This is a genomic window from Microbulbifer maximicatervae (SeqCode), from assembly GCF_052468155.1.
This window is the reverse complement of record NZ_CP174335.1, coordinates 4099019-4156689: the sequence shown is the minus strand read 5'-3', so window position 1 is coordinate 4156689 and position 57671 is coordinate 4099019. Positions and strand designations below refer to the sequence as shown.

39 protein-coding genes and 4 pseudogenes (2 of these 43 running past the window's edge) are annotated in these 57671 nt (G+C 44.9%); 31 read left to right on the top strand and 12 right to left on the bottom strand.

Annotated elements, in window-relative coordinates; all coding sequences use genetic code 11:
- The 4 genes from ACJJIY_RS17655 to ACJJIY_RS17640 all read left to right on the top strand — a co-directional run.
- Nucleotides 1-931, top strand: the 3' portion of a protein-coding gene (locus ACJJIY_RS17655; protein ID WP_444897015.1) for an FG-GAP repeat protein. 845 nt of this gene lie to the left of the window's left edge; only the last 931 of its 1776 coding nucleotides appear in the window; its start codon lies off the left edge, out of view; its stop codon occupies nt 929-931.
- 1134 nt (nt 932-2065) lie between these two features.
- On the top strand, nt 2066-2296 hold the full coding sequence (locus tag ACJJIY_RS17650) for a hypothetical protein (RefSeq protein WP_444897016.1): 231 nt from the start codon (nt 2066-2068) through the stop codon (nt 2294-2296).
- Between the two features lie 750 nt (nt 2297-3046).
- The gene (locus tag ACJJIY_RS17645; RefSeq protein ID WP_445358508.1) at nt 3047-4933 is read left to right on the top strand and encodes a VCBS domain-containing protein; all 1887 of its coding nucleotides are present in this window, start codon (nt 3047-3049) and stop codon (nt 4931-4933) included.
- A gap of 32 nt (nt 4934-4965) precedes the next feature.
- A complete protein-coding gene (locus tag ACJJIY_RS17640) occupies nt 4966-5247 on the top strand; it encodes a hypothetical protein (RefSeq protein WP_444897018.1) in 282 nt (93 codons plus the stop codon).
- Nucleotides 5248-6554: 1307 nt separating this feature from the next.
- Here ACJJIY_RS17640 and ACJJIY_RS17635 read toward each other — a convergent pair.
- On the bottom strand, nt 6555-10016 hold the full coding sequence (locus ACJJIY_RS17635; protein ID WP_444897019.1) for a hypothetical protein: 3462 nt from the start codon (nt 10014-10016) through the stop codon (nt 6555-6557).
- A gap of 1527 nt (nt 10017-11543) precedes the next feature.
- On the opposite strand from ACJJIY_RS17635, the gene ACJJIY_RS17630 reads away from it, so the two are divergent.
- Nucleotides 11544-11747, top strand: coding sequence for a transposase (locus tag ACJJIY_RS17630; RefSeq protein WP_444897020.1), 204 nt, complete (start codon nt 11544-11546; stop codon nt 11745-11747).
- 325 nt (nt 11748-12072) lie between these two features.
- On the opposite strand, the pseudogene ACJJIY_RS17625 reads toward ACJJIY_RS17630, so the two are convergent.
- Both ACJJIY_RS17625 and ACJJIY_RS17620 read right to left on the bottom strand, forming a co-directional pair.
- Nucleotides 12073-12277: pseudogene (locus ACJJIY_RS17625) on the bottom strand (integrase core domain-containing protein); the annotation flags it as partial.
- Between the two features lie 267 nt (nt 12278-12544).
- Nucleotides 12545-12673 (bottom strand): annotated as a pseudogene (locus ACJJIY_RS17620) (IS481 family transposase); the annotation flags it as partial.
- A gap of 1375 nt (nt 12674-14048) precedes the next feature.
- Here ACJJIY_RS17620 and ACJJIY_RS17615 point away from each other — a divergent pair.
- Nucleotides 14049-15362, top strand: coding sequence for an alpha/beta fold hydrolase (locus ACJJIY_RS17615; protein WP_444897021.1), 1314 nt, complete (start codon nt 14049-14051; stop codon nt 15360-15362).
- A 127-nt stretch (nt 15363-15489) separates the two neighbouring features.
- Here the strand turns inward: ACJJIY_RS17615 and ACJJIY_RS17610 are convergent, their stop codons facing one another.
- Nucleotides 15490-15864 (bottom strand): OTU domain-containing protein, encoded by a 375-nt coding sequence (locus ACJJIY_RS17610; RefSeq protein WP_445358507.1) that lies wholly within the window; start codon nt 15862-15864, stop codon nt 15490-15492.
- Nucleotides 15865-16308: 444 nt separating this feature from the next.
- Nucleotides 16309-16557 (bottom strand): hypothetical protein, encoded by a 249-nt coding sequence (locus ACJJIY_RS17605; protein ID WP_444897023.1) that lies wholly within the window; start codon nt 16555-16557, stop codon nt 16309-16311.
- A 2152-nt stretch (nt 16558-18709) separates the two neighbouring features.
- Between ACJJIY_RS17605 and ACJJIY_RS17600 the strand changes: the two genes are divergently transcribed.
- The 7 genes and pseudogenes from ACJJIY_RS17600 to tnpA all read left to right on the top strand — a co-directional run bounded on the left by ACJJIY_RS17600 (nt 18710) and on the right by tnpA (nt 23919).
- On the top strand, nt 18710-19555 hold the full coding sequence (locus tag ACJJIY_RS17600) for a hypothetical protein (RefSeq protein ID WP_444897024.1): 846 nt from the start codon (nt 18710-18712) through the stop codon (nt 19553-19555).
- 55 nt (nt 19556-19610) lie between these two features.
- Entirely contained in the window at nt 19611-20513 is a 903-nt protein-coding gene (locus tag ACJJIY_RS17595) for a helix-turn-helix transcriptional regulator (RefSeq protein WP_444897025.1), read from the top strand.
- Nucleotides 20514-20814: 301 nt separating this feature from the next.
- Nucleotides 20815-21276: a hypothetical protein gene (locus tag ACJJIY_RS17590; RefSeq protein ID WP_445358506.1), complete on the top strand. Its 462-nt coding sequence runs from the start codon at nt 20815-20817 to the stop codon at nt 21274-21276.
- Nucleotides 21277-21552: 276 nt separating this feature from the next.
- Nucleotides 21553-21897 (top strand): hypothetical protein, encoded by a 345-nt coding sequence (locus tag ACJJIY_RS17585; RefSeq protein WP_444897026.1) that lies wholly within the window; start codon nt 21553-21555, stop codon nt 21895-21897.
- 32 nt (nt 21898-21929) lie between these two features.
- Nucleotides 21930-22124, top strand: coding sequence for an EscU/YscU/HrcU family type III secretion system export apparatus switch protein (locus tag ACJJIY_RS17580; RefSeq protein WP_445358505.1), 195 nt, complete (start codon nt 21930-21932; stop codon nt 22122-22124).
- Between the two features lie 31 nt (nt 22125-22155).
- Entirely contained in the window at nt 22156-22623 is a 468-nt protein-coding gene (locus ACJJIY_RS17575) for a type III secretion system chaperone (protein WP_444897028.1), read from the top strand.
- Nucleotides 22624-23484: 861 nt separating this feature from the next.
- Nucleotides 23485-23919 (top strand): annotated as a pseudogene (gene tnpA / locus ACJJIY_RS17570) (IS200/IS605 family transposase).
- A gap of 214 nt (nt 23920-24133) precedes the next feature.
- Here tnpA and ACJJIY_RS17565 read toward each other — a convergent pair.
- Both ACJJIY_RS17565 and ACJJIY_RS17560 read right to left on the bottom strand, forming a co-directional pair.
- Nucleotides 24134-26143 (bottom strand): FG-GAP repeat protein, encoded by a 2010-nt coding sequence (locus tag ACJJIY_RS17565; RefSeq protein WP_445358504.1) that lies wholly within the window; start codon nt 26141-26143, stop codon nt 24134-24136.
- A gap of 1181 nt (nt 26144-27324) precedes the next feature.
- Entirely contained in the window at nt 27325-28341 is a 1017-nt protein-coding gene (locus ACJJIY_RS17560) for an IS630 family transposase (RefSeq protein WP_444897030.1), read from the bottom strand.
- A gap of 309 nt (nt 28342-28650) precedes the next feature.
- Between ACJJIY_RS17560 and msrA the strand changes: the two genes are divergently transcribed.
- From msrA to ACJJIY_RS17545, 3 genes are all read left to right on the top strand, one after another.
- Nucleotides 28651-29190: a peptide-methionine (S)-S-oxide reductase MsrA gene (gene msrA, locus ACJJIY_RS17555; protein ID WP_444897031.1), complete on the top strand. Its 540-nt coding sequence runs from the start codon at nt 28651-28653 to the stop codon at nt 29188-29190.
- Nucleotides 29191-29567: 377 nt separating this feature from the next.
- Nucleotides 29568-30185 (top strand): YopT-type cysteine protease domain-containing protein, encoded by a 618-nt coding sequence (locus ACJJIY_RS17550; protein WP_445358503.1) that lies wholly within the window; start codon nt 29568-29570, stop codon nt 30183-30185.
- 808 nt (nt 30186-30993) lie between these two features.
- Complete coding sequence (locus tag ACJJIY_RS17545; protein WP_444897033.1) at nt 30994-31713, top strand: YopT-type cysteine protease domain-containing protein; 720 nt, start codon at nt 30994-30996, stop codon at nt 31711-31713.
- 321 nt (nt 31714-32034) lie between these two features.
- Here ACJJIY_RS17545 and ACJJIY_RS17540 read toward each other — a convergent pair whose 3' ends face one another.
- The 3 genes from ACJJIY_RS17540 to ACJJIY_RS17530 are packed head-to-tail and all read right to left on the bottom strand — an operon-like array spanning nt 32035 to nt 35255.
- Nucleotides 32035-32865 (bottom strand): sulfurtransferase, encoded by an 831-nt coding sequence (locus ACJJIY_RS17540; RefSeq protein WP_444897034.1) that lies wholly within the window; start codon nt 32863-32865, stop codon nt 32035-32037.
- Nucleotides 32866-32924: 59 nt separating this feature from the next.
- Nucleotides 32925-34577: an alpha/beta fold hydrolase gene (locus tag ACJJIY_RS17535; protein WP_445358502.1), complete on the bottom strand. Its 1653-nt coding sequence runs from the start codon at nt 34575-34577 to the stop codon at nt 32925-32927.
- A gap of 60 nt (nt 34578-34637) precedes the next feature.
- Complete coding sequence (locus ACJJIY_RS17530; RefSeq protein ID WP_413662328.1) at nt 34638-35255, bottom strand: trimeric intracellular cation channel family protein; 618 nt, start codon at nt 35253-35255, stop codon at nt 34638-34640.
- A 287-nt stretch (nt 35256-35542) separates the two neighbouring features.
- On the opposite strand from ACJJIY_RS17530, the gene ACJJIY_RS17525 reads away from it, so the two are divergent.
- On the top strand, nt 35543-36370 hold the full coding sequence (locus tag ACJJIY_RS17525) for an EamA family transporter (protein WP_445358501.1): 828 nt from the start codon (nt 35543-35545) through the stop codon (nt 36368-36370).
- 411 nt (nt 36371-36781) lie between these two features.
- On the opposite strand, the gene ACJJIY_RS17520 is transcribed toward ACJJIY_RS17525, so the two are convergent.
- Entirely contained in the window at nt 36782-37966 is a 1185-nt protein-coding gene (locus ACJJIY_RS17520; protein WP_282932536.1) for an acyl-CoA dehydrogenase, read from the bottom strand.
- A gap of 320 nt (nt 37967-38286) precedes the next feature.
- Between ACJJIY_RS17520 and ACJJIY_RS17515 the strand changes: the two genes are divergently transcribed.
- The 4 genes from ACJJIY_RS17515 to ACJJIY_RS17500 all read left to right on the top strand — a co-directional run bounded on the left by ACJJIY_RS17515 (nt 38287) and on the right by ACJJIY_RS17500 (nt 48080).
- The gene (locus ACJJIY_RS17515) at nt 38287-39723 is read left to right on the top strand and encodes an efflux transporter outer membrane subunit (RefSeq protein ID WP_444928070.1); all 1437 of its coding nucleotides are present in this window, start codon (nt 38287-38289) and stop codon (nt 39721-39723) included.
- The gene (locus ACJJIY_RS17510) at nt 39723-40961 is read left to right on the top strand and encodes an efflux RND transporter periplasmic adaptor subunit (RefSeq protein ID WP_445358500.1); all 1239 of its coding nucleotides are present in this window, start codon (nt 39723-39725) and stop codon (nt 40959-40961) included. Before ACJJIY_RS17515 ends, ACJJIY_RS17510 begins: the two co-directional genes overlap by 1 nt.
- The gene (locus ACJJIY_RS17505) at nt 40954-44112 is read left to right on the top strand and encodes an efflux RND transporter permease subunit (protein WP_445358499.1); all 3159 of its coding nucleotides are present in this window, start codon (nt 40954-40956) and stop codon (nt 44110-44112) included. The genes ACJJIY_RS17510 and ACJJIY_RS17505 overlap by 8 nt, the downstream gene beginning before the upstream one ends.
- Before the next feature lie 416 nt (nt 44113-44528).
- Nucleotides 44529-48080: an amino acid adenylation domain-containing protein gene (locus ACJJIY_RS17500; protein ID WP_445358498.1), complete on the top strand. Its 3552-nt coding sequence runs from the start codon at nt 44529-44531 to the stop codon at nt 48078-48080.
- Between the two features lie 105 nt (nt 48081-48185).
- Here ACJJIY_RS17500 and ACJJIY_RS17495 read toward each other — a convergent pair whose 3' ends face one another.
- On the bottom strand, nt 48186-49421 hold the full coding sequence (locus ACJJIY_RS17495) for an MFS transporter (protein WP_445358497.1): 1236 nt from the start codon (nt 49419-49421) through the stop codon (nt 48186-48188).
- 1021 nt (nt 49422-50442) lie between these two features.
- On the opposite strand from ACJJIY_RS17495, the gene ACJJIY_RS17490 reads away from it, so the two are divergent.
- From ACJJIY_RS17490 to ACJJIY_RS17445, 10 genes and pseudogenes are all read left to right on the top strand, one after another.
- Nucleotides 50443-50637, top strand: coding sequence for a hypothetical protein (locus tag ACJJIY_RS17490; RefSeq protein WP_445358496.1), 195 nt, complete (start codon nt 50443-50445; stop codon nt 50635-50637).
- Nucleotides 50638-50649: 12 nt separating this feature from the next.
- Nucleotides 50650-51021, top strand: coding sequence for a hypothetical protein (locus ACJJIY_RS17485; protein ID WP_444939361.1), 372 nt, complete (start codon nt 50650-50652; stop codon nt 51019-51021).
- Nucleotides 51022-51191: 170 nt separating this feature from the next.
- Complete coding sequence (locus ACJJIY_RS17480) at nt 51192-51818, top strand: hypothetical protein (protein WP_445358495.1); 627 nt, start codon at nt 51192-51194, stop codon at nt 51816-51818.
- 1636 nt (nt 51819-53454) lie between these two features.
- Nucleotides 53455-53892 carry an SUKH-3 domain-containing protein gene (locus ACJJIY_RS17475; protein WP_445358494.1) on the top strand — a complete coding sequence of 146 codons (438 nt, stop codon included), beginning with the start codon at nt 53455-53457 and terminating at the stop codon, nt 53890-53892.
- Nucleotides 53893-53997: 105 nt separating this feature from the next.
- Nucleotides 53998-54387: a DUF6678 family protein gene (locus ACJJIY_RS17470; RefSeq protein ID WP_444897047.1), complete on the top strand. Its 390-nt coding sequence runs from the start codon at nt 53998-54000 to the stop codon at nt 54385-54387.
- Nucleotides 54388-54516: 129 nt separating this feature from the next.
- The gene (locus ACJJIY_RS17465) at nt 54517-54951 is read left to right on the top strand and encodes a hypothetical protein (protein ID WP_413662917.1); all 435 of its coding nucleotides are present in this window, start codon (nt 54517-54519) and stop codon (nt 54949-54951) included.
- Between the two features lie 82 nt (nt 54952-55033).
- Nucleotides 55034-55381, top strand: coding sequence for a hypothetical protein (locus ACJJIY_RS17460; RefSeq protein ID WP_445358493.1), 348 nt, complete (start codon nt 55034-55036; stop codon nt 55379-55381).
- 88 nt (nt 55382-55469) lie between these two features.
- Nucleotides 55470-55832: a hypothetical protein gene (locus ACJJIY_RS17455; RefSeq protein WP_444897049.1), complete on the top strand. Its 363-nt coding sequence runs from the start codon at nt 55470-55472 to the stop codon at nt 55830-55832.
- Nucleotides 55833-56125: 293 nt separating this feature from the next.
- A complete protein-coding gene (locus ACJJIY_RS17450) occupies nt 56126-56680 on the top strand; it encodes a hypothetical protein (protein ID WP_444897050.1) in 555 nt (184 codons plus the stop codon).
- A 155-nt stretch (nt 56681-56835) separates the two neighbouring features.
- Nucleotides 56836-57671: pseudogene (locus tag ACJJIY_RS17445) on the top strand (transposase) (it continues 681 nt past the right edge of the window).

The window sequence follows — 57671 nt, the reverse complement described above, 5'->3', positions numbered from 1 at the left end:
CTCTATCAGTCTCAGTGCCGATGGCCAAACTCTGGCTGTTGGTGCTGTTTCTGAGAGCAGCAGCGCCCAAGGTATCAATGGCGATCAACATAACAATGATGCCCCAATTGCTGGGGCAGCTTACGTATTTGTACGAGAGGCCAATATCTGGCAGCAGCAAGCCTATCTTAAGGGCAGCAATACTGAAGAGCGTGATGAATTCGGGAGCTCTATCAGCCTCAGTGCCGATGGCCAAACCCTGGCTGTTGGTGCTGTTTCTGAGAACAGCAGCGCCCAGGGTATCAATGGCGATCAACACAACAATGATGCCCCATTTGCTGGGGCAGCTTACGTATTTGTACGAGAGGCCAATATCTGGCAGCAGCAAGCCTATATCAAGGGCAGCAATACTGAACAGGATGACTTTTTCGGAATGGCTATCAGCCTCAGTGCCGATGGCCAAACTCTGGCTGTCGGTGCTGATCTTGAGGACAGCAGCGCCCAAGGTATCAATGGTAATCAACACAGCAATGATGCTATAAGCTCTGGCGCAGCTTACGTGTTTGTTCGAGAGGCCAATATCTGGCAGCAGCAAGCCTATCTCAAGGGCAGCAATACTGAACAGGGTGATCATTTCGGGTTCCCTATCAGTCTCAGTGCCGATGGCCAAACTCTGGCTGTTGGCGCTATTTTTGAGGGCAGCAGTGCCCAAGGTATCAATGGTGATCAACACAATAATGGTGCTATAAGCTCTGGTGCAGCTTACATGTTTGCACGGCAGGCCAATACCTGGCAGCAGCAGGCTTATCTCAAGAGTAGCAATACTGAGCAGGGTGACTCTTTCGGAACGACTATCAGCCTCAGTGGCGATGGGCAAACGCTGGCTGTTAGCGCATATGAATACCCAGTAGACCCGGATGGATCCTCAGCGATAGAGATCTATACTTACTAATTATTTTTGCTCGCGACTCTAATACCCCCTCACATTAAAGCGGGGGGGGATTAGCATGCGACAGACAGTTGTATGATTATTAACAGGTTACTGGTATTCTTAATACTTACAGTTTTCAGAAAGGTATAGGAGCAATCCCATATGCACATCCCCTCCGCCGTGCTGTTTATACTCGAGGGTACCTCTAAAAAATCACATCCTCATTTTTTCGCTCAACAGCCGCGTCGCTGAAGTGGTGGACTGGCCTTGAGTCTGCCTTCGCTAGCTCCCCTTTAATATTTCTATAAAGAGTTCTCGCCAGGCGTTCACCCGATACGCTGAAATGCCAACCAAAATCCGGGCCTATCGCATTTGGACTCTACAACCTATGAAAATGCCCGAAAGCATAAAGTCATTATGGTATCCGGGGTTAGTGGGTCACTTCATAAGCTACATTTAAAAGCCAAGAGACTCCAGCACTATACCCCCGCAATCCATTCTGGTGTTGACTCTAGTAATCACAAAGAGGAACCTGCCGTATCAAGCATACCCAGTACGCCACAGGATCCCGCCCTAAGTTTTGAAACCATTAAACTGTTTTGCTTTAATTAAATTGATACCTGCAATGACACAAATTGTTGGTTTCGGATAATAAGAGTAATTGGTAAGAGTGGGCTCAGTTGGTAGAGCCGGAATCTCTCTCAATCAAGTGAAAGAAAATGATGAGCTGCTACCAACGGAGCGAGATCGAACGATGCCAGATTTACAGTTTTAGAACATCCATGCATTCTTAGAAAACAATAGCAAAACCGTTAGAGAGGTATCTCGCAATGATCGACTAAAAGCTGCAGTGTAATACTTAGGATATCGCCCGGGACAAGAACATAAGCTTGCAGCGCTAAGACGCTAGCAAGTGTATAAAGCACAGAGGGTGACTGATGGCATGTGGAAACAAATAGAGGCCCTAACTCAGACCACAGCAAGTCGTAAGCTATATGAAGAGGTGTACGGGGTTGTCGTTACACGGTGAGATGATCTACCAACAAATTTATTTAGATCGGAAAATTATGAAGCTAATACAAGCACCTTAGGATTGCATCAAAGTCCCATGGCAAGTGCTACGATAGGTGTGATCGACGCGGTTAATTACTGACTATGCCTGAACGCAAGACACTATTTACTGTTATTGTTACATTGATATGTAAACAATCAGACTTGCTGGCTGAAGCAGCGATTAGTCGCAAGGTAAGTTTCGAAGATAAAATCAAAACGATTACCTTTGATAGTAGTCTCGAATTCGCTGAACAAGAAACAATTGTAGATTGCTTAGAAGTAGATATTTTACTTTGTTCACCCATATTTATCTTGGTAGAGAAGAATCAGTGAGAATACAAACGGCTTGGAGCGAAAATATTTCCCAAAGGATGCCGGTTTTAATAAGGTGATGGCCGAGCAGGATCAATTTGTAATGGATCTTTTGAACAGTAGATCAGGAGCGAGTAAAAGAGGATGGCCGTCAAATGAATTATTTGCCAGGCCACATGGTGATCCACTTGTGGAATAAAGAATCGTAGTTATTCCTTGGAATAAAAATTAATCATCGTGTAAAGATTTTTCCATATTGTCTAGATGGTGGTTATGTAAATAAAAATGTGGAAAAGTAGACCAATGTAAATAAGCTGGAGTATTCCCTGGTTAAATAACATGAGTCGATAAACTTATTGTGTGGCGGTTGTGGAATATATAATCGAATAAGTTCGAATATATGAGGAGGTGTTGGATTCCGGCGAGGGTGTCGATAACTGAATAAAGTTCACAAAAGTAAGAAAAAATACCAAATACCCGTTAATAAAGACCAATTCCTAAAATTATCAGACCAAAAAATAATGAAAATAATGGGTTATGTAAAATAATGACGCCTTCACCATTTGACATCAGGTATAAGCATTTAATCAATATACGTCGAATGAGTGGTTGTATACGCAATATAAGGGTTGTATATAGATGGTTAATTGTTCTATCTGAAGTTTTTATTTCTATGACACCCGCAGTGTTTACTTACTGATAGGTTTATGTTTATAGAAAATAATGTAGGACAAAGCCAAACAATCCTAGAGATAGTACTTTGGAGAATATGTGAAAAATATACGAGAGATTGCCGTTAGCATTTTGTTGTCTGTTCTTATAGCCTCATGTGGAGGTGGTGGGGGAAGCTCAGGCCAAGCTACCGATGAAAGTTCTGCTGGAAGTGGCAATAGCGCAGGAGGTGGCAATAACTCAGGAGGTGGCAATAACTCAGGAAGTGGCAATAACTCAGGAGGTGGCAATAACTCAGGAGCTGGTAGTAACTCTGGAGGCGGAGGTTCGTATCAAATAACAGGTGGAACCGGTAGAATTTCAGAAAATATCGAAGAGAAAATATCTGGAAAGCTCATCAGTGATACAAATAGCGGCCTTCAATTCGCTCAAGGCAGTTTTCAGGGAGCATATGGGGAGATTGAAGTAAGTATAGATGGGAGTTGGGTGTATGTACTTGATGAGGCTCTATCAGATCCAATTAAGGGAGAGGAAGTTGTCAGAGATAATTTTGTTATAGGTATTGACTCAAGTAGTGAAACAACACCTATTACGATTACTATTGTAGGTTTTGATGATCCATACGAATTTAACGTAGAGTCTCCAATTGGTACATTAGTCGTTGGCGATACAGAGTACTTATCTGGAACAGTAACTATTACTGATGTCGACGGAAATGCCCCAACATTTACTGAAGATACCATTGATGGTGAATATGGTGAATTTAGTGTAGATAAGAATGGTGACTGGGAGTACCGCCTTAATGATGGAGTTGAAAATATTGCCTCAGGAGAGTCAGCTACTGAAACGATAAGTCTGTCATTAAGCGATAATACTTCTCAGGTAGTATTGCTTTCTATTAATACGATAAAGGTAAAGGAAAGTAGTATTGTATTTGTTTACATGGAGTTCGATGGCAATTCATCCTTAGATAGTCTCGGTATATCTGATTTGGCTAATAGTGTTTTTAATAACCCAACTTCAATGAATAGAGTGTATTATTATAACTCTTTAGGTCAGCATAATTTTGTACGGCATCGTGTTAATGATAGCTCTCTAGATAATTATTGCTATGGAACCTCTGGCCAGGAAAACTCATCAATTGATTGTGTAATCTACAATGTGCCCGATGAAATAAATGGCGACATGCTCAGCTACCAGGAGTTACTCGATAGACAACACCTTGGTGGTCGATATACAGATAAAGGTATGACCTTTCGAGATGAAGCTGACGAATGGGCCAGAGAAAATTTATTAGATGAAAATAATGAACCTCTGGATTTAACAAAATGGGACCATCGAGTATATCTTTATCCGATATCTATATTTGGTGCGGCTGGAGTGGCCGCAACTTGGGGGAACTGGTCGTTTGTAGGGTTAGAGGGCGGGCCAGTTGCAGCCTTAGCCACTATTAAGCATGAGGTGGGTCATAACTTTGGACTAGGCCATGCAAATTTTGATGAGAATAACGATGGAAATCTTGAAAGTTATTATGGGGGAAGAGGAATAATGGGCTTAGGGTGGTCTAACCTATTTGGGAGTGGCCAGCGTGAATTTTTAGGGTGGTATGAGCAATTCCCTGAGTATACAAAGGTAGTCACACCATATCTGGGTGGATTACAAGAAATAGAAATTCAGTCAATTTATCTTGGTCCCGGAGAGCTTTCAAAAAATCTTCCTCAGCAAGTAAAAATAGGAGGTGAAGGTCATAGTCATGGAAAAGAATATTATTATGTTAACTATCATGCTTCCCACCCCATAATGAATCCCTACCAAATTGAGGATGAGTTATATATCAGCTATGCTGATGGTGGGGCATATAATGATGTGGCGATTGTAAAGGTCGGTGAGTCTTTCACAGACTCCAGGAATGGCCTGTCTATTAAATTTGAATCGGTGGACGCTATGAGAAAGTTTGCAAAATTTACTGTAAAATATAGTAATTAATTTTTAAATACAGATCTTTTTTGGTGTAAATTATGTTTAGAATACTACTGATGGCGATTTCAATTTTTTTGTCGGTGAGTGTCACGGCTGAAGATTTTATAGTCGGAAAGCTAGAGGAAGTCACTGTAGAAGATAAAAGCTTTAGTAAGGTTGAGCATCTTTTTTTGATTAAAGATGAGGTTTCTGGAAACTATTTTTTCTTAGATAAGAAGAAAATAAAAGGCCTTAGTGTGAAGCACGGAGATCGTATAAGTATTGATGCTGAATATGAGGGTTCTCAGATTGTTGAGGTTAGACATATTAGTTTGCTATGAAGTATATCATTAGGTACGAAATGTATATAAAGTAGAGATTGATGATTAGATTTAATCAATCATGCTAATATATTGCTGGAAGTCGGTAAGCTGCTTTCTACGCTCGATTATAAGTCGGTATAAGATCGGCTTCCAGTTTTGGATAAAATTATCGACTTTTCGATATATTCCCTGCATTGAAGGTTCATTAGGTGGTTGAAATTTATGTGTTTTTAGTTTATCCGATCATGCTGTTGTGGCGCTTTAGTATATTCGTTGTATAAGTTAATTTATGAATCCCGTACGGATTTCCAAACAGAATATAAAAGTTTGGCTAGTGTACTGCTCTTGGACTTGCTAGTCTGTGGGTAATTGCTGCCTCAATTCTCAGCAGAGAGTGGCTTATTCCCGGAGCTATTTTTTAGACCAGCGGCAACCGCCTCGAAGTCTGTCGATGAATCCTACCCCAGTTTATACTTGATGCGAATCAACGTGATGTAAGATATTCTCCTGCAGTCGCTACGGAAAATACCTTCAACTCGATGAATACTACACGAACAACCAGAATTTAACATCCACTGTTCCTCTGAGATATAAGATCAGAGGGACCCTCTGGCCTTCCATATTGACGCTTAGTGCTTTTTGGGGCAGCGTGAAGCGCAATTTCTTTGAGATGGATAACTGCGGACTTCCAATCCAGAGGATGTGTGTGCCGACCTATCTCGACTTCATAAGCAGCTTAGTACCCTATAGCGCAAAATCTGCAGAAATATAGATCCACAGTTTCCTCATGGGTATTGACGATATTGCGGGTGCATACTGAGCCAAAATCCGGTTATCGATCTGTGTTAGATGGGTTGGCCCTGTATTAACAAGTTGACTTTTAAATTATCCGGTTTGACAGTAGAGACCACTTATTTCAACTCTACTATGTTGCCCTTTAAGGTGAGTGGAGTTATTACCGCTGTGGTTGTTGTCAAAACCTCGAACAGAGGGGGGGGGGGGGGGCGCTCAGCCAAAACCGCCTATTATGTTGATAGGCATCTGGGTGAGTCAACTAAGGGTGTTTTCAGTCATTATTTTACTCATGAGACACTTAGGTGTTGAGTGTTGGAAAGCAATTAGTTACACAGTTAAAAATAAATCAATAGTATCACCATAGTGCTGGCTGGTTGTATCACTAGCCCCTGCCTCAAGAGAACTGTTGCTAGTTACTATATCGGGAATTCAAATTCGTCAGATCAGTTTGCTGCTAGCACCTTTTTAAGATGCGCTTATGAAACCTCTTGTTAACGAACTCATAAGCGCTTAATGAGGTATAAGAATATTTAATCAGTTACCCGTTCAAAAAGCCATTTAGTGCTTGTTGAAGCATTTGATAGATTCCCAGCAGCTGACATATATTTGTTGTTCATATAGACAGACTTAATAGTATTTGCTCCCCCGCTAAGTGACTCGAGCCTAAAGTGTTGAGAATAATTTGATTCAAGCTCTTGGTCATTGTTGGGAATAGCCCTAGTAAAAAATTTCTCCGTTAATGAGTTAGGTTGAGTAAGGATTGTATTCTGACTAGCAGAAATTATTCGAAACTCGAGTGGGTTGACGGCATCGAGTATCCATATTTGTGAAAGATCATCATCATTGCGCGGCGATATATCGACAATATCATTGTCTCCTGATCTCTTGTCTAAATAATTTCCCGTTTCAACATTTTTAATTCGATACCTGTAACCATTGGTTAACCCGCTAGTGTAGGGCTGGGCAAAAACAATTTCAGACATTTGAACCCGATAAAAAGATGCACTTTTTGCGGTGGCACGTACTGCTTCAGCAGTTAAGTGGTACGGCAGTCCTCTCGTAGTTGTTGGGGTAGATGACGTTCTACGTTCGATGCCACTCCAGCTATCACTATTACCACAGATTGAACTATAATGACTTCCAGTGGATGTGAGAGGTCCCTTTTTTGATAGGTCTACCTTGTGCCTTCCCACGCAAAGTTTATTTACTTGACCATTATCAACATCAAGGCCAAAATTGGTGAAAGCATATGCTTTAGTGTTGTCACCATCTACAAAATTAAAATCATAAAAATGCATATTGCCATTACCGCTATACTTATCACATGATTCAACAGTTGAGTTGAAAATAAAGAATGGCTCTTGTGGTTTATATGTAGGTAGGATTTCTCGTGAAAATATACCTATTTTGAGGTTGGCATCCGTACCAGGAGCTCTAATTACTGATTTGGCCTTCATTCCCACAATGATGGAGTTTGAGGGAATCGCACAATCTACATCACCTGAAAAAGAAGGGGTTTGACCGCGTGGCATTAGTAATCGGTTTCGAATTGGCATTTTGTTCAAGTTGAAAAGAACTTGCTCTTCTGACAGATAAGTTTTATCGAATTTATCTATTGAGTCGAAACACTGGGTTATTGTATTCAGGTTATTATCACATACGGATGAAAGATAAAATGCATCATTATTGATGCCGTCTACTTTTTCTCGCAAGGTGTCAATATCTGATATTAATCCCATTCTTATATAGTAATCTTTATCGGTACTGCTAATCTCTTCCTCATAGTATTTAAGGTGCTGACTAAGGCTAATTGCATAGTTTTCTGCAAAAGTGATTCTTCTTTGTGTTTCTTTGCTATATTTTACAGCCGTGGGGCTAACCGGTGTTTCTGAGATGTTCCCTAAAGTATTTTCTACTTTCAGGGTTAAGTTACCTAGATCGGAAATATTATTTACAGACTTGAAGTAGTTATTACTTCGTTCTCCGGATTCTAGTTTGGGTTTTAATGGGTTACATTGATTGCCATCGCATATCTCGACACTCTTTATTCCCAAATGATCATTAATGACTGCGTGCACTTCTATATTATTAGTAATTCCATTGTCACCATATAGCTGGAAAATATCATAGTTTTTCACTATTGGATACAGTGGGATTTGTTGAGTAATGGTTACAGTTGTTTTGGGTGGCAATCGTATATCCCAAAAATTAGAGCTGTTATTTTTTGAGGTTAGTTGCTCTACAAAATTTGGGTCATTAATTACGTTAAAATTGCTATCTGTAAATGTGAACTCAAAACTGGATGCGCGATCATTGTCGCCGCCAATAATAAAATCACCTTCTGAAGTACGATAACATAAGGCTGCATCTGTATAGCCACTGTTCTTGCAGTCTAGCTGGGTATAGGCTATATCAAATGCTTCCTTAATGGTTACCGACATGTCTGGTAATAAACTACCTTCATCATAGGCATGAACCCAGATATTGTGATTGAAGTCACTACCGTTCGCAGACACGCCTTTTACACTTATACGTGCGAGATCAGAATTGAATGAGTTAATAAGGGCTGACCAGTCCGCATTGTTATTGAGTTGACCTGTAGCATTGTTGAAGAGAGTCACTTTTGCACTTGCAATATTTGTGGCTAATCCAACTGCACCACCATTCGCTAAGTAATCTGTTTCCTCCACACTTAAGCATGATCCTTCTTCACTCCTTCCAAGTACAACTAGTCTCTCACTCTGACCAGCAGCTAGTGAGAACCCATTGCCTTCATAGTCAACGGTTCCCCATAATTGATCGCCAAAATATATATCCCAGAATGGAAATATTTGAGAGGCCGCGTCTGACCCAGTATTTGTTACCTTTAAAGTCAGTGCCATTGAGGAAAAGCAGCTATTTGAAACTTCAGTAGAAGTTTCACTGCTTAAAGACTCAAATGTGCTTGAGCCCGTCTCTATTGCCTCACTAGAGGACCATCCGGTGCTTTGACCGTAACCCCCACCGGTATTTACTCCGATGCTTAGGCCATCGGTACCAGCATTGCCTTCAAAGTTTAATGTAACAAACCATAGTTTTTCTTTGGTTTGACTATTTTCCTTTGTCTGATACTCACCGATTTCCTCGCCGACTTCGGTGCCGTTAGATTCACCAATTGTAGTCATATCATAAAGGGTTATGCCCTCGAGTGTTGTTACAAGTTGTGGCATTGCTCCAATTAGTGGGTGTGATGCTCCATGGACCGGTTGGGAGGCTCCAAAAATACCAATTGCCTCTTCTCGGTCACTATAAGGGTCAAAATCTGTGCTGTATCTAAAAGGGTCTGTAAAGAAGATTTCTCTAGCGGGGCCAAAAGAATCACTATTGATCATGATTGCCGCCATTACGGATGCGATGGTTCCATCTTCGCGGGGAGACCCGGTAATTACCTGATGTGTTTCCGGGTTGGCAACACCAAGTCCATCTAATTTACTGATAACATGGGAGCGGATAATATCGTACATCCCATCAACGATGAGAACTCTGAAGTCTTGCTCGCCTCCTGTATCGAGATTTGATAATTGTTGTGTAGTGACCTTTCCAGCAGCTTCGAGTGCTTTAATTGCCCACCTTGTAGTTCGAATAGTTATGCCGTTTAAAATGACATTATGTGAGGAGTTATCTCTCATATCTAGCCATATATCTGACGGAACAGCTCTTTGTGCCCCTCTCAATAAGTTTCCATCATTATAATACCCGTAGACTTCAGTGAAATCTGTAATTTGGTCTTCGTCGCTATCGATAGATGGGTTAACTAGAAAATGATCCCGGTTAATTGTGCGACCAGTATCGGCCTCAATAAAATCTCTAAATTCATAAAATTCATCTGGATCAAGAATGCCATCTTGATCAGAATCGGAATTATTGGGGTTTAACCCTATTAGTTGTTCAACATGATCTTCGAGCCCATCTCCATCGGAATCCTTCGCGAAACTTTGAGTGCTTAGTGTCATTATAATGCAGCTTAAATAAGCTAGCGATTGAGGTATTTTTTTCAAAATTAAGTAATCTTTTGGTAACATAATCATTAATTTTAATACAGTTGCTTAGAGGAATTTTGAATCTATTGGCCAGTATCAGTGTTATCTCATATGGTTGTCCCTCCTTGACTAATTTAAATATATTAAACATGTCCACCCCCTTCCTTTCCTTGCTCTGAAAGTCCCCGTGTGGGGGATGAAAATCAGTAATTATTGTAATTATGTTTTATTTTAGGTGTTGTTTCTTATTGGTGTTTTAACTATATATTTTTGGGTTTCTGGTTCTATCAATATTGGTCTTTTTTTTTGGGATGTAATCGATTGTATTTGTTTAATGGGGGGGCGAAGGTGGTCTTTTATAAAGCAAGTTGTTATTTCTTTGGGTGCTTTATGTGTGGCGGTAGTGTTTGCTTAATATTCAAAGTTTCATGGGGTCGTATTGTCTTCGGTCTGTGACTGGTAATACTTTCGTATTTACCAAAGAGATATGGATATGCTTTCTACTTTAGAAAAAGAATAAAGGCATAGGTAGAGTGTTGGGGTGAATAATAATGATCAGATCATTAGTATAAGTTCATCAACTTTGTCTGTGTGAGTTCGGACGATGGATGAAATGTTGCCCCCCCCTAACCTTTTTTGTGAATATAGTGCTTCTAGGGGTCTTAATTTTATTTTTAATTTTCTTTGTGGTTATCATTTATGTCTGCATTTTTCATGAATGGATAGGTCACTTCCCTTTGGGGGTATGCATGTACCAATTACCATTCTTTCTCTCTATTTCTGACTTTTGGATCACAGAGATCGGTATTTATTTCTCTGCATGAATAAGGGCTTTCTGGTTCGAAAACTCACATCTTTAATCCAAAATAATTCCTTCCAAGTTTTTCTGAAAAATATTTTAGTTGTTATCTAGTGTGCAGGCTGTTTATACTGTGTCTTTCCTAGTAGCCAGGCGTTGTGTGTTCTTCGGTCTCAATAGATCGTCCACAGATGTAAATTACTTGAGGATATTCGACCCCTGTAGTTATTCTTCAAAACACTCCCATCAGTGCCCATCTTCTAGTCGGGAGAGGTGCTGACTCTACCAACTGAACCCTACTTTCCCAGCCACACTTATTATCTAAAATCAAGGATCATTAATATCTAAGGATTAAATGATGTGCATTGCAACTATTTTCGGATAATATGTTAATTTTACTTTCCATCTCTAGGCGAGATATCCCCATTGTGCCGGTGGGAATGCTCACAGTTGCTGTAAGCCATTAGGTTCTGATTTTAATTTTATAAATGTATAACCTGGAGAAGGAATCCATTCAAATCCCAGGCTCAGAAACAGTCCTTCCATTGGTACACTTTATTCGTTGCTTCCATATTTTTTAAATGCTTTTAATCAATCGGACTTTTTAACTAATAGCTAGTAGGTCAAGTTCAGCGGCGCTCGATATAAGACTTACCCAGGTTAAGTAGACACCCTGTATAGTTAGGTTTCGGCCTTGTATCATGGGAAACAAAAGAACTCAGGCGTATACAGAGGAATTCCGAATCGAGGCAGTAAAAAGGGCGGAAAAGCCTGGAGTGACAACGGCTTCTGTGGCACGCGAGCTGGGTGTCAGTGCACAGCAGATCTATAGCTGGCGCGGTCAATTTAATCGTCTCTCAGATAAGCAGCTTAATAGATTAAATGGTATCGACTACTCCAAGTAGGAAAGTGCAGTAGTCCGCAGGCTCACGAAGGAATTGCAGGAGGCGCGTAAGGGGGGCGAGCGTCTAAAAAGGCAGCTGCGTACTTTGCGAACCACTAAGAGTAAAGTACGCACTGATACAGGAGCATGTAGGGCTATTCTCGATTAACTTGATGTGTCGGTGTTTAAGGTTCTCAAGATTGGACTATTATTGGTGGCTTGGGAGACTGGTATCTTCTAGCGCTATTAGAAAGTTGCGGGTAGCTAAAAGGGTCCGAGTGATCCTACCCTTCAACTATAGTAGCTCAGGTTTGATCTGACAGTTACCGGTTTTTCAGGAGGTGCTATTTACCCTGATGGGTTCTCCAATTATTGTAATATGTGAGCCTTCGTCCAGATCCTTTTGTAACTCTTCTATTGATCCATAGATCTTGCGGCGTATGAAGGTTGGTAGAACGCTTGTAAAATGGTTTTATGGAAGCGTTCACAGATCCCATTTATTTGTGGATGCCTGGCTTTTGTCTTAGTGTGTTCTATTTCGTTCACACTTAGAGAGCCTCTGAATAACTCCGTGATACCCCTGGCATGCGGAGCGGTTCACAATCAAGGCGCGGCTTCGCAGGAATGTCTAGACCTTTCAAGAAGTCGCAACGCGGAGTGTGAATCGCTCTGCAAGCCCCGAAGGGCGGGTCTTGAAGGCCGCATCTGCTGCGTTGCAGCTTTTGCAAAGGGCTACGGCCATTCGCGGCAAGCTGCGCCTAACATCTGCAGCTTTCAAAACCCGCAGAGGCATTACGGAGTTATTCAGAGGCTCCTTAGATATAACTGATAATCGTGCTGTTCCAATTTGCCACAATACTCGGTACCACGATCAGTTAGGATGCGCAGCACTGGAAGATCATGTATGGCATAAAACGGTAGTATAAAGTCATTCTGGAGGTCCGCCGCGCCGAGATATCAGTCATTATCTAATGACTTACTATAACTGGGAGCGCCCCCACCAACGCAATGATGGGGGCACGACTGCAAAAGCGGAAGAAAAACTTAACTTATTTTCCGGAAACAGTTGGTCGCTACAGTCGTACTCTAGCTCCATAGGTTCTTTTCAATGATTGGCCTGGGCACGAGTGCCAAGGTAGATAGTGCCATATATAGATGTTGGGTGCTGAAGATACATAGAGAGGTTGTTGACCGACTGGTCACATTTGGAGTTGGCTTGGTAGGGCATAGATAGTTTTAGGTTAGCCTTTGGGCCACTTTTCTGGGAGGGGACAGGTGATGCAAGTGCCTCTCAGAGTGGGTGCAGCCTGAGGAGAGCTTTCTAAAAATATTAGGTTTTTTGGAGGCCTTGTTGCGGATTATGAATTGATCATAGGATGCCGTAGGGCCAGCGTAATAACACTTGCAATGACTAAAAAGCTATTTCCTTTAAAGCTTAGCCTATCACCGGTATTCTTTGAGGTCCGACGGGAAGTCTAGGCGTATCCAGAGCCCCCTGATTAATGTTTCTTTGTATCTAACAACAATCAAGTAAGTGATGCCAAAAAAGTAATACTCTGAGAACTTTTCTTTGAGACATCATCGATCATGTCTGATACGCGGAGTAGTAAGAGGGAGATAAAAATCAAGATATTCGACTTTCTATAATACTTTAAGCCTAATAATGCACGAAAAATAGACAATGTATAGTTTCTTCCTTTTTAACGTGACTTTAGTACCACCTATTACTAGCATACGATGACTGCTCTTGGTCAGGCAGGAGCATCCGAGCTCCTCAAGTTCGTGGTACAAAATATTTATATCAGGCTAATAGGAAAGCCACTAACTAGATATTTTCATAGGTATTATGGGTAGTCAGCTACTCGAGTAGAACCAATGGGTCAAAAAATTACTTTGGATTAAATATGTCTTTTTGATGGCTGCTACGATTGTATAGACGCTTCTTAAGGGCTAAGGCTAGATGTGGCGAGTTGCGCTTTACACTTCAGCCCAAAGATGATCTGGGGTAATTTGGGACTCCTTAGGACTTTGTACAAGAATTGGTAAATAGGTTGTTGTGAATATATCAATTCAAATGTTTGGCGAGTTGGCTGTCTACCATGATGGTTCAGCGATAAGTTTACCTCGCTCCAAAAAAACCCGAGCAATCCTCGCGTTCTTGTTATTGGCTTCAAGGCCGCACCGTCGTGATCGTTTGTGTGAGCTCTTCTGGGATCTGCCAGATGATCCTAGGGCATCGCTAAGGTGGTCTCTTAGTAAGATCAGGCCTATTGTGAATGACCCGCACAATGCGCGCTTAAATGCAGATCGAGAAAGGGTTCGCATGGATACGGAAGATATTCATATTGATGTGAGGGAGCTAGCTTCAAAGCTTAAAGCTCCTGAGTTATCTTACAGTGAGCTTCTGTCAATTCATGATGAGCTAAAGGAGACTTTCCTAGACGGTATAGATTTGCCTGATCAGGAGCTTTTTCAGCAGTGGTTAGTAGCAGAGAGGGAGGAGGTGGGACGCTTGCGAGGGCAAACCTTATCGCGCTTGTCATCCCATAAAAACAGCCCGCCTCCAGAGCAATTAAAGTGGGCGCGCGATTGGGAAACGCTAGAGCCATTTAATCCTAACGCAGCAACTCAATTACTAAACAAGCTAGAAATGTTAGGGCGTATTGAGGAGGCTGATAGTATTCGCCCAAAACTTTTAGAAAGATTTAAAAGGGCTGGCATATCATGGACACCAAAGAATAACTTTGCGATAACTTATGAAAAAGGATTTAAGAAGCAGTCATTAGAACGTACATTAATTAAGAGCCAGAAAATTAAATTTTGTAAAGCATCAGATGGTGCTCGAATTGCCTACGCATCTATCGGTAGGGGAACTCCAATCATAAAAGCTGCGAACTGGTTAAGCCACTTAGAGTATGATTGGGAATCCCCAATTTGGAGCCCTTTGTTCCAAGCTTTATCCGCTGAACACCAGTTTATACGCTATGATGAGCGTGGAAATGGTCTATCCGATTGGAATGTGGATACCATTTCATTTGAATCATTTGTAACTGATTTAGAGACGGTTGTGGAAGCAAGTGGTGTTGATAAGTTCGCCTTACTCGGGATTTCTCAAGGGGCAGCTGTTTCTATTGAATATGCAGTACGCTATCCGGAGCGCGTTAATAAGCTGATTCTTTTTGGAGGGTATGCAGCAGGTTGGCGGACTGGGGCAACTGATAAGATCATTAAAGAGCGTGAAGCTATAATAACGCTTACAGAGTCAGGTTGGGGGCAAGACAACCCTGCATACAGGCACATCTTTTCGTCCACCTTTATGCCTAGCGCGAAAGCTGATGAGTTAGATTGGTTCGACGAGTTTCAGCGACTTACAACATCAGCGAATAATGCAGCCCGATTTCTTTCAGTTTTTGGTAGTATAGATGTTCGCGATAAACTTAAAATGGTTACTGTACCGACACTGGTTATCCACTCGCTGGGTGATCAAAGAATACCAATACAGCAAGGGATTGATATTGCAGCAAGCATCCCAAATTGCAAGTTCGTGGGTTTGAATAGCGATGGCCACCTTTTGCTTGGGCGTGAACCGGCTTCTAAGGTTTTTGTAAATGCAGTGAAAGAATTCATCTCTACTTAGCTCAAAGGAGGCGCAGATTTGTAAATCTCAATGCATGAGAAAGTTTCATTTCGAGTATAAGGTTGACGGATCAAAGAGGGAGGCAAGCCTTCCTGGACAGATTGGAAACACAACGCAGCAATGCAGACTAAATAATTTCATTAATGACAAAACCTTGAGCTAATGAGTGGTTAGGATTATCTGCTACCCAGCCACCAAGTTTCTGTCGAAGAGATGCATAATTAATCTGAAGGTTATTTAAATATTTAGCTGTTGCTGCAAATAAGCAATTTCCATCTTCTGGGGCATTAGTTGATTCTAGCTGCTTTGCTTTTTCTAACTCAATCAAATCTGATGGATTCTTGACTGCATTGTTAATTAGTTGATAGTGATTATTGTCTAGGAATAAATTTACTGCAGACGAACTAGAAAACTCTTCACCTATCGCCAAGACCTGGTTGTAGCCAGGAGAAATTATATTGATAGGCCTTATTATACATTGAGACAAAAGAGATGGGTGCATATCTGAAAGCTTGGTGTTCCAAGCTCCGCGCTTCTTAATATCATTTACACACTTATGTAAAGCTGATTTTTTTGTATCGGAGAGGGTGGCTTTTCGATCGATGCAGAAGATGTTATTTCTGAGGGGGTTTCCATATGCTGACCACTATATACTCCACTGGTATCAGCAAAAACTATAATATACGATTTAAAAGTATATCTACGAAGTCTCTCAAAGCTTGATGCAGTGTTAGGTTCTAGTGTGCACTGTAGAGATTTCTTGGATGGTTTACTTGTATGGAAAATCTTAGGTGGACTAAAGTTAAAGGGCAGCATAATTTATCCTGTTCATAATTATTAGATTCTTTAAGGGTGGTATAAAATTAATCAGTTCAGCGATTTTTGGGTAATCAAAAGTAGTAAATCTATATACGGTTGAATAAATTGACCGTTGTGCTAATTACCCTTATGATTTGCTATGCAAAATATCATTTTCAACATTCTCTACAATTTTTACAACTTCAGTGAGTTTTTCTGCAATATTTAAAGTGCTGGCCGCTCCTGTTATTGTACTTAGTTGTTGTAAAAAACGAATTAGTGCTCGTTTAGAAGTACTTGCATCAATAGACGCGTCGCCCCCAGTAATAAAATTGGGGGAGGAAAGAGGTAAGCGATTAAAGTTTATATCTATCAATCTTTGCATATCTTTACGCACATGGCAGAACTCCCCCTGATACTGGTCGACAGCAATGTCAGCTGAGTACTTAGAATCTATTTTACCTGTGCTAATTATCTGGTTTACATGAGTTATTTTAGACATAAAGTAGTAATTTCAAACCTTAACTATAAGACCTGCAAGACCTGCTAAGCTAATCCTATGAAGATCTCGGGTATTTTACAAATTAAAAAACAATATACGGCCCTCTATATCCATACAAAAGGTATATATAGGTGGAACCTAGTTATCATAGAGTGAAAATCCTATAAGTCATTTACTTGAGTTATGGTAACTAAATGCAGATTTTCCTGCTTTAGAATTCTTCGACGAAATTATTAGTTCTGGTCATTTTTAGTACCTCTGGTTACAGTAGATGCCAATTTCAAGCTTGTAAAAAATATATCGATTAAATAAAAAATATTCTAGCGTTGATTAACCAATATTCCGCAAAATATTTTACGGCAACTTTCGTGGGAGGCTTCCGCCATCAAGAATTAGGTGCCTCTGAACAACTTCACGATACCTCTGGATGCAGAGCGGTTCACAATCAAGGCGCGGCTTCGCAGGAATCGCTAGATCTTTCAATAAGTCGCAGCGCGGAGTGTGAATCGCTACGCAAGCCCCGAAGGGCAGGTCTTAAAGGCCACAGCTGTACAGCCATTCACGGCGATCTACGCTTAACCCTGCAATATTCAAGGCCTGCAGAGACATTGCGGAGTTGTTCAGAGACTCTCGAAGAGACTTCTGATTAAGGAGGTCTTATTATCGGACCAGCCTGGGCTGGATAAAAATTGGGCTTCTCACGAAGATAGCTTTAACTTTTGCACAAATCTCCCAAGTTTTTGTCTGAATTCCTCTGTGTACGGATTTCAGGCGCAATATCCCAAGGCAGCAAGATATTTTCTCCCTATCCATAAAATCGTAAAGCCTACCTGTAATTACAGGTGTCAAGTATTTTTCACCAACCCGCGTTATCGAGCATTATTGTAGCCAAGCTGACACTTGATATAGCGGAAGGGGTGACCCTAACCTGCATCTCTTTCTTTTCCACTTTACGAAGTGACATTTGACCTGGAAGGGATTTAGCTTGTTCGGTCTAAACGCTATGTACCAGCCCACCATTGTCTCTTTCAGCTATTCCCGCTTTACCATACCGATGTATCCAGAATCACCTTAGGTGATGCAAATCCAAAGAGCTGGCAGCTGATGTGGTATCCATAAGGAGATACTGATGATAGAGAGTGACAGTTTTAAATACAAACCATAAAGAAATCCGCAGATTAAGGAAGCTAAGATTATCTTTGTAGAACCTGCCAAATGGAAACACATGAACAGTATTGATGCCACGCTGAGTAAGTAGAGTATAAATCAGTCGCATCATCAAGACTGATAACTTGGCGGGGAGGCGGGGCAATCAAGGAGTGATAAAAATTTTCAGCTATCGGCCGTATAGCAGACAGAAGCTCGTAAAGAGCTGACCCCAATTGTTGATCACCGATAGCGTGTGGATGTTTGTGAGGTCGATGACTGAGTCGGGGCTGAAAACGGAAATGGAAGGGCACAGAACAATCAACTGATAGATCAAACGATACTTCAAACGCTAGATCAAATGGATACAGGGTTTAATAGGATTAAGTTGAATGAGGCTTAAATAGGTCAGCATAAATAACTTTGAGAGATGTCCAGCGAAGAACAATAAACTGGAAAGTCTCGCTTCAAAAAAATGTACTACTTCAGCATGAGTTAAATCAAATTTAGAGCGATAGATGTGAAGCAGAATGAACTTTAAGCCTTGCAGGACACTTAATACGCGAAGTCAGACACACATATTAGTGGAGTGATTGAGGGGGCTAAGCTAGATGAAGCACTGTGCCACGAAACAGGGAAAAAAGTCTAAAATCAAAAAAAAAAACAGGAAAATCTAAAGCGTGAATTCTGATACTACGTAACATGGCTACTAAATATTGTACTGAAACAAGAATTTTCCCCGGGGCATTTAGCAAAGCCGAAAATTCTTACTGGGTCACTCGATAACATATAGATTTCGCACAAGATGTATACAAAACTGGTGTAGGCTCAAAGGAGACAGTATGACCGGAATCAATTGGGGGCGAGCCTAAGGGTTATTAGTATGGCCTCCCAGAATAGTATGAAAGCGACCAAAAGTGAAGAAACTAACCTATCTGATAGTGGTGGGGATGTTTGGCTTTTTGGAGCATCGAAATTTCGCTATGACAGTGATGGGAATGTACGTGAAGCAACAGAAGGTGAGATTCTAGGTCAAACTCGAAGTTCGCCTACAGCTATGATTGCTGTGCTATCAGAAGGGTCCAAGTTACTTCTGTTTGATGCGAATGGTGCATTCGAACAAGATATGGATGCAATTGCGAAGCTCTATACTCAGGATGATCAAGCACCCGAGCAAATAAGTGAGGAGGTTCGTGCGGCAAGAGTAGCTTTGCGAAATAAGATGAGGGCGGATATCAACGCGGATGTATTTTCGGTCTATGATGCAGGTAAATATTATCATAATGAAATTGAGGTTGCACCAGAGAAAATTGTTTCTGAGATGAATGGGCTACTTGTTGAGCATTTAGTGGATAAACAAAAAGCTTTTACAGATTTAAAAAGCAGGATAAATGCAGTAGATGGTTGGCTTCAAGAGCAGCTTTCACTAAAAGGCGAAATTGAAATGGTCGTAATGTATGACCTACATGAAAGACTCTATTTTGAGCAGAGGAAAGTGAATACTCTGGACCCTGCTTACAATCCCATGCCCTGGAAAAAATCATACAAAAATAACGCAAGTATTGCTGATTGGAGAGGTGTAGGGGACTACCAAACCCCGCTAAGTAAATTTTCCTCAGAAACTTTTCCTAATAATGCGCAGATAAACTTAGTCGATAACCTAAATAGTGCATTTCAATCTATGATTGATGATCTACACTCTCATAATAGTACAACAATTAAGGCACTATCAAAGTCTATTGTATAGATATTGAGTTTGAGCGGTATATTTAAAGAAATAATTTTAGTGAGTTGTTGAAAGTATGAATATTGCCTTGAGTAAAGGGCAGGTATGCTGTTCAGAACGGGAAATAACTATTGAAAGTCACCATAGTGGTGATTTAATAGAATTGATTACTATTTCAATTCCTCAAGGAAAATCTGCTGCCTTCATATTTGCACCGGTTATTAATTTAGTCTTGATGGTAGCCGGTTCTGCAAGTATTACATATAACCAGTCCAAATTTGAGTTATCAGTTGGGCAGGTTTGGCTTGTTGGTTCTGATACAGACTTTAATTTGAGTAATAAAAGTGAGTCCCAGGATATTGTAGCTATTTGCGTTCGTATTCGTGAAGCAATGTTAGCCAGGTTCTATGACAGGTATGACAATGCGCTTATTCTCAAGAAACAGGCTGCTAAAATGGTGGAGTCCTCATTACCGAAGTATGCTTCCCCAATCATCTTTCCAAGCTGTGAGCTAACGAGAATAACTTTGGACTCCTTTAGGCTGCTAGGCCGATTAGACAATGATGGGTTAAATGCTCTTAAGCTGGAAGAATTGCTTCTCTTGAAACTAAATAGTGAACATGGGGAAATTCTTGCTGACGAACTGCTAAATAGGGTTAATCCTACACATGAAAAATTTAGAAGATTCATGGAATCTAACACTACGAAGAACTGGTCTGTGGCTACATATGCGAAGCAAATAGGCATGAGCTTGACATCTTTTAAAAAAATGTTTGGACAAGTTTATAAAGAAAATTCACCAAAAGCCTGGATTAACGAAAAGCGGCTCCGACACGCAGATATCCAAATTCGTACTACCAATAGAAGACTGGTGGATATTGCCCTAGAGAGCGGTTTTTCTAGTCAGTCGTACTTTACCCAGCTGTATAAGTCAAAATATGGAATATCTCCATCTGAGGCTCGACAAAAATGTACCTGAGATATTTTTTATCATGTCTATTTGGTTCTATAATAATAGGTAGTGCTGTACAAAAGACAAGTGATGCAGAGATAATTTCGACACTAAGTATTGGAGTGCAAGTTGAAAGCGTAATATCAAGTAAAGCGTCAGATGTTTTGTTTTAAAAATATAATTGCTTAGAAGGATTTCCCCCTTTTTCAATTGACAAACTATCAGCTAGAGATCTTCAAAGAAAGCTAGCGTTAGGTAATTATGATGTTGTCATTAGTCAATGGATTATCTCAGATCAGGGGGGTGTGCAACAAGTTGGGAAAGAAGGTTGATTGGTGAGGCATCTATTAATTGCTTTACTCTCAAGGAAAGGTATAACCTAGCAAATATTTCTGACAGGGATATTTTTTCGAAAATAAAAACTATAAGCCATGTTGCTGATGACTCGTCCTTGAGAGTTGATCCAAGTTTGATAAATTTACATCCAAATGCTTTTGCTTTTGCTTTTGCATTTGTTGACTGTAAATCTATAAGTAAGTGTATAGACATACTTAAAGAGGGCGATGTAGATGTTATTGCAACCAAGAGTCGGGATTCGATGCATTACATGGAACATACGGTTCGGGGATATAATTTAGAGTTATACAGGGTGGAATTTTCTGAGCCTGGATGTCTCTATATCGGATTGAGTCCTCGAAGTCTTTCTCCAGAAGAGAGAGAAACGATAATGAATAATTTTAGTAATCTTTGGGAAGATAGGAGTTGCTTGACAGCAACACACGATAATTAATTGTACGTATAGCTATTAATTTATTTTGTTATATTTAAGGGGGTTAAATGAGCTCATATAACGGTCCGACACTTGTTGTCACTCATATCGTTTAAAATCCCAAGGCTATAGATAGTATCCAACGTCAAGCTGAGCTGCCCCTTTAGGGGGGGCAATGCTTCAGGCAATAAATAATAGCCTTATAGAATTTTCATCATTTTTGCATAAATATAAGAATCTAAACCAAAATAGAGCTAAAGTTATCCCGAAAGGATATTGATGCTAGAACATTAAAAAATGACAAAAGCTTCTTTAAATGTGAAGGAGGTGAGTAGGGTTTCTGAGCTGGCGAGCGCAATTAACAAGGATGAGTTTACTGAAGCTGGAACTCTAGAAGAGTTCAAGAGGTTTTCGATACACTTTTCTTTAGATATAACAAAGAAGGGAATAGCCCTTCTTTCATTGAGGTCACAACTTTCGGAGTCAGCAAGTGCTTCGATTAGTAATTCGAAAATATTGAAGAAAGTTGATAGAGAGCAGGAGCCAGTATTATCATCATTTGAATTCAAAGGAGGTATTTTAGAGTATGGTGCCAGGTCTTTAATTGACGAAGCCGGCATAGATCATAAGAATGTATGCTGATCTATACAAGCACGGGGCCTCCGTATGTAACTATGAAAGGTGAATTTATATTATCCTGGAAGATAAAAATTTTAGCAAGCAAGAATGATGTCCCAATTATTGAAAATGTACCCTTGGCAAGGGCGCTATATTCTAAGATAGGCGTTGATCAAAGTATAACCGATGAATTTGTTGAACCTGTAGCTGATGTTATTCGTTGGCTGAGGGCTCATGAAAAACAAGTTTAACTATTTAGAGATCTTATAAAGAGTACTCACTGTGAATTTAGATTTTCAAAGACTGATCCAGGATTTATCAATTAACTTACAGCAACCATTAATGGAGCCGGTAGAAGATTCATGTCGTATTTCTTGGGATGATATTGATATGCATATCTATCACCATGAAGAGAACAGCCGAGAGTTTGTAGTTTTAACTCTAGATATATGTGGCATACCCCAAGGTCAGGAGTTGCATTTCTGTAACTTGATGCTTCAAGCAAACTACCTGTGGATAGGAACAGAGTATGCAACGCTATCAATCAATCCAGAGTCACAAAAGGTAGTACTTTGTGATAAAGAATATTTTGAAAATATTGAGGTGGGTTCATTAGTAAAAAGGGTTAATGAACTGTATCAGGCGGCTATGTATTGGTATGAATTGATTACATCAAAAAATAACTCAATAAGTTCAGGAGCATTATCAGGTAATCTCAGTGTTGATAATAAGCTCGGTATAAAAGTATAACTTTTTGTGCACCTTGTTTATGAGGTGCGCAAAATACTGCTGATTGGATGTTAATCAAGCTGTATATTGCATGATCAATAAATATCTTCAGATCGCTATACAATTGTCCTTTGCATAAAAAAGTTAAAATTAAAAGAATTTTTATGTTTTCGCTGTTGAAGTTCGAATAAATGACTATGGCGGTGCTTCGGATCATTATGCCGCTGAATGACAAACTAACAAAATTATGCCTCGATTTTCTCATATCTGAGATCATAGATGGCCCTGATAAATCTTACTGTTTAAATTTTGATTCAAAATTTAGCGTTTTATTTTATGAGTTACGAAATGAATATTTGCTAGTTAGTGTTAATCTGGAACTATCCATAGAGGGGTGCTCCTAACGAATGCTATGCGAAAGGGCTATGTATGGCCTGGGTTTGCAAAATCTATAATAGCTGACGTTGCAAAATATTTCGGTTTTCAGACCATTATCAAAAATAGCGTCTCCTATGAAGAATTTTATGAATTTACAAATTATCATTGTTCATTGTGTGAAAGTGTTTTGCCAAAGATTAACTCTAACGAAATTAAGGAAAATCAGCTATATAAATATATTGCACCTTAGTGTTATTTTTTCTAATTAATTTTTGTGCTGTTTCGGTTAATTATGTATTGGCTGAAGATCTACGGAGTGAACCATTTGAATTTTATGCTGAAGAGCAACCATTAACTGATGTACTAGCAGTAATTGCAACGCATTCTAATTAACAAATAGGTAAACCACCGCCTCAGGCGGTGAGACTAGACAAGGCTCCGCCGTTCCGGCGTGCAGAGTAAAATATGGCCTCCATGAACCGGCAAGTTCTTTAAGGAGGCCATATGCTAGATTGGCAGTGCCATGCTCACGTGAAACATTATTGCAGGTACCATGTGGCATTTGTGCCCAAGTATAGAAAGAATGCGTTATTTGGAGCATTGAGACATGAGATTGGAGCAATATTCCGAGACTTATGTCGTCAAAAAGGTATTGAGTTGGTCGAGGGGTACGCAATGAGGAATCACATTCATATGTTGTTAATGATTCCTCCAAGGTTAAGTGTTTCCAATACGGTTGGTTTTCTGAAAGGGAAATCTGCGATCCAGATATTTCGGAAGTACAGGCATGTGCAGAGAAATTTTACAGGAAGACACTTTTGGGCTCAGGGTTACTGAGTGAGCACAGTAGGTCTTGATGAGCAGATGATTCGAGAGTACATCAAGCATCAAGAGGTTGAAGAACGCCGGCAAGTGCAGATGCAACTGGCGGGGTTGTAAATAGCCCCCTCTGGGGGCTTTCACCATACCACCCGCTATGCGGGTGGTTGCTGATTTGAGGGCCGATCTTAAAAGCAAAGTTCTTACTAAATTCTTAGAATGCGATTTTCTTTGAAAGATACCAGACCTATAACCGAACTGCCTACGCAAGCGCCACTACCCCCCCCCAATCCAAGAAATAAGATGGGGGATTTTACTGGGCGTCAGGCTTCTATCAGTATATATAAACCGCACCGGATCCCTCAGCTTGGTTATTATCCTGATCACCATTAATACCAGTAGAGCTACTGCTTTCATTGGGAGCCCCAATAGCCAGGGTATCGCCATCTGCACTGAGGTTGACGGAAAAGCCAAAAGCATCATTTGCATCAGTATTGCCTGCTTTCAAATATGTTTTCTGCAACCAGGTCCCATCAACTAGAGCAAACATATAAGCTGCGCCAGCATTTTCGGCATTGTTATTGTTTTGGTCTCCCCCTACACCCTTAGCGATACTGCCCTCTCTGGGTGCTCCAACTACCAGAGTTCGACCGTCGGCAGTCAGGCTAACTGATTCACCAAAATTGTCAGAGGCATCTGAGTTGCTGGCCTTGAGATAGGCCTGCTGCGCCCACTGGCCATCTGCACGGGCAAAGACATAGGCAGCACCAGAGTCTTTGGCTGCATTATTGCTTAGATCGCCATCAGTGCCTATGGCATTGCTGTCTTCATTATTAGCACCAACGGCCAAGATGTTACCATTAGCACTTAGGTCAACTGACAAGCCAAACTCATCGTCATAATCAGAGTTGCTCGCTTTGATATACGCCTGTTGCGCCCAATTACCATCCGTACGGGAGAATACGTAGCAAGCGCCCGAGTAAAGGGCATCATCATTGCTTTGCTCGCCATTAATACCCACCGCTTTGCTATCCTCTCCGGTCGCGCCAACAGCCATAGTTGTACCATCCCCACTCAAGCTGACGGAAATTCCGAATTCATCCAGAAGACCGGTATTGCTAGCCTTAATATAAGCCTCCTGCACCCAGGTGTCATCTATATGGGAGAAAACATATACCGCTCCTGAATTCACAGTATTGCCGATTTCCTGACTCTCATTGTTATCCTCTATTTGCCAAGTTCCACTCTCGTCAGGGATGCCAAGTATAACAGTTGGATCTGTTTGATCGCCATTGATGCCAGTAGTGCTGCTATCTTCAAAAGGCGCACCTACAGCTAGAAGACGGCCGTCATCACTGAGGCTTAAAGAGCGTCCAAATAAGTCATAGGGGGATGTATTGCTAGCTTTGATATAAGCATTTTGTGTCCAGGCACCATCTAGACGTGTAAAAACATAGACCGCGCCGGATTGAGGGGCGTCAGTATTGGTTTGATCGCCATTGATACCCGTTGTGCCACTGTTCTCATAGAATGCACCAACGGCTAAAGTGTTGCCATCCCCGCTCAGATCTAAAACACCGAAAAGACCCCCTCCATTATTATTACTGGCTTTGATATAGGCCTCCTGTACCCAGGCGTTATCTACCTGTGTAAACACATAGACCGCACCTGCTGGGCTAGTTCCATCTGGGTTGACTCCATCATCGTTCTCCTGGTCGCCATTGATACCGGTCGCATCGCTTTCCTCTAAGGTAGCGCCTACTGCAAGGGTGTGGCCATCTGCGCTGAGGGCGATTGACACTCCGAAAACGTCCCTAATACCTGTATTACTTGCCTTGAAGTAGCCAATGCTCTCCACCAAGGTGTCGTTTACGCTAAGGGAGGTAGAATCAGTGCAAAGATCTTGCTCTCCCACCTTGTTACAAGCTTGCAGTATATATAGCGCATTTGTTCGGGCGTGCAGTGGGACTTGTACCTCAAGGGTCCCATTACCCTTGGGAATATCCTCGACTAAACGTGTGAAACCGGAAATTCCATCAGGATTTTCCAGCAGGTGGTAATGAGTAGCCCCTTCCGCATCGCTCCAATTAAAACGGAAAACCTTGATTGCCTCGAAGCTCAGGGTAAAACCCTGAACTGCTTCGGGGGCAGCAGGTGGGTCCTCAGCAGGTGGGTCTTCCGCAGGTGGGTCCTCAGCAGGTGGGTCTTCCGCAGGCGACCCCGCTATAGTGGTATCTTCACCGCCAGTAGCGCCATTATTACCCCCTCCGCCACTACAGCCTGCAAGGGTGAATAGGAGCATAGCTATAGCCATGGATTCAAAAAACGGGATAGTCACTTTCATTAACTCTTATAGGTTTCACAAGGTTCAAGTATTATTAGATTTCACCCATATCTCATCTTTAGTTTTTGGTCATTATTTTGTTGATTTCTAAAGATTTCGGGAATAGATGGCCCTAATGAGTCATCGGGAATATCTATTGCCGCGTAAAGGTAAAAAAGGCCCAGGAATGAGCTACAAGTGAGGAGTGAAACACTCAGGCATCGAAAGTCTACAGAAGCTTCAGAGAGGTGGATATAGTATGCTGGGGGCAGGATAAATAATCAGCAGGTTAATACAATAAAGCACAATACATCGTCAGAACAAAATCAAGCTATTAATTCAGGGGTGGCGAGATTATCTTATTCGCATAGAATAGTACAAATTTACTCCAAATGTTCCAAGCACCTAGTTGACTAAAAACTCAGACGAAGCTTCCCGGTCGACGCAATTTTGTCTCCAGTGGGAACTTTGAAAAAACGTACTTATCACAAGCGGTGGACTAATTACTCCCAGTGAGCGAAGCAAGAATGTAACCACTGTTAGTTTAAGCCTGAATTACTAGAAAACAGGGAAAAAGTAAGTAATTCTAGCTCGTACATGTGGCGTCCTCTATGCAATCGAAGTCATGCGTCGCTTTGCTGGGGTGGCACTGACAAAGCCTATCCCGGATAAAAAAATCATCTTTAAGTTTTGCTATTTGCTTGAGACACAATAATTTGCTCGTCAACTCTTCACGGCTATTCACAAGCAGATCATAGAAAATGGCGTATTACTGAAAAAAGGATGCATCGTAGATGCAACAACTATCAGTGAACTATCAGTGCGCGCAGTTCTACCAAAAATAAGAAAAGCTCATAATCCAGAGATCTACAAGATCAAGAAGGGTGGGCAATGGTATTTGATATGAAACTTATTATTGGTGTTGATGATGAGACCGGAATCGTACACGCCGTTGGCACTACATCGGCGTGGAAATGTGGGAAGATCGAAATATGGTCTGTAACATAACGTTGAAGCCGAGCAAGCTAAAAATCTCTTCCGGAGAAAATTTGATTTCGTATAATGGAAAGAAGTACAGGTTGGGACCAAGCTGGAGCAACCCTTTCGCTATATTAAGACCAGTTTAGCTACAATAAGGCACGATATCATAGGTTAGTAGAAGCACTGAATGCTTGTGCTGACAGGCAGGATTTTCGAGCTTATTACCTAGGCAGCAGCAAAGAATACAGACGACTCTTGAAAAAATGATTTACAAGTTTTCTATTTTTCTTGATGCTCTGCAAATCTGCATTTGCACGACTCAGTAGTGTCTCACCTTTTTTCAGCGGCTTCTTTGAGGTCCCTATATTTCTCATATGATTCCAGACCAACTCATCTGGATTTAGGTCTGGTGCATATGGCGGTAAGAACACCACTTCAAGCTTGCCATCCTGTGAATCGATATACTCCAATACCTTTTTCGATTTGTGTACTGGGTGCCCATCAACAATGAGAATCACTGGTCTTTTCGGACTTCTCTGGAAATTTTTGAAGCATTCTACGCACTTTTCTGCCGTGAACTTTTCACTATAAATATGACACCAGAAGCCAACTCTGTTCGATAAAGCTGAGATCGCATTGATTGACTGTCTTTGACCACTCGTTTTTACCACTGGAGTTTTTCTTTTTTCTCCCCATGTCCTTTGGAGTGGATCGTCTGATCTGATATTAGCCTCGTCCAGCCAAAATATTTCTGCCCCAGTTTTTTTCGCATAAGATTTAATCTTTGGGTAGACTTCCTTTACCCATTTATTCACCGTCTTCTCATCTCTATCGTAAGCTCTTCGTAGAGGCTTTTGTGGCGTCAGGCCCAGTGTGCCGACACCAGAAATACTAAGTTCAACCTTGAATCTCTCAAAAATCAAATCCGATACGATCTGACGTGTCCACAATCCGAAGTCAAAGCCATATTGCCTTGGATCGCTACCAATAATCCATCGCTTGACTTCCTTTTCTTCAATAGCTGATAGCTTTCTACCGCGTCCAGGTCTAATTTTTGGAGATAGCGCTTTAATACCTTTCTCCCGAGCAGTCCTTAACCATGGGAAAATAGTTCTGCTCCCCAGCCCTAAGCTACGACTAACCTCCGCCGCAGATTCTCCATCAAATACTCGCTGAACAGCAATTTTACGTATGAGGTGCTGCTTCTCAGTACTAAGTTTTCTGGCATCGTATTTCATGCAGTTTATATTGCCAGAGTGTACTGATTATTTCTGCCTGGCTAGTAAGTGCTCCCCCAAAAGAGTGAGCAGCTTGTTGCCTTCGGGTAAGCCTAAAATTGGCCTGTATTTGTGCTTGAAGTGCCTGTCGTATTTTTGGTGAAATGTAATCACAATCCGTAGAGATATTGTGAGATTATTTAAAGGCTCCCTCGGTTATCTGGGGCTCTTGGAGGCCGGTCCCCTCAACTTAACTTTAATTACTTTATGTCTAAAAGCGCCTAAAATCTAAAAATATTTATCCAATACCCAGTGGGACCCACTTTGTAAATGGCAACACCATTAAAGAGCCACTCCCCGAGCACCTGGAGGTCGCCATTTTTGGTATGGGGTGCTTCTGGCGCAGAGCATGGGTTCTGGGATACGGATGTTGTCTTTGCCACTGCCGTAGGCTACACCGATGGCGCCACTGAAAACCCGAACTACGATGAGGTCTGCACCGGTCGTACCGGGCATGCGGAGGTGGTAAAAGTAATCTTTGATCCGAAAAAGGTGGGCTATGTAGAGCTCCTGCGTATCTTCTGGGATCACCACGACCCAACCCAGGGGATGCGACAGGGTAACGATATCGGCTCCCAGTACCGTTCCTGTGTTTTCTGGCTGAATGAAGGCCAGAAACAGGAGGCGGAAGCAAGTAGGGCGGCTGTGCAGGAGGCGCTGGATGCTAAAGATCGCGGTCAATCACCACTGAGATCAGCATGGCCCAACCGTTCTACTATGCCGATGAATACCACCAGTGGTATATGGCTAAGAAAGAAGACGCTGTTTGCCCAATTCTTCGCAACCCAATGCACGACTAAACGTTGTTAGATTGCAGAAGCAGGCGGCGCGGTGAGTGCTGCCTGTTGTTGTGACGCTTAGCACAGTTAATTCCCCTCCACTTTTTTGTCTTTTTCCTGTCTTCTCTGAATTTGCTTCCCTGTATTTGGTTGTCGTTAAAATATGACCAAAATCTAAAAACTTGCGCCCAAATCATAAAGTCGGCGGTGGGGTTGGCGCGTAAAGTTCCAACTCCTGCGTCGGAGAAAAGAACCCTTGAGCCTCACTTTCACCTTGAGCAGAAATGGTTACGGTTAATAAGGGGGCCGTTACAGATTTCACTCTATCCGCGTAGTTATTCAGAGGCTCCTTAAGTACAGAGTCACAATAATTTTTTCGTAGGACCTTTTATGTACAGCGTTTACTCTATGGCGCGCCAGTTGGGTGGAGTATGTACTTGGGATTTTTCCCAATCATTTCCTGTGTTGAATATCCGACAGATTTCTGGCGGTGGAATCTGTTTGTCGCTGGTTTCACACTGGATTAAGTATCATGCTTATGACGACTCTTTAGTAAATCACTTGGGTGGCGTTTGGGATCAGCGAAGATTTATCCCTTTCAATATGGGGAAATACCAACGAATAGCGGCACAACAGCAAGCCTGGCAGCAAAGTGCCAACTGGGAAGCTTCTCATAGGGCATGGTTACTTTTAAATCGGTTGAGAGTGCTTTCTTCAGCTACCGGAAGATCAAACAGGGATTCCTTGCGACAGCGGCTTAAACAGATTAATGGAGCCTATGCGTTAATTGAAATGCGCTCTAGTCGAGACGAGAATCCGGGCGCTCATGCAGTAGCTGCTTGGGTTGGTGCCCAGTCATTTGGCGGGCAAAAGCAGGATGCTTGTTTCTTTGATCCGAACTTTGGGGAGTTTTGGTTTGAGGATAAAGAGGATTTTTACTTCTTCTTTCACTTGGTCAGTAATATGCATTATCGGGCGGAACATAAATTCGATTCATGGCAGATCGATAGGATATGGAAAAGCTAGCTCTATTCATAAATTGGTTCTGCTTAGTGTTGCAGGAAGTATTTCATCTCGTATAGAGTTTTGGGGTTTGCTTAAGATGGTTGGAGTTCTGGCCATCTTACTTTCCCCATACAAAACAACCCAATCTGCATGTATTTTCCTTTCCCTAAAGAAAGTCCAAAACCTAAAAAAATTTGCCCAATATCTAAAGCGCTACTTGATAGAGCCGACACAATATAGATCTAAAGAGAGAGCTATTCTTTTGGCTTTTAGGGATGAATTACCCTTTAAGTTGGAGGTTGAGAGGGTGGAAAATTGTCCGGTAAGGGGTAAGTGTGGTTTAAAGCCATGGAGGCGCAATTCTTTCCATATAACCAAATTCATTATTTCAGGTTTGGCATATTTAACTTTTACTGTTTTAACAGTGCGCTGGATATAGTGGGCGTTAAGTCTGGGAAAGGGAGTGTTAGAGAAGTAAATTTTGCTGATATTGGAATTACTTAGATCCTGTGCGGGTATTGGGCTGTGAGTAGTTGCTTGTCATAATTGGTTATAAAGAGATATTAAAAGTACAAAATTGGTGATGTTGATCAATTTGGCAATGTTCATTTGAGTCAATGGGTAAAGGATTGATTGACCTATTTTATTGTTGTTGGGTTGGCGTAAATATAAGAGTGTGTCAATCTGCGCACCCCATTTTCTAAGAGAGTTATCAGTCCTTGTAGGTAAAAGCCTCTGGCTAGGTGCGGATCAGTATTTATTGTAGGTTTTTGTTCGAATTAAAATAGATGATTTTTGGATTTTAATTGTCTGTTGGGAGGTTGCTTGTATGCGTGTTAGTACAATTGCCGAGCGTCATCGAGGGCAAAAAATTTGGGGTTTTTCCCAGAGTTCGCTAAGAGTTTGGGTGCACTATGCAGGATTTAGCACGTTTGGCATTTGTGGAGCCTTAACTGCACATTGGATACATTGTAGGGCTTCTGAAGGGGTATCTCTATCAAGCAAATTGGGCTTGTATGAAAAGTGGAAAGTTGGAGCAGGTCCATTTACATTCACTCGACTTCGCTCTCTAAATATTCGTGAATTAAGAAGTGTTGCCAAGTCTCAGTGGGGGTGGGCACATGATAAAGATAATTCTTATATGAATAATGTAGGGGCGTGGCTGAGAGAGCGTGGAGTATATCCAGTACCTGGGCTTGGAGAAGATTCGAGTATTCAAATAGTTAATCCTGGAGCTCAGCCTTTATCAATGACCGATTTTTTAATAGCATCATTAGATCAATTAAACGATCATTACGTAATAATTACTGTGTCAGGTAAAGTCTTTGGGCACTTTTCGGCGGCCCATGCTGTTTCTCTCTATATTGGACCCGCTGGGATGGCTCAACAGTGCACTTTTTTTGACCCTAACCATGGAGAGTACTGTTTTAATAACAAGCAGGATTTTTTTAATTTCTTCCGTGAATATTATCGGCGGAAGATTCTGTCGAATGGATTTGGTTCCCTAGGTCTTTCAGATCGTTGGCGTACCCATGTTTACACCTTATAAAGTGCAGAGCGGCGGGGTGTTATGAGGAGGCTTCCTCTAACATGTTATGCGGTAAAGAGGTGCTGGTGGATATCGGTTTAACTAATTTTATAATCTTTATGTGTAAAAATCGTTGCGAATTCTCTGGTGCCCGACTGAATAAGCATCAAATAGCCCAATTACCGCCCATGCAGGAGTGTTCTGATTTGGAGATGGGGGATTCGCTGGGCATATAAGCAATAGTAAAAATTGTAACTGGCTTATTAGCTTTATTTTATATCTACAGTTCGCATGAGCCTTCTCGCACTGCTGTATTTAAGTTCCATGACTCCTATTTTATCTTCACTGATGCGAACACCAATCACTCCAACTCCCTGGATAGAGTAGTGAGTCGTGGCGACCAGCTAAATATTGTGCATAGAAATTAACGCAGGCAGTAACTCCGGAGCCGCAGTAATTGAGAAGTGGTTTGCCGTCCGCCAAGTTGCCGAATTGCTCTTTGAGTTCGGGAATAGATTTCACTTTGCCATTGTTTTTGTCAGTAATGTTTTGCCAGGGCTGGTTGATGGCGGTGGGTATATGTCCGGCAATCGGGTCGATAGGCTCTTCAATTCCTTCAAAGCGCTGACTGTCCCGGGCGTCTACTAACTGCCAGGGTGCTTTACCCAGGTTTTGTTTGATGGTCTCGTAATGAACCAAGAGATTTTCTTTTGGTTGTGCACTGAAGTTTCCTTGCCTGGATCGAGTGGGCTCGCTTGTGTCCAATGTTTCCCCTGCATCGAGCCAGGCTTTTAGACCGCCATTCAGAATGCCAATTTTCTTGTGGCCAAAGAAGAAAAACAGGAACCAGGCACGGGCGGCAAAACCCAGGCGGGTGTCGTCGTAGACGATTACCTGTGTGTCACTATCGACTCCCAGATTGCGAGCGTAGTCCTGGAACTGTGCAGCGCTCGGCATTGGGTGGCGGCCGCCGTAGCGTTGCACAGGGGCAGAGAGGTCACGGTGCAGGCAGGCGTAATGGGCATCGGGAATATGGCCAGCCCGATAGTCCCGCTCACCACTATCGTGATCCGCCAGGCTATAGCGGCAGTCCAATATTACGGGTTCGCCGGTCTTTTTCAGCTCTACCAAATCCGCAACTTCAATCAGGGCAGGGTTGTTGTTGCTCTCCATCGGCCTTTCCTCAATCCTTGATACCGCTTTTGTCGTGTAACTTCAGCTGTTGTTTTTGGTTATTGGCCGCTTTCCGGGGCAGGGACCTCAGCTGCTTGGGGTTCAACGGCCTGTTGTTCGGCTTCTTGCTGGGACTCAGGTTCTTCTTCGGTGGAAATCTGGTCTGCCAGCTCCGCTTTGCGGCAAGTCATGGTGGTTTCGGTTTGATCTTCGGCAGGGTTGTCGAGAAAGCGCGCTACTGCCCGCTCCGCGCAGTTGCTTGCGGAAATAATATCGTGAGCCAGGTTGGGAAATAGCAGCCATTGGTGATTCGGTAGCTCTTTGCGTGCGATATCGACATCATCTGCAGCTAGTACCGGATCCAGGCCGCCGTGTAACACTATCACTGGAACTGGGGTGGAGATGGCTTCTGACTCAGTGAGTGGAGCAGAGGGGATTGCCCAGATGCGACACTGTAGCTGCAACAAATTCAAATCTGATCGTACGGCCCCGCCGAGAATGCCGGTGTCTGCAGCGTTGGCCCTGGCCTGATCAAAATCGACAAAGGGAGCCTCTTCATAGCAGAAGTGGCTAACGCCGGCTGCATCCCCAAAGTAGGGGTCCAGTACGATCTCCATAAAGTGTGCGATGGCATCCTGGGCCGGCTGTAGCCCTTCATCGCCCTCATTTTCCAGGCCCTCGATCATCTTGGGCAGTTCACTGTAGAAGTTTTCGTTATACAGGGCCTGGAATAGAACTCTCAGCAAGCGCTGTCCAGTAAGCACAAAGGGATAGCTTTGTTTTGAGTAGCGGTGCTTGATCGGAATGGTGCGCGGCTCTTCGTCTAAGGTCTGGATCAGGTTTTCCAGCCTGCGGCGTAAATTGGGATAGCGACTGTTACATTTCTCGTCTTCGATACAATGCTTCAGGCCGCGCTCGTAGGCTGCCAGGGAGTCCTGTGGGAGCTGCTGCGTGTAGACAATATTGGGGAAGACCGCACTGTTAAGCACCAGGGTGCGCACTGATTCCGGGAAGTCGCGGGCCACAGTCAGGGCGTAGCGGGAGGAGTAGGACACCCCGTAGAGATCGAATTTATCAAGTTTGAGGGTTTTTCTCAGCTCTTCTACATCCCTGGCGATCACAGAACTGTTGTACTGGGCCAAGTCGGCACCTTTGCTCAGGCGACTGTAACAGCGCTCCATACTGAAAGAGAAAACACGGGCCTCTTCTTCCGGAGACAGGTTGCGCCGGAAGGCGGTATCGGCATCTTCGATAAACTCGCTGCAAGTGAGGCGCGGCTGGGCCATACCGGTGCCCCTGGGATCTATAACAAAGAGATCCCGGCCGTCTTCTACTGTCATGGCGGCATAGTTAAGCCACAACCAATCGCTGGCGTTCTCGGGCTCTAACCCCATGCTGGCTCCGGGGCCTCCGGCGCCTAGGTGGAGTAGGGGGATTTTCTTGGGATCGGGGTTTGTGGCGCGGAAGCGCACTACCGGGAAGCGGATTTTGCGCTTTTCTGGGTGGGCATAATTTTCCGGCACCTCCATCATGAAACACTGGGTGAAAGGCCAGGTTTCATCGGTTTTGAACCAGCAGGGCTTTGCTACCAGGCGAGCGTATTGTTTTTGCGGGGATTGACCGGTTTGGGCAGAGTCTGTCGAGCGCTCACAGGCTCCAATCACCATGGAAAAGAGAATGATGAGGAGTATGCGCAATCGGGCTTTTTGCACTTAGATTATTCCTGTGACTGCTATTAAGTAGTGGTTTATGGTTCCAGGCCTGTGAGCGGGTCAGTGCTTGCCGAAGCGTGCCACTGGCGCGGAGATATTCCAGCGCAATGCCGCGAGGCGAATCGCTAAGGTCACAAATACAGCAATAGCCACCACCAGCTCATGGGGTAGCCACCCTACATTGTCCAATGCAACGAGTATGGCTGTCCCAGTAAGGGCAGCGGTGGCATAGATCTCTCGCCGGAGTAAAAGTGGAATGTCACCGGACAGCACATCCCGAATCACCCCGCCAAAAGTACCGGTCATTACGCCGAGCACGATTGCGATGGTCGCGGAATAGCCCAGTTCAAGTACTTTCTGGGTTCCGAGCACCACAAAAACGGCGAGTCCAATGGCATCTGCCACCATTAGCAGGCGCATAGGGACCTTTAGATAGCGTATCAGGTAAAAGCTTACTACACCGGTAATTGAGGCGATCCACAGGTAATAGGTGTGCTCAAGCCAGAATACAGGGACGTTGAGAATAATGTCCCGGGCGGTGCCGCCGCCAATAGAGGTGACGCAGGCGAGTACCACGGCACCAAATAAATCCATCTGTTTGTGGCCGGCGGCGAGTACGCCGCTGAAGGCAAAGACCGCGATACCGATCAATTCAAACCAGTGCAGCAGCTCATCCATATCATCGTTACATCCAGAGATTGGCGGGCAGGGGAGAATAGCACTTCTGTCTACGCAAAGGGAATTGAGCAACGATCTACTGGTGAGAAGTGTGAGGCGCCGCAATAGATCGGTACCAGGGAGCTATTGAAACAATGACAAAGGGCCCATTAGGCGCAGAAGAGTAATGGAGGCTGCTACCCTTTGGTTACGTCCATTGTTCACTGGCTGTAGAGATGCCGTATAGAAGCATACTGTTGGCTTTGCTGGCAGTCTCAATTTTTGGACTGAATTACCCGATAACCAAGGTGGCGCTGGCCGACTTCCCGCCAATGTTATTGGCTTCGGTTCGCTTCACCCTCGTCGCTGTTCCTCTGGTTTTCTTTTGTCCATTCCCCAAGACCTCGATCCTCAATGTTGTTGCGCTCGGCTTCTTCTTAGAGTTTCTCTCTCTGGGGTTGATGTACTACGCCATGAAGGCCGATATTCAAGCGGGTGTAGCGTCACTGCTTATGCAGTCGCAGGTGCCATTCACCCTATTGTTATTCGCAATGCTGTTTGGCGATAAGATAAATATGCAGCAGTGCTTGGGTTTGGTAATAGCGGCTGTAGGGTTCTCTGTATTCTTCTACTATGCCGATAAAGGTGGGTCGACAACGATAGTGGGATTTATCCTTATTATGGGGGCGGGGCTGTCTTGGGCGATAGCGAATATCGTATTCCGCAGGATGCCAGGAGTTAACTTACTTCATTTAATGGTTTGGGCTTCATTGGTGCCGCCAGTACCTCTTTTAGTCTTGTCGATATTTTATGAGAGCCATACCCCCTGGGTTTTCTTTTTTCAAGCGCATACGGCCAGTTGGTTTTCAATTATTTACCAAGTGTGCATGGTGACATTGGTTGGTTATATTTTATGGGGTGATTTAATTCGTCGCTATTCCTCTGCCTGTGTTTCACCATTCGGGTTGCTGGTTCCTATTGTGGGAATAATCGGTTCATCAATTATCCTTGGTGAATATCTTACATTTATCGAGTGGGTAGCGACTTTTGTCGTGTTGCTGGGTATTGCTCTTTGTGTAGTGAAATTAAACGATCGAAATCCGGGGCAGGAGATTGTTGATGTGGAGGGAAGTTAGGGGAGGGGTAATAATTTTATTCGGCTTGCTGGGCTCTCTGTTTGGGCTTTCCATGGTTCCCAAAACTTCCTTTTTATACCTTTATTGAGAGTTTAATAATTGCTGAGGGCTGTCTTTACTTATTTCGCGGTTCGATGATGCGTAAATGGTCACAGTGAGTTTTGGTCTTCTCTCAAATTATTATTACTTTAAATCCAAACGTTTTTTTCGGTGCAGTACTTTGCTTGGTGTGGGTAATAATTTAATACTGCTACACAGTCTATGCGCCGCCTTTTTGCGTGACTATTCCGAACTTTAGTTTAATGATTTTGTGCTACCAACCTGGGGCCGAAGTAGAAGTAAGGAGATAAGAAGTGACGGGATAAGGGCGATGCCCACGGAAAATACCGTGAGCATCCAACTAGACGTGTTTTACACGAATGCTTGCAGGCCGGTCTGGGCGCGGCCGAGGATCAAGGCGTGTACGTCGTGGGTACCTTCGTAGGTATTTACAGCTTCCAGGTTCATCACGTGGCGAATTACGTGGAATTCGTCGGAGATGCCGTTGCCGCCGTGCATATCGCGAGCAATACGCGCGATATCTAGTGCCTTACCACAGTTGTTGCGCTTCACCAGGGAGATCATGGTGGGGTCGAACTGCTTGTTCTCATCCATGATGCGACCTACGCGCAGGGAGGCTTGCAGGCCCAGGGTAATTTCGGTCTGCATATCCGCCAGTTTCTTCTGGAACAGCTGGGTTTGAGCCAGAGGGCGGTTGAACTGGGTGCGGTCCAGGCCATATTGGCGAGCGGCGTGCCAGCAGAACTCACCGGCACCCATGGCGCCCCAGGAGATACCGTAGCGAGCGCGGTTCAGGCAGCCGAAGGGGCCGCGCAGTCCGCCAATTTCCGGGAACTTGTTTTCTTCCGGAACGAACACATTGTCCATCACAATCTCGCCGGTAATGGAGGCGCGCAGTGAGAACTTGCCTTCGATCTTCGGTGCGGAGAGGCCTTCCATACCTTTGTCCAGCACGAAGCCGCGAATAATATCGTCGTCATCTTTCGCCCAAACAACGAAAACGTCGGCGATTGGGCTGTTGGTGATCCACATCTTGGAGCCGCTGATGCGGTAGCCGCCATCGACTTTCTTGGCGCGGGTTTTCATGCCGCCGGGATCGGAACCCGCATCGGGCTCGGTCAGGCCAAAACAGCCAACCCATTCGCCGGAAGCCAGCTTGGGCAGGTACTTCTGCTTTTGCTCTTCGCTGCCGTAAGCGTAAATCGGGTGCATAACCAGGCTGGACTGAACGCTCATGGCGGACCGGTAGCCGGAGTCAACGCGTTCAACTTCGCGCGCCACCAGGCCGTAGGAAACGTAGTTGAGACCGGCGCAGCCGTAGCCTTCGATGGTGGAACCGAGCAGGCCCAATTCACCCATCTCGTTCATGATTTCACGATCGAAGATTTCGTGGCGGTTACCCTCGAGAACTCTGGGCATCAGTTTGCTTTGGCAGTACTCACGTGCCGTGTCGCGCACCATGCGCTCTTCGTCGGTCAGCTGTTGGTCCAGCAGCAAAATATCGTCCCAATGGGCGAGTGGCTGATGTTTACTCATGGTTTGTCTCTTCTACTTCCGTTATTAATTCCACCGGAGCGTCCAAGAGGGCCGGCTGAAGAAGGCCGAGCACCTTTGTACAGAGGGGAGACTTTTTGGATAAGCTCCGCGTCAAACCCCGATGACTATTCAGTTTAGTGTGCCGCATCATACCGAAGTACTCGGTTTTCGGCACTCCTGCGGGCAGCAATTTTTTGCCTGATTTTACGCATGCTTTGTAAACAAGAGTAAAACGCATTGCGAGCGATTTTGGGGGGCGGATAATGCACGCAATAAATCTCTATTTTTTACGATTAAACGTTTAATTTCGGTGATATTCCTTGTCCTTTTACCGTATTTTGGCAATTTGTGTTCCGCTGCTTGTCAGCTGTAGTTCGCAGCCAATTGAGACCATTCAACCCGATGAAAATTTGGGGTTACCAGAATCTTTTCGTGCATCGGGCACTGTCGCACCGAGTTTGCGCTGGTGGCGAGATTTGGAAGATCCGCAGTTGGACAATTTGGTACAGCTGGCACTGAAAGATAATCCGGATATTCAGGCTACCTATTGGCGATTGGAGCAGGCCGCAGCCACCGCGCGGGGAGCGCGATCGGGCCTTTGGCCAAGACTGACCGCCAGTATTGAAAATACTGAGCAGCGCTACTCTTCCGGCGAGTTCACCGATCCCTCTGCGGAGGGCAATAGTTGGAGTACCCGTATCGCCGCCAGCTATGAAGTGGACCTTTGGGGGCGGGTCCGTGCCGGTGCCAGTGCAGCAGAGGCGGCTTACCTGGCCCAGGAACAGAATTTACAGACGGCAGCCTTGACCCTGGCGAGCGAGGTGGCAGCTACCTGGTTGGAGTTGCGGGAGCAGTGGGGGCAGCGGGATTTGCTGCAACAACAGCTGGAGATCAATCGCAAAAGCCTGAAGGTTCTGGAACTGCGCTTTGGTCGCGGCGTCTCAGGTGCAGCCGATGTTTTGCAGCAACAGCAGCTGGTCCAGCAGTCACAGCAGGAACTGGATGAGGCGGAAGCGGATGCCGAAACTCTAAAAGTACAGTTAGCGGTGCTTTTGGGTATCAATGTCGAGGAACTTAGCAGCATTATTCACGAACAGGCCGAGTTGCCTGCCTTACCAGCCCTGCCAGAGACCGGCGTGCCATCGCAATTGCTATTGCGCCGCCCGGATGTCGTTGAGGCGCAGCGAGACCTTTTACAGGGCTATCACTTAGCCGATGAGGCCTGGGCCGATCGACTGCCCGTATTTAGTTTGTCTGCAGTAGCCAGCAATGGCACCAGTTTAATTAGCGATGTGACTGAAAACTGGCTTTTGGCCATTGCAGCCTCCATTGAGGGGGTGATTTTTGATGGTGGCGCCTTGGCATCAGCCCGGGAGCAACAGGACGCCGTTCTGCAGGAGCGCTGGGCGCTCTACCGCAGTGCAGTCAATGAAGCCTTGTCTGAAGTAGAGCAGGCCTTGATTCGAGAGAGCCTGATCGAGCAGAGACTCAACCATCTACGTGAGCGTGAGCGTCTCGCAGACCTTTTGGTTCTGCGCCAAAGCCGCGCCTATGCGCGGGGAACCATCGACTTCCTCAATGTGTTGACCGCGACGAGTGAACAACAGAGTTTGGCGCGACAAATCTTGTCTGCCGAGCGCGAACTGATTGAAAACCGAGTAGTACTTTACCGCGCGCTTTCCGGCGGGATCCCCCAGGCGGATCTTCCAGCCCCCGAGCCAGTGGATTTGGAGTTGTACCTGGAGGGAAATAACTGATGTTGCAGAAACTCAATTGGCGCCTGCTGATCCCCATAATTTTGGTGGTGTTGGCATTCTTGGCCTTCAACTGGATGATGCGGGAAAAACCGTCGGTCAGTCGCGGTGAGCGCAAATCGCCACCGCCGACAGTCGATGTAGCCGTTGCTGAGCAGGGTCGTTTTCCTGTAACCCTGAGCGCGCTGGGTAAAGTGAGTGCCCGAGAGTTAGCGGAGTTGGAGCCCCAGGTACAGGGGCAGGTGCAATGGCTCGACTATGATCTGGGCCCCGGAGCCGTAATGCCAAAAGGGCAGGTGCTGTTGCGTATTGACCAGGAGCCCTACCAGTTGGCCCTGATGACTGCCCAGAGTGCCCTCGCCGAACGCCGTGCTGAATTGCAGCAGGAGCAAGGACAGCAGCAAGTTGCTCAAGAGGAATACGAGCTTCTTGGCACAGCCTTGTCTGGAACGGATAAGGCTCTGGTGTTGCGCGAGCCTCAGAGAGCAGCAGCAGAGGCGGCAGTAAAATCCGCAGAGGCAAATGTGGCTTTGGCTAAACGCGATCTTCGACTTACCGAGATTCGCGCCCCATTTGATGCCCTGGTAGTTGAGCGTGATGCCGACGTCGGTGATCGTGTCTCTCCGGGAGATACCCTCTACAGCCTCGCTAGTGCCGACCGTTTCCAGATTGCCGTTGAGGTTCCCGCGTCGCAACTGCACCGGCTCGGACGCGGTGATGTTGAAGTTCGAATTTACGGCAGCCAGTGGCCGCAGGGCGTCTACCGCCGCGGTGAGTTTGTCCGGGTTATCCCGGTACTGGAAGAGCAGGGTCGTCTCGCCAGTGTGTTGGTAGAGCTGGAAGACCCGCTTTCCGTCCAGGATCCGTCCCAGCCACAGCTGCTTCTCAACGATCTGGCGAAAGTAGAGATCGTTTCCCAAAGTGAGGATGAGCGCGTGCGTATCCCCCTCACTGCGTTGCAAGACGGCAACAATGTGTGGGTGGTTCGCGAGAACCGCACCACGGTTCTGCCGGTAGAAGTGGCCTATATGAGCGGCGACTTTGCAGTCCTGGAGCAGGGACTCAGCGGTGGAGAAGCCTTAGTGACGACCCGGTTGGTAACCGTTACTGAGGGTATGCCGGTGCGAATTGCCGGAGACAGTAATCGCCAGCAGCGCCCGCCGATAGATGCGGCTGCCTCTGCGGAACGCCCGCCAAGACGCGGCCCCGGTGGACCCAACGCTGGGGGCGCAGATGACTGAACAGAATAAATCCAAAGATAAGGTCGATACCCGCACGGGCGCCATCGCCTGGATGGCACGCAACCACGTAACTGCCAATTTGTTGATGTTGGTCTTCTTGATTGGTGGTTTGATTTTTTCAACCATCGTTAAAAAGGAAGTCTTCCCGGAATTCAGCCTGGATACTGTGAGCGTGTCCATCTCCTATCCCGGTGCCAGCCCTGAGGAAGTCGAGCGCGGTGTGCTGGTGGCTGCAGAGCAGGCGGTGCAGGGCTTGGTAGGCATCAAAGAGATGACCGCGAGGGCCAATGAGGGTAGTGCCTCTTTAACCTTGGAGCTGGAAGGCGATGCTGATGCTGCCTTGGTGTACCAGAATATTCAGCAGGCTATCGATTCTGTTACCACCTTCCCCACAGATATTGAGCAGCCCCAGGTTAGTCTGGCCGAGCGCAAACGGGATGTGCTGGATCTGGTATTACATGGCGATCTTACCGAGCACAACCTGCGCGCGTTGGCGATGCAGGTTTACGATAAGCTCGAAGCGCACAGTGGTATTACCCAGCTGGAAGCGCGGGGGATGCGGGACTTGCAAGTGGCGATCGAGATTCGCCGCGATGACCTGCGTCGCTATGGGCTTACCCTGCTGGAAGTGGCAAACATCGTAGAAAATGCAGCGGTAGATATTCCCAGCGGCAGTGTTAAGTCTGATGCGGGGGAAATATTGGTCCGGGTGACCGAGCGCCGCGATTGGGCTCGAGAGTTTGGCGATATTGTTATTGCCCAAGGCATTGGTGGCGGTGCCGTTTATTTAAAGGATGTTGCCAATATCAGCGACGCGCTTGAGGAAGAAGCGCGCAATATGGTGTTTAACGGCGAGCCAGCTATCAGCATCAAGATCTACCGGGTGGGCGACCAGACACCAATGAGTGTCAGTGAAGCTGCCCATGAAGTCGTTGATGAGGTCAGGGCAAGCCTGCCCCCGGGTGTGACCCTGACAGTTCGCGATGACGACTCGGAAATTTTCAAAGCGCGTCTGACCCTGCTGCTGAAGAACGGTTTTATTGGGCTCTTATTAGTATTTGTTGTGCTCGGAGCCTTTCTGGAATTGCGGTTGGCTTTTTGGGTAACACTGGGCATTCCTACCAGCTTCCTGGGGGCATTGCTATTCCTGCCTGGGCTGGATATTTCCATTAGCATGGTAAGTATGTTTGCCTTTATTATCGCCCTTGGAATAGTGGTGGATGATGCAATTATTGCCGGTGAAAATATCCACGAGTGGCGACAAAAAGGCTACAGCAATCTGGAGGCTGCCGTTGCCGGTGCCCGCCAGGTATCGGTGCCGCTCACATTTGCGATCCTGACTAATATTGTCGCCTTCCTTCCATTGATGGCCTTACCCGGCTTTATGGGCAAGATCTTTGGTGTGATTCCCTTTGTGGTGGGCTCGGTATTTATTATTTCCTGGGTGGAAGCCCTGTTTATTTTGCCCGGCCACTTGGCCCACTCTCGTCGCGGCTATAAAAGTCGCCGGGCGCGCCGCTTTGCCGCGCGGCAGAAAATGCTGGCGCGGGGATTGGATCGTTTTGTACAGCAGCGCTTTAGGCCCTTCCTGGATATATGTATCAAGCACCGCTACACCACTATTGCCGTGGCGGTAGCGGCACTGCTGGTGGTTGGCGGCTATGCGGCTAGCGGTCGTATGGGCTTCACCTTGATGCCCAGGGTGGAGCGTGACTCCGGTCGCTTTGCTGTCACCTTTCCCACTGGAACGGCCCAATCCCAGCTGGAAAAAGCGCGCTCGCAGATTATTACTGCTGCCGATAGGGTGCTCGAGCAATACGATAAAGAAAAGGTCTTCCTGGGGATTCGCGGTTTGATGGGCGATGACGCGATTATGGTGGACGCTTTCTTTGTTCCCGCAGATGAGCGTCCTTTTTCCACCGGTGAGTTTATTCGCGCCTGGCGCCAGGAAGTGGGGCCTATTGCCGGTGCCCTTAGCGCAACAACAGCTTCTGACCGTGGCGGTCCCGGCGCTGGCTCCTCGTTAACCGTGGAGCTTCGCCATACTGACACGGATACCTTGGAGCAAGCTGCGATACGTTTAGGGGATGAGTTGGAGAAATTCCCGAATGTCAGTGATATCGATCCCGGTATTTCCCTCGGTAAAACCCAGTTGGACCTTACGCTGACTGAAACGGCCAAAAGTTTGGGCATGTCTGCGGAGGATATTGGTCGCCAGTTGCGGGCAGCGTTGTACGGGGCTGAGGCCCTGCGCCAACAGCGTGGCCGGGATCAGGTGAAGGTCATGGTACGTTTGCCTGAGGATGAGCGAGCCAATATCAATGATGTGAATAGCATTATGATCCGGGCCAGCAATGGACTTTGGATGCCCCTGCCAGATCTGGTAAAAATTGATAAAGGGCGCGCCTATGCCACGATTAATCGCCGGGCAGGCCGCAGGGTTACAACAATTACCGCCAATGTGGAGCCCAGTGACCAAGCGACACTTGTGATTAATGAGCTGAATGAAAGTGTGGTCCCCCAATTGAAAGCTGAATTCCCCGGCCTAAGTGTTTCTTATGAGGGACGCCAAGCGGAGGAGCGAGAGGGGCTGGCAAGCCTGGCGATGACCTTTGCCCTTGCGATGGCGGTGCTGTACTTGCTATTGGCAATTCCCTTAAAGAGTTACGTACAGCCGTTGATCGTAATGGTGGCGATACCCTTTGGTGTGATCGGTGCGTTACTTGGTCACTTGGGCATGGGGTATGGACTCAGTATGGTGAGTCTGCTGGGTATGGTGGCACTGGCCGGAGTTGTGATTAACGACACTCTGGTAATGATTGAGTACAGCAATCGTCTCCGAAATGATGGCGCCGATTTGGAAAGCGCGATCAAGGGAGCGGCAGCGCGGCGTTTTCGCCCGATCGTATTGACTACAGTAACGACTTTCTGCGGCTTGATGCCGATGATTTTTGAAAGTTCGGTGCAGGCGCGCTTTATGATTCCGATGGCGATCTCGCTGGGCTATGGAATACTCGCTGCCACAGCGATCTCATTGTTATTGGTACCCTGTCTCTATTTAATGATGGGTAAAGATATTCCCCAGTTGTTTGCAAGGTTGAAAAATATCATCGCTCGCTTTGGTCGTAGCGGTGCAATCGCACAGAAATAAATTCAATAGTAGCCGGTATCTTCTTATCGGCTCTTTTCCTCAGAAATTTAATTTTATGACTGATATTTAACTATCAGTTTCCAAATTACGTTTCTGTCTTCCCGAATACTATCTTCATTTAGTTTTCCTTTATGACCTGGATCTGCGGTAGCTGAAATACTGCTCCAGTTCAATGTTATGAAATTATTTCCCGGCATACTTCCAATTTAGCAACTGACTTTCAAGTAGTTCAAATAACAGAAAATTTTGACCAAATTTGAAAGACAGAGAAATGAATTGAAAGTTAGTTTTCGGATTTTAATAAGTATAAAAGGTAATGTTCAGTGTGCAGCTCAATAAACAAACATAACGCCCAGTCCTTAGATTTTGAATCGGGAGAAATGGGCGCTGTATCATCAGGAGATACAGTTTGCGATTTGATCGAAAGACAAAAGCTAAAGAATCCTGATCAAGTCGTTATTATCGATGGCAACACAGAAATAAGTTTCGCTCGCCTGATGAAACGTGTCGATGGGATTGCCGCTGATTTGGTAAATCGAGGGGTTGAGCCTGGTTCCTTGGTTGGTGTCTGTATGAGTCGATCCTGGGAGCTGGTCGCGGCTCTACTTGGCGTAATGCGCGCAGGTTGTGCTTATGTCCCACTGGACCCAACTTATCCGTTAGAGCGGGTGCGATACATGCTCGAGCACTCCAGAGCTGCCGCAGCAATCGTCGATTGTGACGAAAACGCAAACTTGTGTCTTGGCGTGAAAGAACTGGTATGGATCGATGAGTTGCGAGAGCAGGCACCGGAATTTTTACCGGAACATACCAGAGCGCAAACGAGTGATTTAGCCTATGTAATTTACACATCCGGCTCTACTGGAAGCCCGAAAGGGGTTGCTATCGAACACCGAAGCCTTATCGCTCTCAGTAAGTCCATGAGTGAGCTGTTGAGTGATGGAGAGCTAGAAGGCGTTTTGGCTTCGACCTCAGTTTGCTTTGATCCCTCGGTGATGGAAATTATCGGGACTCTCTCTCTGGGCGGCCGAGTTATATTGTCGAAGAATATTTTGGAACTGCCAAAACTTCCCTTTAGAGAGCAAGTGCGAACTTGTATCACCGTTCCATCTGCGGTTCAGGCTTTACTTTCGATAGACAAATTGCCTCAGGGAGTGCGCTGCCTGATTTTTGGGGGTGAAGTACTGAAGCAATCCCTGGTCGAGCAAATATATGCGGGGGCTGAACAACTGCGGATAGTGAATGTTTATGGCCCCACAGAGGACACGGTTTACTCAACTTATACAGAGGTTAGCCCCGATAGCGACCAAATTACGATTGGAAGGGCGGTTTCAAGTTCACGCGCATATATTTTGGATGAGAGATTAGAGCCAGTTGCTCCCGGCGAGGAGGGAGAGTTGTATTTGTCTGGTGATAAGCTAGCTCGGGGCTATTTAAATGATGAGCATCTGACCGAGGAGCGTTTTATACAGCAAGCTTCCAACTCCCGAATTTCCGATCAGCGCTTGTATAAAACGGGAGACCTGTGCCGATGGACAGCAAATGGAGAAATAGAATACTTGGGGCGCGCCGATTGCCAGGTGAAGATTAGGGGCTATCGAATTGAACTTGAAGAAATAGAATCGGCAATTGAGTCTATACCGGGCGTTGATGCTGCCGCTACTACCGTTATTGATGGCGGGGCGGGACAGAAGATTCTGGTGGCCTATATTGTTGCTAGCGAAAAGACAATTACCGAAGTAGCAGTAAAAGAGTTTCTTGAACAGCGCCTTCCTAAATATATGGTCCCCCAGTTTGTCAAGCATCTGCAAGAGTTACCCCTGCTACCCAACAATAAGCTGGATCGCAAACGGTTAGCCCTCCTTGAAGCGGAGCTTGTCGTTCCAACTGAAAGCAGTTTGGCTGCAAACGATGATATTAATCAAAGCAGTGGAATGGGCGAGCACTTCGCAGGTTTATCAGTAGACAGCGAGACAATTTTTACTTCGATTATCCGCGGTGAGATGGCTTCCATTATGAACCACCCAGATCCGGAGGTTGTGCGCCCAGAGATAGCCTTCGACAAGCAGGGCCTGGATTCGCTGACAACATTAGAATTGGCCAGCCGGTTGAGTCATTGCATTGGGCACCCCCTATCTGCGCAAACAATCTTCGATTATCCCACGCCGAAGCTATTGGCTGGCTATATGCTTGATTTGACGGAAGGCAGGATCAGTAGTGAGTCAGCTAATGAGGTTACCAAGTCTGAAATTGATGCGTTGGCTAACTTCCAGTCCCAGCTCCAGTTGAGCCACCCAACTTTTCAGGCCGCAAACGCGTCATCTTGGTCTGCTTCTGACAAAAGTAAGTTGGTACAGGCGGTGATAGCCATGGCTAACAATCAGAAGAGGAATCCTTACAGTAAGGTTTTACGGACAGGTAGTGGGACGCACGGCACTGTTACCGATGTTTATAACGATGATACCCAGGAAGCGATTATTTGGACGACCAATCTCTACCTTGGCCTGAATAGAGATAAAGAAGTTATCGAACAGGCTTCATCTGCTGTACAGCTTTTCGGAACAGGAATGGGTACTTCAGCGGCCGCATCGGGCCTGACGGACCTTCATCTCCAGTTTGAAACGGAGTTTGCTGATTTGGTAGGCAAGTCAGGAGCCTGCTTGTTTCCAACGGGTTATACGGCCAATGTTGGGGTGGTGGCAGGAATATTAGGTAAAGATGATGTTGTGGTTATAGACCAACTTTGCCATGCCTCAATTGTTGACGGTGCCCGTCTCAGTGGTGCCAAAATTAGAACTTTCCAACACAATAATGCCTCTGATCTGGAGTCGGTGCTGGAATCTGAAGCGTCTCCCTACCGAACGACGCTAGTGGTTCTCGAGGGCGTTTACAGTATGGGGGAAGGTGCTGCGCCGGTAGCTGAAATCGTACGTGCAGCAAAGAAATACAACGCCTTGACCTTAGTTGATGAGGCACACTCATTCGGTTTTTATGGTGAGCGTGGTGCCGGTATCTGTGCGGCTCAAGATATTACTGATCAAGTTGACTTTATTATGACAACACTCAGTAAGTCGCTCGGTAGCCTTGGGGGTGTGGTTGCTGCGAGTAAGGAGTACGTTGACTTGCTGAGGTCCTCAGCCAGGGCATATATCTTTCAGGCTTCTATCAGTCCTGCAGATATTGCAGCCGCATTGACTGCTTTGCGTCGAATTAAATCTGACGATGGACTGCGCGATCGATTGTGGGATACGACCCGCTATATGCGCCGGAAATTTGAGCAGGCCGGATACGATTTGGGAACAGGTGATGGGCCTATTATCACGCCCCATTTTAAGGATAAAGATAAACTATACGGGATAGTCCAAGCGCTTTATCAGCGCGGTATTCAAACCTCGGCTGTCACTTACCCGATAGTTGAGAGCGGCCGTGGCCGCCTGAGGTTGATCTGCTCGGCAGCTCACACGAGGGAGGATGTTGATAGGACTGTGGAAGCTCTTATTGAGGCTGAAAAAGAGGTTGATGCTCAATCCCAGGAAACAAAAGAGGAGGCTATGGATTTGGGGCAAGCCCTCGCTGAAATTGGTGAGTGGGCAAATACCTTTTCTAACTTCCTGCAGGAATATATCAATCGACTATCCAGCCCTGTGCCCAACTTGTGCTTGTCTGTGAGTGTTACTGAACAGTTTGAGCCGGTGAGAATTTTAATTGATGGCGGCAAAGTAACCTTGAGTGATCTCTCGGCCAACGGCGTTCCTTTTTGCTCAGTAACGCTAAGAAACCAGAGGTCTGTCACGGCCTTGCGGCTTCACGATGTTCAGTCGCTGCTTGATGATATTTGTACAGGTAGCTGCACCTTAAGCGGTCAGGTTGAGCCATTTATATGGTGGATCGCCCGTATTCTAGATTTAAGTGTGGAGGTAAATAACCCTGTAGACTGTGGATTAGCTAGAGAGCAGGCGATTCATTAACTAATGAGGGGCGAGATTTAAAGTTATGGGCCTTTCAGTTTATCCTGATGGGCCCATGTCTGGTGTCACTGGCAGAGTAGGTCGGTTACATATTTGCCTGGTTTTTCACTTTGCTACGCCAGGGAGTTTGCGCCAGCTCCAGCGGATTAAAACAAATACTAATATCGATGCAGCTGCTGTAATGTAAAACGGTAAGCGGATATCAACTTCCATTGCTATGCCCCCCGCGAGCGAAATCAAGCTTGCTACCAGCGTGAAGCCCGCAGTAGCTATTCCCATTACCCAACCCTGTTCCGTTTCATCGACACTATTGGCGAATATATTCAAGAGGGCGGGGTAAGCGAGCCCAAAGCAAAGGTACGCGAAGAACACACTGAGATAACATAGCCAAATATAGCTGCTGAATACGAAGACTAACGCGCTCGCTCCCATCACTAAGGCGGAAACTGTAACTACCAGGGGTTTAGTCCAGCGGGACAAAACAGGCTTGACCATAAAGAGGCTGGAAATTGCCACCGCAATACCCATAGTCAGCATGGCCATACTGGTTATTAGCAGGCCGGCTTGGAATCTACTGCTTAAATAGTTTGTGATAAATATATAAAAGCTGAGATGCACCAGCATGAAACAGAGGTAGGCAGGGCAAAGTCGGACAACCCGAGGGCGGTCCTTTAGATGTATAAACTGAGTAAATAGATCCAGAAAGCGAAGCCTAAGCTTCATCGGGGCTTGCCGGGTATCGTGATAAAAGGTCAGGATCAAAAACAAAGTAATAGCGACAAGTACCAGAGCAAAGTAAAAGGGCAGTTGGATACTGGCTATGCTCCCCAATAGCTCCCTGTCTGCCAGGACTCCTGCCATAATCGGCCCAGCTACAGCCCCAGCACTCATTCCGGCTACCAATAACCCTAGGTTCTTGGAGGCTTCCAGCTCACTTTGGCTGGCATCAATCATTGCTGCTTGAGCAATAGGTTGGTTTCCCGCAGTAAAGCCGCTGATCACTCGTCCTAGAATAAGAAGCCAAAGGCTATTGCTTAGCAAAGAGAGAACAGTGATCGCGTATCCGGCCATAGCCCCCACCAGACACAGCACCATGGCAGTTTTGCGTCCGATACTGTCAGACAGTTTGGCGATATATACGGACCCAATAAACCACGCCAGAAAGAAGCTGCCGATCACAATTCCATAGTACAAGTGCCGAGTTGATTGTGGCGTATCAGTAGGTAGGAACTGGAATTTTGTCGACATAACCAATTCATTGATGATCGGGAACAGCAATCCCTGACCCATCAGATCTACAAAAACTACTGCCAAAAGGGCTAAACGGCACATGACAGACATAACCACTTCCTCCCCCCAGCTTCAGCTTTGCTGCTTAAAGCAAGATAGCAGGTGGTGAATAGTTGACGGAGCCTGTCATTGAGCAGCGTAAGCCAGGTAAGAGCGATAGAGCTATTTGAGACTAAGCGCACGGTTAGTTGCCCGGGAATAAAGGAGGTTAAGACAGTTGAGGCTTGCTCTATATATCAGAATTCAAGAGAAGCTTCTCCTATTTCTGGAAATGACGATCTATCTCTTTGATTTTTATAGGGTTGATAATGTTATTAAGAGCAGAAAAAGCAGGTAGATATATAGCGCCTGCTTTATATCTACCTGTTGAGAATTATGTCAAAGCTCTTAACTTTTTGATATTATTGGGTTTTTGAGGTTATCTTGAAAGAAGTGAGTAGAATTATATAGAAGGGTGATATAAAGACGCTTCTTTTGAATTAACTGTTATTGGTCGCTCGCTCCAGTTTTGCGGGGGTTCAATAAAGAATAGCAGGTAATTATTAGGTTGCTGTATAAAAAAACAGTATTGGCGGGAAAGCCCATAGCCAACGGTTCGACCTTCATGTAAGCTTCGAAGCTTCAGCGACGCTCGCATAACGAAGTTAATGCGGACGGCGCAGCCGCTTCGAAGCAAGGCCGCGAACCTAGTGCTGCTAGTTTCTCTCTCCGAATCGTGGTAGACAATAAAAGAAAGATATTTGTAGTGGATTTGTACACAGTGCCACGAGCAACAAATAACAACCCGATTATGCGGAAACCTAAAAATTGTCATTCCCTTTGCTTGCACAAAGGCACTGCCAACTTTCTTAACGGTTCCGCATATCTATTTTCGTTATTGTGGCGGTCAATTTTTAGATGGTTTGTAGTTGCTGCAAGTAACAATCTTTACCTGAACACGCTTCGCCAGAGAGTTTTCCTGCAAACTGGCACCCCAGTTTCGTTCAAGTGCCTTCGTTTTAAGCCAACAACCCCTGCAAGTCAGTTGCACCATTGTGGAGTGCCAATCAGATAGTTAATTGGTGGGGAAAATATGGTATTTTTCCCTGTAAATTTATCGGGCAGTTACCAGCCAAAGTTGGCTGGCAGAGAGCAAGTAGGTTGTTTAGTGCGCGCCAGCTATAACCAGGCCAAGCAGGCTCGCCCAGCCCCTGTGGGGCTAGGCTGGACTGCCTACGCAGCGCGCTTCGCACGCAAACGCTTCGGCAGCCCCTGTTGGCAACGTTAGGCAATAACCAGTATGAAATTATTGTGGTTGCTGATACTTCTTGTCTTTTCAATTGCAGTTTGTGCTGAAAACTTCGACGCACGAATTCTGTTTGCTGAAGCGGCTATGCAATCTGAAGAGGGAAAGAAGTACGAGAAATTGGTGCGGGAAAGTGCGTGGGACGCCGATAGAGAGTGCTTTCAAGCTTCAACAAAAATTAGAGCAACCTCAGGATACTATCAGCTAGTTGCTACTATAGATCTGGACGGCAAGGCTAAAATGGTTGAGGTGCGCCCCATAAACCATTATTCATCGTGCGTGGCTATCTGGTTTGCGAATAACAGGTTTCCAAACCCACCACGAGATAGTTGGCCCATTCGCTTGGAGGTAAATATCCAGCCATAGTGGGTGATTCATGCCTAACAATCACAGGCAGTTTGCTACGGCCCTTCGGGTCTCCGCGGGACGGCTTACCTTGTGCACCTTTGCGCGGGTCGCTTCGCTCCCATTTTCGCGCAAAAGGCGCATAAGGTAAGCCGCCCCTGCTGTGGGCGTTAACAGTCATAGGAGAGATCGTGCATATATTTTTAAGTCGCCCCACTTGGGTTTCTCCTGAGTTTGAAGAAGGGCTCAAAATATTTCTAATGTCGTTAGCCAACTTAGGACTAAGTCCAAGAACTTTGGGTTCAACCGACTACCCAAGTAAAGCCCCTCTTGATGAAGTTCTAGAGATAATGGATCAATGCCAAGGAGCTATTATCCTTGGTTATCCTCAACTAATCATGGAGTCGGGGAAAATCAAAGATTTCGACATAGATTCTCCCTTATCATTGCCCACTGAGTGGAATCATATTGAGGGAGCTTTGGCATACTCCAAATCACTGCCAATAATGATCTTGCATCATAAAGGTGTGTCACGAGGTGTTTTCGATCGAGGAGTAATGAATGCGTTTGTCCATGAGGTCGATTTCACGCAAGCTAGTTGGTGCATGGATAAAGCATTAAATGGTGCAATTCAAAAGTGGAAAGAGAATTGTGAGTCCGGTAACCCCAATTTTTCGGCTGCGGTTAAAGTTGACCCAGATAAACCGGTGTGCCCAAACTGTACTTCTCCATCAAAGCCAGTGTATCTAAGTAAACTTCCGGCAGGTTTTAGTTTGGGAAAATTGCACTGTTCTAAATGCAGCTACCTAGAGCAGTAACTGTTAACAAACAAAGGCAGCGGACGCCAAAAAGCGGCGCTCGCTGCTTTGGGCGTTATGTGCTTCAACGAAGAGATATGAACTTTGAGTAAATGGCTTTACCTAATAGTTGTTTTTGTCATGGCCGGTTTGCTTTATCCAATAATCTATCTCCTGGGCCTAGAAAGGTTAGGGGGCGGAGCTTTACTGAAGGTCCCGGAGTTCATCTTGTATAGCGTGCTAATAGGATTCTTCTTGTATCCGTTCATGGAGGGTTATAGACGCTATAAGATGGGTAGTCACTCATTGGCTGTTATTTTTCTTATCTCCGGAATAATTTTACCAGTTATAAGTGGCGCTTTTTTAATAATTTTATTTGAATCTATGTTGAAGTCTGGAAGCCATGGATGACACAGCAGCACATAACCAGGCCAAGCAAGCTCGCCCAGCTATGAGCTGGGCTGGACGGCCTACGCTACGCTTCGGCCGCCCTTGTTGGCAACGTTATTGGTCGCTCGCTCCAGTTTTGCGGGGGTTCAATAAAGAATAGCAGGTAATTATTAGGTTGCTGTATAAAAAAACAGTATTGGCGGGAAAGCCCATAGCCAACGGTTCGACCTTCATGTAAGCTTCGAAGCTTCAGCGACGCTCGCATAACGAAGTTAATGCGGACGGCGCAGCCGCTTCGAAGCAAGGCCGCGAACCTAGTGCTGCTAGTTTCTCTCTCCGAATCGTGGTAGACAATAAAAGAAAGATATTTGTAGTGGATTTGTACACAGTGCCACGAGCAACAAATAACAACCCGATTATGCGGAAACCTAAAAATTGTCATTCCCTTTGCTTGCACAAAGGCACTGCCAACTTTCTTAACGGTTCCGCATATCTATTTTCGTTATTGTGGCGGTCGGTTTTATTGATTTTTCGCGGTAACTGAAGGTTTCGTGCCACTAAATAGCATCTGGTATTGAGCAATTTTACTGATTGCTATTCAGGCAGTTTCGCTCCAAGAGTGTTCGCTCGGGTGTTGTAAAAAAAGGCAGTCCGCTGCAATTTCGCGGATTGCCAGTAAGATAGGAATTGGTTAGGGAAAGTGCGGTATTCTTCCCTCGTAAATATTGGGCAGCGGCCAGCCAAACTATGGCTGGCAAAGTGCTAGTAGTCGGTCCCGAGCGCGCCAGCCATAACCAGGCTAGGCAAGCTCGCTCAACCCCTTCGGGGCTGGGCTGGACAGCCTACGCGTTGCTTCGGCTGCCCTTGCTAGCGACGTTATTGTGGCGGTCGGTTTTATTAATTTTTCGTAGTAACTGAAGATTTTGTGCCACTAAATAGCACCCATTATTGAGCAGTTTTTATTGATTGCTATTCAAGCAGTTTCGCTCCTAGAGCGTTCGCTCAGGTGCTGTAAAAAGAGGCAGTCCGCAGCAATTTCGTGGGGTGCCAGTAAGATAGGAATTAGTTGGGAAATTGCGGTATTCTTTCCTCGTAAATATTGGGCAGCGGCCAGCCAAAGGTGGCTGGCAGAGAGCAAGTAGGTCGTTCTGTGCGCGCCAGCAATAACCAGGCCAGGCAAGATCGCCCAGCCGGAGGCTGGGCTGGACAGCCTACGCTCCGCTTCGGCTGCCCTTGCTGGCAACGTTAAGCCTCTACCGAGATCGAGATGAATACGGAAGAATATCTAAATAAACTATTTGTAGATGCTGGTTGGTATGAAGGTAGAAATATCGAATTAGAGGACCTAAGTGATATCGATACGGGACCACACTCAGCCGCAGTGAAAATCCTCAAAGAGTATGGAGGATTATCTGTCGGAGAAACTGGGCCAGGTAGAGAGTGTGCAGCGAGTGATATCGAATTCTATTCAAGGCCTCGTTACGAAGCCGATGGCATGTGTGAAGAATGGGAAGGTAAAGTTGGCCACCTAGTGGCTATTGCTAGTGCTCACCATCAAAATATTATGGTTCTGGTGGATTCTCAGAGCAATCTATACATATTTACAGATCCAAATGAACAGCTTTACTATGGTGGCTCATTTTCTAAGGCTACTGCGAAATTGTTACTTGGCTTAGATTATGGCCCCGCAATAGAAAAGGCTTAACAAGTGGCTGCAACCGACCGCAAAAACCGTCACTTGTTTTGCCAAAAATCTTGCAAAACAACCGCCATTTTTTGCGGCGGCTGAGCCAGGCGTTATACGTAGGCAATGAACGAAGAAACACTAAAATTTATTGAAGAGCGGCGCCTTGTTTCGTATATGAACAAAACAAAGTGGCGAGAACTCGCTAATGCCATTACAAGTAACAGTGATTTCGAGCCTCAAGTAAGGCTTAAATATCTACGAGACTTAGAGGCAATGCCTGGGTTTTCGCTGCTTGATTGGGAATGGGTTCGCTATGGTCAATCTAACTGTATCGAGTGGATGGATATTGACCCATTCAAAAGAGAGCGAAGGGGCAATCTTTTGAGTGATAGAATTACTGACTTCAGTGGCTTTATAGCAACTGTTCTGAAAAAGTACAATATCCCATACTCCATAGAAAATGGGTGTTACAGGGTATGGGGATATGCAAACCAGCAACCAGTTTTCGTATAACAAACGCAAGCACGCGGTCCCGTTTTCCGCTGCGCTCCAAACGGCCCGGTGTTGCGGGCGTTAGCTTTTTTTGAACTTGAGATACATTACTGACATAAAACATAAATGGGGATGAAGTGGAACATGGAAATGACTGAAAAAGTAAAGGGCACAGTAAAATTCAGAGGGCTATTTGGCAGTCTAGTTATTAGCATCGGTGGATACTTTGCAACAATTTTAGCGTTCGCGGTTTTTTATACTGCTGATAGGGTCTTAGGAAATAATCTCCCATTAAATGAACCAGATCCAGATAAACTAACAGTAAAAATGATTAACTTTGCAGTAGGAATGTTGTTCCCATTCTTGGCAGGTATTTATTGCGGGAGAAAGAATAGAAACTCGATGACATACACCCACTATTTGTTGATTTTAGTAACTGGGTTGTATGTAGGTTACCTGATCAAAGGCCAGCTAGAATTAACTTTTGTAGTCTTGTACTCCATCTTAGCAATGTTCGTTGTGTATTCGGGATATAAACTTGGTGGCAGGGGTGTAGGTAAATTCGCTAATCGACCCATAAGCTAACAAGCGGCTGCTGTCGGACTGGTAAAAGCTCCGGCTTCGCCTCCACTTTTACCAGCCGTAGAGCCGGACGTTAGGAGTCTCGATGGGTCAAGAATTTGAAAATTTTAAAAAGCTATATGATGAAGAGCTCCGCCAGGAAACACCGACTGCTGATTTTATTGTGGACGCAGCTTTTAGATTTCTCACGGAAGGAAATGTAATAGATATTCTCGAACTTTTAGCCTCAGACGAGATTGGGGCCAATGAGATGTTCTGGAAAGAGATTAACAGATCGCCAGTCTCAGACGAAGACTGGGAGAAGTGGGTTTATATAGTGGGGGAGGTAAGCCATGAAGAGTATAAGAGAAATATGCGAGAAAAAATCGAGCTCGTGAGGAATAATGTTGATCCACTAGAAAAAAGCTGCAATTCAGTGTTCAGGGCTCAGTGATGTGTGGAGCTCCTAACAAAGTGCTGCTAGGGACAAACCTACGCTACGCTCAGGTTTTCCCCAGAGTACGACGTTAGCAGTCTTAGTCATGAAACTAGAAATTGATAACTATTGGGAGCTTCTAGCTCTCCATAAAAGCATGATGGCCGTAAAATTTGATAAAAATTCATGCTTGAAAGAAGCTCAGGGTAGTCCTTATACGGGTAGATTGGCTTTCAAAATTTTTGATTTATTGCTTGCAAACTGCAATGAGAAACAACGTAAAGAATGGTTGGAGTGGCAATTAGCAGATGAAAGCCGCATTGAAACTCAATTGCTAAAGAAGCACATTGCAGATTCAAATTGGTGGGTCAGCTCAAATATAGAGCTAAGGGAAAGCTTTGTTCGTGATTTCATGGCCCCCCTAACTCTTGAGCAGCAGCTCTTTCATGAGGTAACGACCAACTGCTAACAAGCAGCGGCAGAGCGACAGCCAACGCTACGCACCTTTTGTGTTACTCGCTGGCGCTCAAACATTAACACAAAAGGCGCTCCGCGCTGGCTGCTCCTGCGCTGGGCGTTCAGGCTGTTGAAAAACTAATGTATATATTTGCCCTCTCGAATATGATAGAATATCAACCATAAATGATGGTTCTACGTGATTTCTGGTTTATCTTTCACTGATAAGTAGGCTATTTTTTTACGTAGAAGCACAATACAAAAAGAGGGCTGCGTTTTTCTACACCCTCATTATAGGTGCCAGACATGAAATCAATACTTAAAATACCAATATTTTTTATTATTTTCTTATTATACGCTTGCACCACCAGGCCGTTCTCAGAGTCTGGTTACGCAGCAGCTTTTCCTTCCCATGAAGATCGTAATGAAACGGGTAGCGCGAAAATAACATTTAGTGCTGATATTAAATATGAGTCCTATGAAGGAGTTCCATTAAAAGGCTTTCCTTTGGTATGCAAAGAGGGGAGTACATATTCTGCTGTAGATGAATTAGGGGCAAGCAAAAGTATTTATGTAGAGCCAGGCCAGGAATTGGCCACAGGCTCTATTGTAAGTTGGTACAATAGTGGTTGGGCTAAGCGATGTTATGACTTCGTTTCGTTTGTCCCTGAAAAAGGTGAGGAATATATAGTTGTTAATGAGCGTATCGGAGGGAAGCGTAATATCTTTGTAGGCGTAGCTTTACAGCGCTGTGAAGTTTCTGTATACAAAATTACTAATGGAGAAAAAAATAAAATACATGCAAATAAAGTCGAAAAAGATATGTGTTCAGATGGCGACCCTCTTTCTGTCAAGTGGTAATGTATAACAATCAAAGGCAGCGAATAAACCGCTGCTTTTTGCCTTCAGACTGTAGAAAAACTCTTAAAAGGTAGCTTTTTTGTTAAAATGGAGGTCTTGATGCCGAGATTATCCATATGCCCAATTTCAAACGTTACGATTACAACTAAGATGCAATGGTCGTCATCAATTTCGAAGAACAACTACAACCTGAAACCTTTGAGTTTACACTTCATCATCTGATTGATGACCATATCGACCTCTCTGTATTCCATAAAAAATATCAAGATGATTGCGGCGGGCGAACCGCTCATGATCCGGCTATCCTCCTGAAAATCATATTGTTTGCTTACTCAAAAGGTATTACCTCAAGCCGTGAAATTCAATGGCAATGTGAGAACAATATCCTCTTCAAAGCACTGTCATGCGATACAGTTCCACATTTTACTAGTATTGCGAGTTTCGTAAGCAGTTATCCTGATGTGATTGAGTCGGTGTTTGAGCAAGTGCTACTGGTCTGCGATCAGCAGGGGCTGATTGGCAACGAACTTTTTGCAATAGATGGATGCAAGATGCCATCCAATGCCAGCAAAGAACATTCGGGAACGTTTAAAGAACTAGAACAGAAGCAGGAAAAATTCGCAAGAAGATCAAATATTGCCTCAAAGAGCACAAGAGGCTTGATGGCAGGAAGCCTAAAGAAAAAGAGCGAAAACAAGCGGTAGCTAAAGCGGCGGATACTCTTCAGAAACACTTTGATAAAATTGATCAGTTCTTAAAGAATCACTCCCCCAGGATGGGACAAGGTAAAAACCCTAAAGAAGTAAAAAGTAATATCATGGACAATGAATCATCTAAGATGACTACCAGCAAGGGAACCATCCAGGGCTATAACGGCGTTGCCGCAGTTGATAGGAAGCATCAGATAGGTGTTGAAGCACAGGCCTTTGGTGAGGGGCAAGAACATCATACATTGAAGCCTATTCTCGAAGGCATCAGTTGCCATTATCAG

Coding starts and splice junctions, on each gene's coding strand:
- ACJJIY_RS17650 (WP_444897016.1), top strand. CDS start 2,066: ATGCCTGAACGCAAGACACTATTTACTGTTATTGTTACATTGATATGT.
- ACJJIY_RS17640 (WP_444897018.1), top strand. CDS start 4,966: ATGTTTAGAATACTACTGATGGCGATTTCAATTTTTTTGTCGGTGAGT.
- ACJJIY_RS17635 (WP_444897019.1), bottom strand. CDS start 10,016: ATGACACTAAGCACTCAAAGTTTCGCGAAGGATTCCGATGGAGATGGG.
- ACJJIY_RS17630 (WP_444897020.1), top strand. CDS start 11,544: ATGGGAAACAAAAGAACTCAGGCGTATACAGAGGAATTCCGAATCGAG.
- ACJJIY_RS17615 (WP_444897021.1), top strand. CDS start 14,049: ATGGATACGGAAGATATTCATATTGATGTGAGGGAGCTAGCTTCAAAG.
- ACJJIY_RS17610 (WP_445358507.1), bottom strand. CDS start 15,864: ATGCACCCATCTCTTTTGTCTCAATGTATAATAAGGCCTATCAATATA.
- ACJJIY_RS17600 (WP_444897024.1), top strand. CDS start 18,710: ATGAAAGCGACCAAAAGTGAAGAAACTAACCTATCTGATAGTGGTGGG.
- ACJJIY_RS17595 (WP_444897025.1), top strand. CDS start 19,611: ATGAATATTGCCTTGAGTAAAGGGCAGGTATGCTGTTCAGAACGGGAA.
- ACJJIY_RS17585 (WP_444897026.1), top strand. CDS start 21,553: ATGACAAAAGCTTCTTTAAATGTGAAGGAGGTGAGTAGGGTTTCTGAG.
- ACJJIY_RS17580 (WP_445358505.1), top strand. CDS start 21,930: ATGAAAGGTGAATTTATATTATCCTGGAAGATAAAAATTTTAGCAAGC.
- ACJJIY_RS17565 (WP_445358504.1), bottom strand. CDS start 26,143: ATGAAAGTGACTATCCCGTTTTTTGAATCCATGGCTATAGCTATGCTC.
- ACJJIY_RS17560 (WP_444897030.1), bottom strand. CDS start 28,341: ATGAAATACGATGCCAGAAAACTTAGTACTGAGAAGCAGCACCTCATA.
- msrA (WP_444897031.1), top strand. CDS start 28,651: ATGGCAACACCATTAAAGAGCCACTCCCCGAGCACCTGGAGGTCGCCA.
- ACJJIY_RS17550 (WP_445358503.1), top strand. CDS start 29,568: ATGGCGCGCCAGTTGGGTGGAGTATGTACTTGGGATTTTTCCCAATCA.
- ACJJIY_RS17545 (WP_444897033.1), top strand. CDS start 30,994: ATGCGTGTTAGTACAATTGCCGAGCGTCATCGAGGGCAAAAAATTTGG.
- ACJJIY_RS17540 (WP_444897034.1), bottom strand. CDS start 32,865: ATGGAGAGCAACAACAACCCTGCCCTGATTGAAGTTGCGGATTTGGTA.
- ACJJIY_RS17530 (WP_413662328.1), bottom strand. CDS start 35,255: ATGGATGAGCTGCTGCACTGGTTTGAATTGATCGGTATCGCGGTCTTT.
- ACJJIY_RS17520 (WP_282932536.1), bottom strand. CDS start 37,966: ATGAGTAAACATCAGCCACTCGCCCATTGGGACGATATTTTGCTGCTG.
- ACJJIY_RS17510 (WP_445358500.1), top strand. CDS start 39,723: ATGTTGCAGAAACTCAATTGGCGCCTGCTGATCCCCATAATTTTGGTG.
- ACJJIY_RS17505 (WP_445358499.1), top strand. CDS start 40,954: ATGACTGAACAGAATAAATCCAAAGATAAGGTCGATACCCGCACGGGC.
- ACJJIY_RS17495 (WP_445358497.1), bottom strand. CDS start 49,421: ATGTCTGTCATGTGCCGTTTAGCCCTTTTGGCAGTAGTTTTTGTAGAT.
- ACJJIY_RS17490 (WP_445358496.1), top strand. CDS start 50,443: ATGGTATTTTTCCCTGTAAATTTATCGGGCAGTTACCAGCCAAAGTTG.
- ACJJIY_RS17485 (WP_444939361.1), top strand. CDS start 50,650: ATGAAATTATTGTGGTTGCTGATACTTCTTGTCTTTTCAATTGCAGTT.
- ACJJIY_RS17475 (WP_445358494.1), top strand. CDS start 53,455: ATGAATACGGAAGAATATCTAAATAAACTATTTGTAGATGCTGGTTGG.
- ACJJIY_RS17470 (WP_444897047.1), top strand. CDS start 53,998: ATGAACGAAGAAACACTAAAATTTATTGAAGAGCGGCGCCTTGTTTCG.
- ACJJIY_RS17465 (WP_413662917.1), top strand. CDS start 54,517: ATGACTGAAAAAGTAAAGGGCACAGTAAAATTCAGAGGGCTATTTGGC.
- ACJJIY_RS17460 (WP_445358493.1), top strand. CDS start 55,034: ATGGGTCAAGAATTTGAAAATTTTAAAAAGCTATATGATGAAGAGCTC.
- ACJJIY_RS17455 (WP_444897049.1), top strand. CDS start 55,470: ATGAAACTAGAAATTGATAACTATTGGGAGCTTCTAGCTCTCCATAAA.
- ACJJIY_RS17450 (WP_444897050.1), top strand. CDS start 56,126: ATGAAATCAATACTTAAAATACCAATATTTTTTATTATTTTCTTATTA.